Raw genomic sequence first — 57671 nt, 5'->3', positions numbered from 1 at the left:
TTTTGTAGCAGAAATCAATCTTGTTATTTCGCACTCAATGATTTTTTTACGATTTAGACATACCCGTTGCAACCCTCAAGGTCTTTTGTGCGTATTACGAGTAAAATACCTCGTAGTTCTCATGGGTTTACTTTTTACCTTACAAACCAACGCCCAACGCCCAACCCCAACGGTTGTAGGCGATGAAAAGGTATTTTTATTAGGTGCCGATAGCATTACCATTAGTAAACTTTTCGATGGAAGCGAAATTCGTCGTGTAACAGGCAAAGTAACTTTTCAGCACAAAGGGGCTATCATGTACTGTAATTTGGCCATTCACAATGTGTTGTCAAATGCCCTTGAAGCTTACGGCAATGTAAAAATTGTACAAGGGGATACGGTAACAGTAACGGGCGATACGTTGTTTTACTACGGAAATAACCGTTTGGCAAAAGTTTCGGGAAAAACGGTCACACTCAAAGACCAAAAACGAACCCTTACGTCCAATCGAATTGAGTATGACATGGCAAGCGGCATTGCGTTTTATCCTAACCGTGGAAAAACAGTAGATGCCGAAAATACGTTAACAAGTAAACAGGGGTATTACGACACCAGAACAAAAATCTCGACCTATTACCGAGACGTGAAGCTGGTTAATAAAAAATATACCCTTACCACCGATACGCTTGTTTACAACTCACTAACAAAAATTGCTGACTTTAGGAGTTTGACAAAAGTAGTGAGTAAAGACGGAACAATTATTGCTAAAAATGGTTCTTATAATACCGAGACAGGCGCGTCGATTTTCCGAACAAGAACCACCATCAACAATCCAGATTATACCCTTACTGGCGACTCATTAACGTTTGACAACCTTAACAAACGGGGTTTTGCCAAAGGCAAAGTAGAGTTAGTAGCCAAAAACGACGAAACCATTTTGAACGGTGATTTTGGGCAATACGACGGCAAACTTGGCAAATCGAAGGTCTGGGGGCACGCCCTCACGCGCACAGTTATCTCCAAAGATACCTTGTTTATGACCGCCGACACGCTGTATTCGGTTGAAATTAAGTCTGACTCGCTTACACAAAAATCAAAGCGGCAGAACCTAAGACAAAAAAACGTTGAAAGCGATTCGACAAACGAACAAAAACCACGGCAATTGATTGGTTATAAAAATGTTTTGTTGTACAAGAAAGATTTACAAAGCAAGTGTGACTCTTTGATTTACAACTCATTAGACTCAAATATCACATTTTTAAAGAAACCAATTATTTGGTCTAAACAATATCAAATGGAGGCCGACTCCATCATTGCGCAGCTGGTTGACCAAAAGCTAAGAACGATGTATCTAAAGGCAAAATCATTTGTGATTGCACGGGATACACTGCTAAATTATAACCAAGTCAAAGGCAGGCGAATTACCGCTTCTTTTGACGACAGTACTCGTTTACAAAAAGTGTTTGTAGAGGGCAACGGGGAAAGTGTCTATTTTGTCGCCGATGACGCCATGAAACCCATGGGCATGAACCGTGTAGAGTGCGCCAAAATGACCCTCAATTTCAAACAAAATCAAGTAAAGCGAATACAATTTGTTGGACAGCCTGAAGGGCGATTTATTCCGCCACAAAACATAAAAGGCGACGAAAAACAACTAGAAGGATTTAGCTGGAGAGACAAAGAAAAGCCAACAAAAGAAGAAATTTTTTCTAGGGCTAACTTTAAACCTAACCCGCCCACGGTTGTCAAAGCGATAGAAAAAGCCCCCGAAAAACCCAAGACAACGGTAAACAAAGGAGGGGGTAAACCGAAAGTAAAAACAAAGTCAAAAAAACTTTAGAAAAGAGTGAAACTTTTTTACGTTTTTTCGTCGTATATATTGTACAACCGCAAAATAATTTTTAACAACATTTTAAGTTCCGTTTTTTGATTTTCAATTAATTTCAATATATTTTTGTCCAACCATTAGAGCCGACACTATGCTCATTTCGTCCAAGATCAGCTATGAAGAAAACTATACTTACATATACATTGCTCACTTGCTTCAGTTTACTGACGCTTGGTAATGTATTCGCCCAAACCGATGCCAATCGAAACAAAAGCCGATTGAATATTGGTAAAAAGCCCGCAGAAAGTACTGCGGCAACATTAACGAAGATTCCAAGTTCGCTCGATAGAAGTATCAAGTTACGCCCAAGTGCGGCTATTAATGCCTATTATCGTTCGGTAATGCTTAATACACCCGCAGCAGCTGGCAACGCAACTGTTAACAAAAACCGTACAACCAAGGAGTCTGCAAGCTTTATCGCTACCGATTCACGGCCTTCACTTGATGAAACGAAGTCGGAAGATTTGCTTTTTTTGAGCGATAAAATCCGTGTTTTAAATGCGTATCCTAATCCTGCCAATGATTACACTGAAATTGATTATCAAATTTCTGGTACGGCAGGAACAGCTAAAATTGCCCTTTTTAACGTGATTGGTAACAGCGTTGCAGAGTACGAATTGGATAAAAACGACCGTCAGCTCCGCATCTCAACCCGTGAAATGCCAACGGGCGTTTATTTCTACCGCTTACTTCTCGAAGGAAAAGCAACCGCAACAAAAAAATTATTGATTCGCCATTAGTATCGAATTCTATACAAAAGCATACTTTTATAGCTTTATATTTCGTTGGGAGATATAAAGCTATTTTTGTATTTTTGTGCCTGCTATGCGTAAGACCCTATTCGGATATACACTGCTCTTCTTAACTACCCTCGTTTTGGGTTCGTGCAGTAAGTTTTCAAAACTTCAAAAAGAAGGAACCCTCGAACAAAAATACGAGGCCGCTCTCCAATATTATAAAAAAGCGGATTACTATCATGCTGGTCTTCTTTTTGAAGAGATCACTCCTCTTCTCAATGGAAAAGATGCCAGACAAGCGGAACTTGCTCAGTTTTACAATGCGTATTGTAATTTTAAGCAAGCCAATTATAATATGTCTCAGTTTCTGTTCAAGAACTTTTATGAGACATTCCAACGAAGTGAATACGCTCAAGAGTCCTTGTACATGCACGCTTACTCGCTCTACAAAGACTCTCCTAACTTTAACTTAGACCAAACAAGTACTTTGACGGCGATTGCGGCCCTTCAGGATTTTATCAATACTTACCCTGAAAGTGCTTTTCGTGAAGAATGTACGGGGCTCATATTAGAACTTCGGGATAAGTTGGAGAAAAAAGCCTACGAAAAAGCAAAGCTCTACTACCAAACAAGCGAAGCCAATATTGCTAACTTCCGTTCGGCAGTTGTGACAATCAACAATTACCAAAAAGAATTTCCTGATTCAAAATACAACGAAGAACTCGCTTATTTACGGGTTGATGCTCAGTACAAACTTGCCAAATTGAGTTTTGCTGAAAAACAAAAGGAACGCTACCAAGATGTAAACAAATACTATCTTGCTTTCCTTGATAAGTATCCCAAAAGTAAGTTCGTACGTCAGGCAGAACGCTTCTACGAAAGTACCCAAAAGGAGTTGGCGACGATTTTAGATGCTGAAAAAGCCGCTAAGGAGGCCGCCAAAGAAGCCGCTCCGTCCAACACTGGAAAGCTCTCAACTCCGTCTTCAACGACACCTCAAAACAAGTAATTCATCTGTAACAATTAATATATATGGCAGCTTCACCTTCTATCATAACACGCGACTCCGATAAACTTGCCGCCAAAACTGGCAACTTGTACGAGTCGGTATCAATTATTTCTCGTCGTGCGCGTCAGATTGCTTCTAAAACAAAAGAAGAACTTAACAACAAATTGGCTGAGTTTGCATCTGGCATCGATAACCTTGAAGAAGTGTTTGAAAACCGTGAGCAAATCGAAATCTCTAAGTTTTATGAGCGTCAGCCAAAACCAACGAGCATCGCTATCGAAGAGTTCATGGAAGATAAGTTGTACTGGCGTGCAAACGACGAAGACGACGCCAAATAACAAACATCTGAAAAATACGTAGTAAAAAGCCGCACCAATCCTTAGATTTGTGCGGCTTTCTTTGTTTTTTCTCAACAGCCGCTATGTCCATCTTACAAAACAAAAAAATTATCGTTGGGGTTACGGGCAGCATCGCTGCTTATAAAAGTGCCTTGCTTGTTCGGTTGCTGGTAAAAGCAGGTGCCGAAGTGCAAGTAATCATGACCAACGCCGCTCAATCATTTATTACCCCCCTTACCTTAGCCACGTTGTCTAAACGGCCCGCGCTTAGTGAGTTTGTTCAGAACCAAGCAGGCGAATGGAACAACCACGTCGATTTAGGGCTTTGGGCCGACGCCATGGTCATTGCCCCAGCCACCGCGCATACCCTTTCAAAATGCGCCACTGGGCTGTGTGATGACCTGCTTACGGCCGTTTATTTATCAGCACGTTGCCCCGTTTTTTTTGCTCCTGCCATGGATTTAGATATGTATCAGCATGGCTCTACTCAGAAGAACCTTGAAACACTTGAAGCGTTTGGCAACCATCTTATTCAAGCCGAACACGGTGAGTTAGCCAGTGGGCTTGTTGGTACTGGCAGAATGGCCGAACCAGAACATATCACTACTGCTCTTGAGAAGCACTTTTCGTTACAGCCCGTTTTAAAGGGGAAAAAAGTACTTATTACTGCTGGCCCTACCCAAGAACCCATCGATCCAGTACGTTACATTAGCAACCATTCAACGGGAAAGATGGGATATTCGATTGCGCAAGCGTTTGCATTGGCGGGAGCTGACGTTACTTTGGTGAGTGGCCCTACCAATCAAACCTTAGCCGACTCATCTATCAATGTCATTCGGGTTAAATCAGCCCAAGAAATGTATGAAGCAACGGCTGGTCAGTTTCCCACTGCCGATGTTATTATTTTGTCTGCTGCGGTTGCAGATTATACACCTACCCAGCCTGCGGATAGAAAAATCAAGAAAAAGGAAACTCATTTTTCGATTGAACTAACCAAAACTGTTGACATTGCGGCTACACTTGGTCGTCAAAAAGGAGGCCATCAACTCATGGTTGGTTTTGCCCTAGAAACCGACAACGAGTTTGAAAATGCACTTGGCAAATTAGCCTCCAAAAATCTTGACCTGATTGTACTCAACTCCCTCAACGACAAAGGAGCGGGCTTTGCATACGATACCAATAAAATAACCGTTATTGAATCAAATGCCACGGTGCATCAATTTGAGCTAAAGTCTAAAAATGAAGTGGCCCAGGATATTTTAGCACTTGTGGTATCAAAATTGTTGTCCTAATTTAGTACTCGAAATTTCAGTGATTTAAACATTGATGATAGCCTTTATGAATATGATTAAGAAATATAGCTGGTTGTTTTTGGTTGCTTTATGCCCATTTATACCTGCGCAATCAGCAGAAGCGCAAGAACTTAACTGCACTGTAACGCTTAATTTCAATCAGCTTGTTTCTCAGCAAAATACCGACAACAGCAACCTCAATCAGCTTCGTTCGGTGATTGCTGATTTTATCAATGCCCGCCGTTGGACCAACGACAACTACAACCCTGAAGAACGCATTAACTGTAAAATCAACATAAACCTTGTTCGCTCACCCGCCCAAGGTTTATACGAAGGCACCGCCCAAGTGGTAGCAACCCGCCCCGTGTATGGCACTAATTACGAAAGTGTTATTTTAAATTTCATTGATCGTAATTTTAATTTTAGCTACTTACCAAGCAACCCAATGTACTATAATGAAAACACATACAGTGATGAATTAACCCAGACATTGGCATTTTATGCGTACCTAATTTTAGCCGTTGACTATGATTCTTTTAGTAAACTTGGCGGAAATCCTTACTTACAAAAAGCCCTGCAAACCGCAAACCTAGCGGCGGGAGTTAGCCCCGCAGGCGCACCCGCAGGCTGGAATTCTACAGGAGGCGACCGACGGAATCGGTATTGGTTAATAGATAATTATAATAATCAAATCATGCTTCCTGTCCGCGAATCTATGTACGCTTATCATCGAACAGGGTTGGATAAATTTACCGAAAACCCCGTTGCCGCTCGTCAACAAGTGATGAACCTGTTGAATGCTGTCCAACAAGCAAGCAAAGGAATGCCAGGCGCAGTCTATATCAACACGCTCTTCGATGCCAAAGGCGAAGAAATTTACAAAATTATGGCAGAAGCTAGTAAAGAAGACCGACAGAAAGCCTTTGCAATTCTTTCGCAACTCGACCCTGCCAAAACCGAAATGTACCGTAAATTGATGCGCTAATGAGCAAAAGATTGGTTAAAATTCCGCTGCATGATCTGCCCGCTCACGCCAATGAACTTATCGGGAAAACGGTCAATGTTGTTTTAAAAAGCAATCAGACATTTTATGGGCAATGTGAACGTATCGAAAACGCCTTATTTGTGTTACGCGATTTCCGAAAGCACGCTCATCAACTGGCTTTTACACAAATCGAATCAGTGATTTATGATAAATCAGCTACTTTTTGAGTAGTTCCAAACCCAAAGGCATTCCTTTTTGTTGAATAGTTGACTAACTTCGCGGCGGTTCAACCGAGATATGCTGTATGCTTGCTCATTTGCTGATTAAAAATTACGCCTTAATTGAACATCTGGAACTGACTCCTGATTCCCAGCTCAATATTATTACGGGGGAAACAGGAGCAGGAAAATCAATCATGTTGGGAGCCATTGGTTTATTGCTCGGTAGCCGTGCTGATACCAAAGTGCTGTACAACCCTTCCCTAAAATGTGTCATTGAAGGTACTTTCGACTTAAATGGGTACTTTATTGAGCATCTGTTTGAAGAAGAAGAGCTTGATTTTTCGACCACTTGCCTCGTTCGACGGGAGATAAGTCCGTCGGGAAAATCGCGGGCATTTATCAATGATACCCCCGTCAATCTGGAGACACTCCGCCGAATTACGGGGCAATTGATGGACATTCATTCGCAACACGATACTTTATTGTTGGGTTCGAATGCGTTTCAATTGCAAATCGTTGATACCTACGCCCAAAACGAGTCCATCCTTCGTCAGTATCACACTGATTTTCAGGCGTACCGCAAAGCGACGCAAGTCCTCGAACGGCTCAAGTCAGAAGCAGCACAGCTTCGTAAAGAGTCTGATTACAATCAATTTTTGTTTGATGAGTTGGACAAAGCCCAGCTTCAAGCCGAAGAACAGGAACAATTGGAGCAAGAATTAACCATTCTTGAAAATGCAGCCGACGTAAAAGAACGCCTTCAGTTGGCCAACGATTACCTCGATAATCCCGAACAATCGGCCCTTTCTCTGCTCAAAAACGCAGTTAGTAGCCTAAATTCCATCAGTAAATTTGCACCTCAATACGAACAACTTCGCGAACGGACGCAGAGTACATACATTGAGCTAAAAGACTTGGCCTCTGAAATTAGTGACGAACAAGATAACGTTGAGATTGACGATGCGCGCGCCGAAGATGTACGTGAGCGCCTGAATCTGTTTTATCATCTTCAGCAAAAACACCAAGTAAAAACCTTGGCGGAACTCATCGTCATTCGGGATGAGTTGGAGGTAAAAGTGAGCCGCGTTCTCAACCTTGACGAAGACATTGCAAAAGCCCATACGGCTGTGGAAAAGACCAAGGCCAAGCTCCAAAAAAGCGCCGAAAAGCTTTCCAATTCGCGTAAAGTGGCCATTGCACCCGTTGAAAAAGAGGTAAAAAAATACCTGCTTGACCTCGGAATGCCGAACGCTACGCTGAACATCCAACAGACCCTCATCGAGCCGACCGAAGATGGCATTGACGATGTTGATTTCTTGTTCAGTGCCAACAAAGGTATTAAACCACAACAGCTCAAAAATGTGGCGTCGGGAGGAGAATTTTCACGTTTGATGATGGTTATCAAGTATATTTTGGCCACCAAACGCAAACTCCCTACCATTATTTTTGACGAAATTGATACGGGCGTTTCGGGCGAAATTGCCATTAAAATGGGGCAAATGATGAATGATATTGCCCAAAATCACCAAGTGATTGCTATTTCTCATTTGCACCAAATCGCTACTTACGGACATGCCCATTATTTTGTTTATAAAGATAATTCAGCCGAAAAAACCGTCAGCCGTATCAAAAAATTAACTTTTGAAGAACGCGTTCAAGAAATTGCGCAGATGATAGGGGGGCTAAAACCAAGCGAAGCCATCGTTCAGAATGCGCGTGAAATGCTTCAAACCCAAATAAATCAACAACAAAAAGGACAGACGAGTTTATTTTAATAGAACCTGAGAAAACAGAGGTTATAACTGTTTAGTTATTTTTTAAACAAAAATCAAAATGAAAAACATACTCTTAGCATTGAGCTGTGTGGCTATTTTAGGAGCTTGCGGCCAGGACAAGGCCGCCGTTGAAGAAGCTGAAAAAGAAGTTTTTGCGGTTCATGACGAAATCATGCCCCAAATGTCGCAACTCATGGAATACAAAAATGGCCTGTCGGTCGAAATTGCCAAATTGGATAGCCTCCTGAAAATCAAATCAAACGATAGCCTTCAAAAACGCAAAGACGAAGCCTTGGCCATCAGCACTACACTCCAAGAAGCCGATAAAGGGATGATGGATTGGATGCACGATTACCGTGGTGATTCGCTCAAAGCCTTGGGCAGCGAAGAAGCCATCAAAGCCATGAGTGCCGAAAAAACAAAAATAAATACTGTCCGCGACAAAATGCGCGAAGGAATGGACAAAGCCAAGACCTTCTTAGGAAAATGAACAAATTAATCATAGTACTAGCACTGTTTTCGCTTTGGAGTTGCAGTGGGTCGTCCGAACGTTTACCAATTTTGGGAGAACGCGACACAGTGAAAAAAATGGTGGATGGGAAAGAAGTCGTTGATACGGTTTACCATACCATCCCCGATTTTAAATTTGTCAATCAAGAAGGCGATACCGTTAGCGCTCAAAATTTCAATGACAAAATTTACGTGGCAGATTTCTTTTTTACCACCTGCCCCACCATTTGCCCCGTCATGAAAAAGCAAATGAAGAAAGTCTATGAGAAATTTAAAGGGGAAAACGAAGTAGCCATTTTGTCACACACCATTGATCCTGAACACGATACACCCGCAGTTTTGAAAGAATATGCCAAGGATTTGGGCGTATCTGGAACGCAGTGGATGTTTGTGACGGGAAATCGTGAAAAAATCTACGAAATCGGCGAGAAGCAATATTTGGTTGTAGCAGGAGCCGATTCAACTGCACCAGGTGGGTACATTCACAGTGGCGCGTTTGTGTTGGTTGACAAACAAAAACGCGTTAGAGGTATGTACAATGGTACGGACGAAGCGGGCACGCAACGCTTAATTGCTGATATTGAGCGCCTTCGTAAAGAGTACAAAGATGAAAAACAATAGAACTGATATGAAATTGAGTCTTCTATTGGCTAGTTTCCTTGTGGTTTTGATACTCGCGTGCCAAGGCGGAAGCGCCATAAAACACGAGCAATATGTAGCCGAAGGGTTTACGTTGTTTCAAACGCATTGTGCCAATTGCCACCAACGCGATGGAAAAGGTTTGGAAAACCTCTACCCTGCCCTCTCTGCCGACTACCTCAAAGACAAAAATCAGGTAATTTGCTGGATTAAGAATGGAGTTCATCAACCGATGACTGTTAATGGTAAAAGCTATAATCGAGCTATGCCTGCCAATCCTGGTTTAAAGGAACTAGAAATTGCTGAAATTATGACCTATATCTATGCCACTTGGGGAAAAGAAACGGAAATTACGACCGTGGAAACCGTCCAAGCTGCTTTAGAAAAATGTCCTCCAAAATAAGAAAAACGGCGGGGTTCCCGCCGTTTTTTTGTTTTATACCAGTTGCGTTTCTGCAAAATAGGCCATCGCTTTTTGCATGAATAGCGCAAAAATAGGATTGGGTTGACCATCTATTTGAGTGAAACGCTCATCGTTGACGCACAAATCTCCTAGTCCTTTATACGCCTCTGCTTGTGGGTCAGTCGAACCTGATGTCCCCCAAAACTTGCGAATTACGTCATTCAGTACCATACGCACCGATGGCTTCCTTTCGATAGGCATCGGCAGTTTCTTGCGACAATCCTTCATACAATTCTTCGTGCTTCAACATAATACCTTCTTTTAGATTAAACATTGTTTTGTCAACCGTCAAAAGCAATGTCTCAATTCGGCTTTGTTTGGCTTCAAGGGCTTTTTTGTGGTTTCCTAATGCAGTAAGTAAATCAAAACCAGGCGCATCAAGAATCTGCCCAATGTCTTGCAATGGAAAATCCAGTTCTTTGTAAAAAAGAATTTGCTGCAAGCGCAACAGCTCATTTTCGCCATACATCCGATACTTGGCCTCCGTACGGATGGCTGGTTTTAAAAGCCCAATTTCATCGTACAGGTGGAGCGTGCGCACGCTCACACCTGCCAATTTTGCCAATTTTTTAACCGAATAACGTATCATACTGCCTTCATTTTGACTGACTGCACAAATGTAGGCTATCACGTAAGGTAAGAGTCAAGAAAAATTTTCTAAATTTTTATTCCCCACTCTGGTCGCATCGAACGTCCCAAGAGTTCGTTGGCTTCTTTGTCGTTCTTAAACTGTTCTTTTTTAGGATTCCATTGCAAGGGGCGCTTCAATTCGTAAGCGATGTTGCCCAAGTTGCACACCGACGAAGTGCGATGCCCGATTTCAACGTCACAAATCGGCTTACTGCGTTTGCGCATGGCATCCAAGAAATCTTTATAGTGATTTTCGCTCTTATAGACGTGTTTTTCGGTTTCGCCAATCACTTTTTCTTTGAGCGATGCAGGAGTCGTTTCTAGTTTTTTACGCTGAACCTTTATTTCGCCTTCTGTGCCCACAAAATGAATCGCATTGCTCCAATCCCATTTTTCGTGGGTCATCGTAATTCCGTTTGCGTATCGGTAGGTCAAAAACGGATGATCTTTTCCATCGGGAGCAATGATTTCTACGGGGCCACTGTTGTCCATGTCCAGCGCCCATTGCACTATATCAAACATGTGAGCGCCCCAATCGGTCACCATACCTCCACCAAACTCCTTGTAGTTTCTCCAGTTAGGGAAGACATCCCTAGAAATGGGAGGCGCTAATTCTGAATTAAACGCCACGGGGCTGTTTGGCCCTAGCCATTTGTCCCAATCCAAGCCTTCGGGAATGGTTTCAGCCGACAAATCGTAAGGTTTTGGCGGTGGCCCTACGTTTACTTTAATGCTTTTGATTTCGCCAATGTAACCATTACGCACCAATTCGGCGGTTTGGCGAAACTCAGGCCATGAGCGCTGCATACTTCCCGTCTGGAACACTCGGTTGTATTTGCGGGCGGCATTCACCATCGCACGCCCTTCCCGTATGGTCAAGGCGAGGGGTTTTTCACAATAAATATCTTTTCCTGCTTCAGCCGCTTTCACCGACATGGCTGCGTGCCAGTGGTCAGGCGTAGCAATCACCACGGCGTCGATGTCTTTACGGGCCAACAACTCCCGAAAATCGACATAGACAGGAATATCCGAATAAGCGCCCAACTGGGTGTTTTTTTCATAATGCGCTTTAATTCGATCAAGGGTTAGCTGGGCTTTTGCTTTGTACACTTCACTCAAGGCCACAATTCTTGCTTCATTTGTCCCCAAGAAAGAGGTCGTAAGCCCACGTCCTTGTTTTCCAGTGCCAATAAAACCCAACGAAATGATATCACTTGGCGCAATGTATTTGGTGCCATCGGGACGAGTTCCTCCCAAAACAAAACGAGGAACAATCGTAAAACCCGCCAAAACGGAAGCAGCTTTGCCAACAAACTCCCTCCTAGAAACGGTTGATTCTTTTTTCATTCGGTGTAAGCGTTTAGTATGATATAAAACTTCAATTATCCTAATCTTAGCGTATGGGTAAAGGGGGTAAAACCCGTCAAATAAACCGTTGGGGCTTCCATCGGTGGCAGCGCCCCGCGAAGTACAACGCCTTTATGTTCCGCTTTCCCTTTTCCAAAACGAATGACATCGCCGTTCAACGTGTAAGTTCCTTGCTCACCTTCCAACAAATACGCGTTTGCGCGTTTAGCATACGGCACTACCCCCGACAACTCCCCTCCAGCCCTAAAAATCAATTCCAACGACACAGGCACGCCCTCCGTTCCTGTCAGTTCAACCTGAACGTCAAGGCCACCCGCTACTTCTTTAATACGGACTGTTGATGTCAGCTTTTGTACCTCGCTTTGGGGTCTATCAGCGCGCGGCATTTTATCCCAATCTCCGTCGGGCGCAATTTTGTCTGCCGCCAATGGTTGGTAATAAGGCCCCTCCAATGTTTGTGTCATCAACCAAGTATCTCCTTCTTGTTCAATTTTTTCGGTTTGGAATTGGCCTTTTCCAAAAAAAGAAGCCGCTACTCGCATCGCCTGAAGCACCGAGTTTCCTTTGTGGAAGGTCAACCAAGCGGCATTTTTTGCCAAAATGGTTGCATCCCAATTCTCCCGACGAATCCGTACTACGCCCGAATACGGAAAGGCTTTGGCATAGCTGGTAGGAAGTGGTTTGCTGGCGGGAAGTTCGTCCCAAAGGCTTGGGTCTTCAAGAAAATAGTCCAAATAACCCGCCAACTGCGCTTTGGTGCTGGTTTGTTCAATCTGACGACACATGGCTGCCATCAGGCCATCTTTGTCATGCAAAGCCATATAACGGTAACAATAATAGTAACGCGACATGTTGCCAATCGTCCCTTTATCTTGTCGATTGGAAGCTTCCGTTACTACTTCACCGTTTGGGTGTACAAAGTAGGTCGTCATTACTAAATTGCGGCGAACAGGCTCCAATAATTCGGGTTTACGCAGCCCTTTCGCCATGATAATCAACGAACGATTGACAATAGGCGAATACGTATTAGTGCTCTTTTCGTTGTACTGACCGTCGGGATCGATGTCGATGTGTTCGGCCAACCATTGGTCAATCCGTTTTACATAACGAACATCTGGAAAAAGTTCATTGAGTTTGGTCAATGCCGCCGAGACCACCCAGCGGTGATTGGGCGTATGGATCCCTCCAACAATCAACGCCTCTCCCGCATTTTGCAAGAATTTTGTAACCAACTCAATGGATTTTTCACGGCCTTTGACCGACATTTTTTTCAAATAGCGGTAAGTAGGCACCATGTTTTCCAATACGAAAGCCGTATCGGGCGTCGAGTGAAAATTCGTAGAAAGTAAATCAATCGTGCCATCCGAATGCTGCATTTTCAACATACACTGTGCAGCGGCTTCTATTTCTTTTAAAAGCGCTGGCGATTGGTAATGCTTGGATTCTGGACAAGACATCAGCATAGATGCCGTTATGAGAAAACCGCAGGTAGTGTGCGGATTGGGAATGTCGGTATCGTCTTTGTAGCCTCCCGCATACACGTGGTTGGCATCGGTGACTTTTAAAGCACGGTAATTCGCAATTGACTCATCGTAAATTTTAATCCATTCAACGAGCCAAGCGGGTTTATCGGCCATTTGATGGGTAGTTGAACCAAAAGAAACCAAAGGCAAAGCTGCCAAGGCAGTTGCCCCATTTTGAATAAAAATTCGTCTTTTCATTTGAGAAACGGAGGGATGGAATTACATAGAAAAAGCGAGGAAAGTATGATTTTTCCTCGCTTCTCTTCAATATTCTTTCTCAAATAGATTAATTCGGCGCCATTCCCGCTGGAGCGTTGAAAAAGCCAGTCGGTCGGCGGATACTGTACTGAGTAAAATCCTGATTTGCATCTAACCCAATTCCTTTTAATTGCTCCCCTGACAATTGGTTTTCGACCGTGACAGGTTTTTCGGTATATATCTTTTTGGTGTTTGGGTTCCACGTAAGCTCATCGGTTAGCAATCGCTCTTGTTTCACAGTATTAACCACTTTTACGTTTCCGATGACGCGATACATGCCCGTTCGGGAATCGTACCTACCCGAGTCCGACACAAGGGTTGTAAGTACTTGGCCGTTTGGCCCAAAAAAGTCCACAAAAATTTGTTTTGGAAAAATTTTATCGTCTAACCCTGACTTGATTTGTTTGGCAGTTTTCACCCGCACTTTCAGCAAACCTTCTTCGCTGTAGAGTACTTCTATTTTTTCTGCTTCTTCGAGGGGACCTTTGTAGGGAACAAACTTGGTTGCTTTTTTTTCTTCTTGGCAAGCCATCCCAAAAGTGAGAAGTAATATAAAACAAATAGGAGATAAAAGTTTATCTCCCATTTGCATCTTTGCAGATGTTGTATTAACCCACCTTAACATCTTGGCGGTAAAATTAGTCTTTTTTGAAAGACTTTCCAAAAGCAATTGTTTTTTTATCAGATTTTTTTTCATTTTTTTTAGCACAGATTTGTATGCAAGCATACGAATATACTGATAATAAAGCGTTTATGCCCGAAAAAATATTTTCATTTTACCCCTCATTTTTTTATTTTTTTTCAAAACTCGAAACGATAGGCGAAAAAAAATGCTCTTCGGAAAGAGCATTGAATATTATTAATCAACTTTGAATTTTTGGAACCAAGTATCTTTCAGTGAGAATCCAATCACAAAGCGGGCGTATCGTTCTCGGAAAGCTTGGGAAGAAATACTGCCTCGCTGCCCTCCCACAACCGAAAGGTTAATCAAGTTGACAAAATTTCGCCCTACTGGTAGCGACACCCCCAGGGAAACACTCATATCGTCGATAGGTTTTGTACCAATAACCACAGGAGTTTGATTAAAGGTGAAACCTGCACGGTAATACACCAAATCCATGTATTTCGTTGAATTGAATTTAGGCATGTACTCTATTCCAAAATGATAACTTTGGCCATTTCTCATGTTTTCATTGGTACCTGATATTCCTACAAAGTTGGCCCAGTTTTGGCGCTCATAGTCGGCCGAAACCGTCAAGCGGTATAGATACTCATAGCTGATACCCACCCGCCAAGCAGAAGGCATGGTTACTTTCAGGTCGGTCTGAGTTATTGTGTCGGGATTGGTCACAGGCGAGTTGCTGCTACTTTGCACCTCAATCGTGGTATTACGGATGGCCGATGCTGTTGAGCCTAGTTTATAAGTTGCGCCAAAGTTGAGGTAGTGGTCTTTTTTCAGTTTTTGTTTCCAAGCCAAACCACCCTTAAAATTAAAATCTTTCATATTGATACGGTCGTCGCGGCTAACGATATAGTCACGACTATCGCCAATACGCACTTGCGAAGTAACGCTCTTGTTGTAATTTCCAAACAGGTAAAAAGCATCTACCCCCAAACTCAAGTTTTTTGTAATCTGAACCCCGTTAGAGAAGTTGATTTGGTTGAGCCCGCCTTTGCCTGAATAAACGTACTGAGCTTCATAAATAGAAGTACCGATACGCGAGTACGAATTTTGTTGATAGTTGATAAAACTATACGGCTTGAGACTTATCCCAACCGACCATTTTGGTGCCACAGGAAATGATAAGGCCAGGTAGCTGATGTTTCCGCCAAAATCGCGTTGCGCTTGTTTTGCATCACGGAGTCCTTTATATTGCCCTACCACCCCAACGTCAAACATGGTAAAGCGGTTTGTTACCAAAAGAGCAGGATTGAGCGAATTGATATACAACGGATTTGCAGTACTCACGCCAGCGTCCCCCATTCCATTGTTAGGAGCATAGCCAGGGCTCATTAACTCACCTGCTCCGATGGCAGAATAAGGAGCATTACCTAACCCTTGCGCTATTACATTTGATTGAATAAATAAAACCCCTACGACCCAACTCCACTGGAAAAGCTTACGCATTTTGTAAATTGATATTATATTGTAAAATTCGATTTAAACCCGTTAAGACTACATTTGGTGCCGCAAAGATGCGATTTTTGAGGCTATTTTCAAACAAAGGCGCATCGCCTCCGCATAAAAGCACCTGACATTCACCTCGTTCGGAACGATAGCGTTCGATAAACCCTTGCATTTCGGCCAAAAGGCCATTAAATGCGCCGCTTTCCATGGCTGTACGGGTGCTTTTACCCACTAAACTTGGTACCTGAAAGTCGGTTGAGTTGATTTCTATCATAGGCAACCTTTTAGTAAACGCGTTCATGGCCTGAAATCGCATACGAAAGCCTGGAGAAATTATTCCTCCTTCAAAAACGCCCGTAGCACTTACCCAATCATAGGTGACACAAGTACCCATGTCAATGACCAAACAATGGTCGTTGGGAAAAAGCACTTTGGCTCCCACCGCCGCCGCCACTCGGTCGGCGCCAAGGGTGTTGGGAGTGTCGTAATTCTTTTCAATAGGCAACGCCAACGTGGGGGTCAGCTGAAACGAAACTACGCCCAATGCACGCAGTTGATCAGTGTATTTTGTGGTATCTTGGCTTGTTGACGAAAATATTGCATACGCTGGTGGATTGGCACGAAGGTGCTCCTCCAGCGCATCTATGGGGATTTTTGACACCGCTTCCGTCAAATTCTCTCCCTCAAACCACCCAATTTTGGCGAAGGTATTCCCGACATCGACGGCGGCATTGCGTTTGGTCTTACACATAGTGCTACTTTCTAAAACTCTACACGGTAGTTGATCACAGGCACCATCCCCAACTGGAATTGCTGGACAATCTGACGCTGATAGGTATCGTAGTAGCTGAACGCTTCGTTTTCTGTATTGGTCAAATTCTGAATATCAATCGACCACGTACGGGTGTAGTTGGGTTTATTGCGTTTCCAGAAAATACGAACATCGGGACGGAAATAATCTTTTACTTTAATCGTATAAAGTTCCGATGCTTTGTAAATGGTTCTTCCTGCTAATTTAGAGGCATCTGCGTCAATCGGGGTGTCGCGGTAGCCTCCTAGCCATAACACACGAACGTTCACCCCAAAGGTACGATTGACCCGTTTGTGAAACTCTTTCCCTGCTGCCAAACTAAACGTATGATTACCGTTAAAACGCGTATTTCGTTCGATTCCATCCTGACCTTTGTAAGTAGAATTATAGAGCGAGGCCGTTAGTAAGGCATAAAAATCTTTGCTCAAAAACTGCTGATAAGTCGCTTCTACCCCGTAATTACGTCCAGTTCCTTTGTTTTCTAAACCCACATTGGTAAATCCTTCAATGAGATTCAGCGCCGAAAATGAATTGCTGCCAGCAATTTGGCTGTTGGCTTGGGCAATAGGTACATTGAACAACGACTGATAATAAGCTTCTACTTTCAAAGACGATTGTTTCGGCAACGCCGTCAATTGCTGTTCCCATCCCAACACATAATGGTGCGCTTTGGTAAAGCCCAATTTTTTGTTGGGAAACAAATTCAATTGCGCATCTGAGTTAAAAAGTGACAAATACGTCTGTGGCAATTGGAGTTGGCTGTGCAAACCATACGACGCCGTGAAGGCCGTCCGCCCCGTAGCGCTGTAACGGAAAGAAATGCGGGGCTCCAGCGATTGCGTTTGGTTGTAGGTGTAATTCAAATAATGCAGTCCCGCCTGGAAAGTAAGTCGCGTTGCCAACGTCCCCGACAAAGCAACGTACGGTTCAAGAATCAACCCTTCTAATTTTCCTTTGGATACACCTCCGTTGCTGATTTGCACCGAATCTTGTTGGTACGTAATAATCACGCCTTCTTTCCACTGAACTTTAGGCGTGATTTTGTGCGTCAGTGACGTTGAAAGCGAATAGCGGGTTTTCCGAAACGCATCTACTTGGGTCAAGGTACGGACAAAGTTAGCTTTGTTCAATTGGTACCCTTCGCGGCGGGTCTCCAGCCCCGACACCGCCAAGGTGGTTTTCCAAAGGGTATTTCGGGACAAATTCAGGGAATGAGTAACGCCCATTGCCCCCATTCGGTTTTTAAACTCGATGTCGTACCCGTCTTTCTGGAATTTCCACAGGGTAGTATCGCGTTCGGCTTGGAAAACATTGCTGCTCACTCCTGCCATTCCGAATACGGTAAAGTGTCCCGCTTTTTTGGTAGGAAACGATAGATTGAAGGCTATATCTTGAAAACGAATGTCTTCTCCTCCAAATTTAACCCCCATCATAGCCAACAAACCCGTGAACGAATAGCGGTAATTGACCAAATAGGAAGATTTATTTTGGCGTGAAAGCGGCCCTTCAGCGGCAAAATCGACCCCAATCAAACCCACTTGGCCCGTAAATTCGTGTTTTTGGTCATTCCCTTTTCGCAAATGTACATCCATCACTCCTCCCAGTACATTGCCATAATCGGCGGGAAACGCCCCCGTCATAAAATCGGCGCGCTCCATGAGTTGCGCACTCAAAATATTGGTTCCACCGCCCGTTTGCGTGGGTCGGTCGCTGAATGTACCAGCATTGCTGAGGTGGTTAGGATTGACAATTTCGACCCCTTCCAAACGCCATTGCGTACCCGTCGGTGAGTTTCCTCGAATGACCAATCCGTTGGCTTGATCGTTGGCCGCTGACACTCCAGGAAAAGAAGTAGCCAAACGGGCTGGGTCAAAAAACGTCCCCGCAAAACGCAGGGTTTGTTCAATGGTAATCGTTTGAAGGCTAGTTTGGGATGACGGCCTAGACGACCGCACCACCGTTTCTGAAAGCTGTTGGGTGGTTTCTTTCAACGAAATTGTTACTACTTTTTCTTTTCCAGCTTCTACCAGAATTTCGGGTAGTACCAACGTTTCGTACCCCACTCGGCTTATTTGGAGCGAATAACGACCAATAGGTACTGAAATCAGCCGAAATTGACCCAATGTATCTGATAATGTGCCTTTTTCAGTCCCAATGAGCTTGAGACTTACTCCACTCAGTCGCTGGTTGTTATCGGCATCTACCACTTGCCCTCGGAGGGTTTGGGTAAGGGTATTTTGAGCAAACCCATTGATAATCAAACTCAAAGAAAAAGCACAAAGAAAAATAATGGATTTTAAGGTGGGCTTCATTGTCGATTTTTTCGCAAAAGTACGGCATCGGCCTTGATTAATGCCATTTTTTTGGTGGCTAACTTCAAAAAATGTGCTTCGATAACTTTTACCATTAGCTTGATGTTTATTGAGAATGCACTTTTTGTATATTGCATTTAGATAAATCAGAGAACAAACTCATGAAAGCAATCAAAATTAATGTAAACAAGCAGATGGACGGCTACACTTTTAGCATTTTACCATCTGTTCGCGACCTAATAAAAAAATCATTACCTGGGGCAATGCCAGCAAATAGTATTTCAGTGGGCTACGACTTAAAAACTGATTTTGAAACTTATATTGGTAAACTAGAAAGATTAGTTTTCCCTGCTCTGTTGGGGGTAAATGATGACGATGAGATTAAGGAATTTGAAGTAATTGAATTTATAGATTCAAAATCAGGTAAAATACTTAAAACCTTCCATCCAAGTGTCGAAAAGATTTAACCAGTTTATAGGGAAAGCAGGTCACTTACACATCATGGCAGAATTTCTTATGAGAGGCTGGAACGTTGCTATACCTGAAGTTGATATTGGCGACGATATCTTTGTAGTCAAAGACAGTGAAGGGACATTGAGAAAAGTTCAAGTCAAAACAGCCACTGCAAACATTACTCAAAAAGGGTTTTATGCTCATTTCAGTGCTTCGTTTTCGAATATTAGGAATTTAGGCCCAATCAATACCCACTATGTGTTTTTAGTCAGAAAAGGCAATGACTGGACAAAACCTGTCATTATTAGGCAAGATGTTTTACTCCAAATGTTTCAAGAAGAAGGAATCGGCAATTTATCGGGCAATACAATAGTTTATCGCTTTTCATATAGTATTGATGGTACTTCTGTCTCATGTACAGGGGCGGATTTTAGTTCAAACATCAATAATTTTGAAGATTTTCCTATCGTTCTACATTAAGGTTTAACTCATTAAAAACAAATTCTACCAAGATTTAGCTCCTATGGCGCAATCGAGCTAAATGCCTTCACCCTGTACACGAAGCAAAATTATTTTCAATAAAACGCGTTTGGATAGTTTTAACAAAACCGTAAACTTGTTCCGTGAGGAAATGGTTATCGTTTAAACTATTCTATCTATGAGCATTAAAACCACCGAAGCCAAGTTGTATTATGCACTCTACGATTTTTTTGAATCAGCAGAATTTCATTTGTTGATGGATAAAAAACAGTTTCGGAAAAATACACCTTCGGGGTTTGTCAACGTGATTTTTTCAGTATCGGAATACCAAAAAGACGCCGACGCTTGGGTAGAAGTACACGTAGGATGCCGTAATGACCAGATTGAGCAGATTGCCCAACAATTTTTGAATGCAAACCTCATTGACTTTCGGGCCGATGTCAATACCCTCATTATTTCGACAGGCAACTATAACAACGTAAAATACTTTCGGTATAAAATCCAGAACGACGAAGACCTCAACGATGCCTGTGATTCCATCATGGAATTTATGAATCTTTCAGGATTTAGCTTTTTAAACTCGGTCACTAAACTCAGCGACATCGACCAAATCTTGAACGGTCAGGCACATAAACCTTCAAAATACCTTTATAACCAGGTTCATCGCTGCTACAAGGGACTGATTGCGGCCAAACTCAACGACAACCCACGGTACGCCCAAATTGCCACCACTTACCAAAATTACCTCACGAAGTTTGCCAATGAAACTGAGCTTAGTAATTTTGAGCGATTGGCCACTTATTTGCAGTATTATGGCAACAACTAAGGCAAAGAAACTACCCCACAAGGGCGAAAGACCCATTTACCCCGAACCCAAATTACTTTCTAACATCAACGAGGTGGCGGCGCGTTATGGATTTGAAAATACATCCAAACTACGTTATTGGGAAACTCAATTCCCCATGTTACGCCCCGAAAAACGCGGAGGGGATCGCATTTATAACCGTGGTGACATCGAGCTTTTGGACGAAATCGTGTATTTAGTCGAGTACAAAGGGCATCAATTGGCCGCTGCTCGTCAGTTGATAGAATCGGGCAGAAGTCAGCGGAATAAAATAAATCGGGCCATCGAACAGTTAGAAACAGTAAAGGCGTATTTAGAAGATTTGAAAGAGGTATTAACGTGAAACGTATGGTTAAAATAGGGATTACACTCGCAGCGATTGTAAGCTTAGTAGCTTATTATCAACGAAATAACCTGTTTAGTTCTCCCGAACCTGTCATTACGTCCCCCGCTCCGCTCCTGCCCGAATTGCCGCGTTCGCAAGCTACCATCGTTTATTTTGAGCACGAGCCCGACCCAAAAAGCTACGAAGACCAGCAGCTTCAACTGCGGGTAGTTCGGCGAAGTGACCAACGGCTCTACCTCGTCGATGATGCCAAGCCCGAACAAGGAAGAATAACTTATTATGCCCTCAACGGTAGTGTCAATGCCACCGACGCCCGACGCCTCAGCGACTTGCCGATTCAGCCTTCTCGTTGGATTCATTTGGTAAAATATACCGCCGAGATCAACAACATCAATTCGGAAGCGTGGCTTACGTCAGAAACGAATACCGTGGCAGGACAGACCAAATATTCGTCCGTATCAGAAATCATATTTTGGGTACGAGATTCCGTACAAAAATCGACTACAGAACTTGCTTATACACAACCACTTTGGCCTACCAACGGCTCCGTGGGTGATAGTAAAATTTTCAAGCAAACTCCCGCTTTTTCCCTTTCTTCTCAAAAAAAATACGGTTCGGAATCTAAACCGCTCGACGAGCCCGTGGCTAATTTGCGAAAAGTGGGCTGGAACATCAACGAAGACCGTTTTAAACTTTTGTACGCGGGCGAAGTACTCGAACTCATGAACCACAGTCGAGCCAAAGACCGCCGAGGCATTACCCGATTTGATGCCCGTCAGCTCGACCAAGCCGCCGATTGGTTAGCCAAACGACTGCCTTCCTCCACCTTTGCCGTCGATTTTGAGCCTGCCAACCCCGCCGCCGATGGTTGGCAATGGGACATGAGCGACCCTGCTTTTCGGAAAACCATGTACGATTTGTCGGATAGAATCTACAAAAAACACGGAAAACTCTTTTTTTCGTGGATTGGTGATCCGCTGACATTCACGTTTCAAGGTAAAAATTTCAAACTTGATGGCTACGCCAATGACAATTGGAGTGCCGATAAGAAAAAAATAGATGATTACTTAGCACTTCACGAACACCCCAAAGACATACAGCAAGTACAGGTTCCTTCGCCCGTGGTGCTTATGACGGGTTTTGGATATACCAGCAGCACTGTCAACACCAACGACGCCACCGATCAACCTGCTCACGTCTGGAAAGCGCCCGTCAACTGGTACTTGCGTACCCTCGATATGCTGAATATCAAGTCGCTCACGGCTCCTCCAACGGTGAAGTTTATCAACTTTTTTTGGCCGTACGAAGACAAACCTTCCGATGCGCGCCGAAGTCATACGCGACGTTTTAAAGTGGGGCACGGGTCAAAAGGCTACATTCGGCAACTGGATAATCGGGTGATGTACCCCATGAATTTGGTTCGCGATGCGGTTTTTGTTCACTTGTGCAATCCCCGCGTTTTTTATACCAACTACTGGATTTTTGGCCAATCATACGACCCGTACCAAGCCCTTCGTTATGCCAAAATCAACGGCAATTTGTCTTGTGTTTCGCAAAATACAGGGGGTTATTTTGTGTATGATTACCAAGGCCCCGACCAGCCCGCTTGCCCCACGGTGGCCGAAGATTATATGGGAAAAGATGCCCTTGGCGTAGCGGCGATGGTACAAGCCCACGAGCTTTTTGCGAAGCATCAACTCATTTTGGATGGCAGTCAAGTACGCGAAAGTTATGCTTTTGAATACCAACGTTCTACTCAAAAACCCCAAAAAGCTACTTGGCAAAACGATACGGGGGAATTTGCACGGGCTTTCAAATACAATCAGCCTTGGCTGCAAGTGTGGAGAAACCCAAAAACGGGCAAAATGTTGCTTTTATTCCAAGACACATTCGCAGAAGCCTTTGAACCAGTGCAGTTTACGGTGACTATCAACGGCAAAAAAATACAGCGCACCACCGATGGCAATGCGCTGTACATCGAAGCTTTTTAATCTATTGCTTTATCCAGCGTTGGGTTTGGGTTGCTGCTCCTTCCCCTATTTTCAAGAAATAAGTACCCGATGGCACTTCTTTCACCGAAATGCGCTGCTGCATTTGGTTGGTCGATTTTTGGGGTAAAAAATAGCGCAGTGCCCGTCCTGTCATATCCACAATTTCCATTCTTACCTCTCCGCGGTAGGCACTTTCCCACTCCACGTTTAACCAATCTTGGGTAGGATTAGGTGACAATTTCAGTGCTGTCTCTTTTGGCGAAGGTTCTGCCGATGTAATCGTCTGTATTTTCCACGAAACGGTATTTTGTGAGGAAACGGCTACTTTTTCGGAGGTCAGTACGTGAAACTGACCCGCCCGAAACGCGTATTGTGGCAAAGAAGAAGTCACCGTGATTTCATCGCCCGAGAAAAAGTCGAACCAACGCCCTACGGGCAAAGCAACGACTTGGTCGGTAAGCCCAAAGTTGGCCATGACCTGCACTTTCATCGTTGGCGTATTCAGAATCAATTGTTTAATTGTTTCTGTGGTTTGCAGCGTAAAATCCGTTGTTTTCGTGACTGCTTGAGTCGTTTTAAAACGAATAAGCTCCGAAAAGACGTTGTAGAGTTGAAGACGTTTATTATCCCGAAAATACTCCCAACGAATGGGTTTTGCCCCTGTCCGACCATTTTGATCAATCGACACATCGTAGCCCAGTTCACCAAATTGCCAAATCAATTTAGGGCCTGGCGTTAGAAAAAACAACGCCGCTGCCGCTTTTATTCGCTCAATGGCCGTGCCTACGCTTTTCACCTCGGCGCTACCATTGGTGATGGCATCATAGACAATTCGCTCTTCGTCGTGGCTTTCCATGTAACCAATCGCCGCTGGTTTTTGAAAACCCGCATGATTTTTCCACGACAATCGGTTAAAATTTCCTTTCCCCGTTTTTACTGCTTCGCGTACGGCACCGTTTTGGTTGTCCCACACCATCATTCCATAATTGGTCAACTCAGCCTCTTCGTTATCGTCGGCAAAGTGCTCCAAAATTACGTAAGCCGTCGGGTCTGTTTTACGGATTTGATCATAAATCCGTTTCCAAATTGCTATTCGACTGGCATCATATCGCCCCCAAAAAGCCACGTCATTTCCCGAATTTACCTGCGTAAATCCTTTGGACAAATCAAAACGATAGCCATCAAAACGGTATTCTTTCAACCAAAACTCATTGACCCGCTCCACGTACGATTTGGTCGCGGCAGATTCGTGGTTAAAATCAAAAAATACGCTAAACGGGTGCGTAGCCTGAATGTTAAACATGGGATTATCGGCCGAAGGGCGATTGCCCTCCCAGTACATTTTTACGTACGGAAACTCATAATCGGCTTGGTTGAGTACCATGTCCAAAATCACTGCAATGCCGTTTTCGTGGCATTTATCAATGAACGCTTTTAGGTCTTCGCGCGTACCATAGGCTTTGTCAGGCGCAGCGTGAAAAATTGGATTGTATCCCCACGAATCATTACCCGCAAACTCCATAACTGGCATCAATTCAATGGCATTGACGCCCAATTTTTTGAGGTAATTCAGCGAATCACCGACGGTTTTGTACCAACGACTATCTACAAAATCGCGCACGAGTAGCTCATAAATCACCAAATCTTCGTTGGCGGGACGTTTGAAATTGGTGGTTTTCCAAACGTAAGGTATTTGAGCAGTTTGGAGCACTGAGGCACTATTTCCCAACGCTTTCACGGGGAAAGCCATCAAATTTGGATAAGTCGTAGCGGGGATAAATTTATCGTTGGCCGCATCCAAAATTTTCTCACTGTACGGGTCACTGATGGGCGTTACACCATCTACCAGGTATTGAAACGCATATTCTTTTTGAGGCGTTAAGTCTTTGATTTCTAACCAATACGTCTGCCCATCTGGCGTTTTATTCATCAAAAAGTCGGTACGCGTTTCCCAATTATTGAAATCGCCCGTAACGTAAATGAATTTTTTATTGGGGGCAAATAGTACCAGTGTAGCCGTTGTAGCTGAAGTGTAATTGATACCATTCCGAACCCCCGAAGGCAATGCTGCCACTTTTGGAGTAGGACTCACCGTAAACGAAAACTCATCCGTGACTTCTTGGTTATTAGCACTTGCTGTGACTTTAACTGTCCGACGCTGATTGGGCGTATTTCCCACCGAAATTGAAGTCGAAATGGCGGTATCTTTAGCAGACGCGACAGCCACTCCATCAAGTGTCAGCGTGAGCTGTGCACTCGTGGAAGCGCTTGCCCGAACGCGCAACGAGGCATTGGCATCCACAAAAAGTGTTTTCTCGGTCGGAGTCGAAAATCGTACAAACAACTGATTAGAAGTGTAAAAATTAAACAAAAAGTCTTCAGTTTGGCCTGAGCCGTTGGCGTTTTTTACCAATACTCCCATCCACCGAAGCGTTTTTCCCGCAGGAACGCTCAGGTATTTTGAAGGCGTAATTTTAATCGTCCAAACGTTATCACTTATCCGCGTCAACAGTCCAGGCGCGTATGCTTGTGAAAAACTGGATTGACCAGCAGGGCCAAATTCGGACGTTCGGTTCGAAACATCCGAACCGCCCCAAGCCCAAATATACAACCCCGAGGCTTGATTCATCAAGGCGGCTTTGCGGCTATCTTTCGCTTGCGTCAAATCAAAGGTCAACGTTACTTCGCCATCAGCGGTTGGAAATTCTGGTTTCAAGACCAAAGCTTGTCCCCAGCTCCACTGACTCAGCAACAATCCTAGAAAAATAGAAATGAGTTTCTTCATGTGTCGATGTTTTATGCTTGTTTATGCTTGTCACGACATGTTATCGGGATGCCCACAGTTTACGACATGTTATCGGGACACCACAGTTTAAATGCTTGTCCCGACATGTTGTCGGGACACCCACGGTTTAAAGTCTCTGACTTTATTTTATTTCCAGTACTAAAGCCGACGTTCCTTTAACAGTAATGCCATTTGCCAGCACTCCAGTCTCTCCAGTCACCACATTTTTGGCCGTCGAAGCCCCGTTTAAAAGTTCCGAATACTTGCTTAAATCCAGTTTCAAGGGTTCTTTATTTTTGTTCATCACCACCATTACTTTTTGGGCATCATTGTACCTAAAATACACATACAGGCCATCGCGGGCGGTGAAATGTTTCAATTTTCCTGTTTGAACAGCCGCGTTGGTCTTACGCCATTGCAGCATTTTTGTCATAAACTGTTTTGCTTCCAACTGCTGAGGCGTCAAGCCTTTTTCCGTAAATGCACTCACGGTATGGTCAGTCCAACCACCTGGCATTTCACCCCGAATTTCGTCGTGCGAATCACTTTTCGGATTGGTCATCAACACTTCCGTTCCGTAATAAATTTGTGGTGTGCCCCTCGTCGTCAGCAAAAACGAAATTCCCATTTTCCAGAGGTCAAAATTTTCGTGGATTTGGGTGTAAAAACGGCTCATGTCGTGGTTGTCTGGCATAATAACCAAATCATTGGGCGCCGCATATAAAAAATCCTGCGACAACGTTTGGTATATTTTCACCAAACCACGGTTGTAAATTCGGTCATCTTCATTTAAGGCTTCAGTCAAGGCATTTTGCAACGGAAAATCAAACATACTTGACATTCCCGACACGTATCCATTGGTATTTTTATTCCCTTTTTGCCAAAATGCTACAATCGAAGGATTAACCGACCACTCTTCCCCGACCATGCTAAAGCGGGGATACTCACGCATGATGCGTTGTGACCAGCGACTCATAAAGTTTTTATCAGAATAAGGATACGTATCGACCCGAATTCCGTGCAAATCGGCGTACTCAATCCACCAGATTGTATTTTGAATCAAATAATTGGCCATCAACGGATTACGCTGATTCAAATCGGGCATACTTGAAACAAACCAACCGCTTGCGTGTAGTTCTTTGTCGTATTCGCTCGCGTATGGGTCTTGAATACTTTCGCGGGCGTGGTGGGTTATTTTAGGGTTTCCCTGAAAATTCACCCAGTCGTCTGTTGGCAAATCTTTCATCCACCAATGTTCTGAACCACAGTGATTAGGAACCAAATCAATCACCAACTTTATACCTCTTTTTTGGGCTTCTTTCGACAACTTTCGGTACTCTTCATTGCTCCCAAAACGTGCGTCAATTTTGTACAAATCAGTCATGGCATAGCCATGGTACGAGCCCATCGTTTGGTTATTTTCTTGAAGCGGACAAATCCAAAGCGCCGAAAAACCTAACTTTTCAATATAGTCCAAATGTTCAATAATTCCCTGAATATCACCTCCGTGCCGTTTGTCTTTGCCAGTTCTGTCCAACAAATCAACCATTCCAGCCACGTTATCATTGGCGGGATTCGCATTGGCAAAACGGTCTGGAGTTACCAAATACATGGCGTCGGCTGAGGTAAACCCTTGTCGATTAGCCGAATTGGGTTCTCTATTTTTTAATTCGTACGAATAGGTCGCCACCGTTTTCCCGTCTTTTTTGAACGTGATTGGAAAGCTTCCTGCTTTGGTAGTGGCGGCAACGGTTAAATCCAAAAAAAGATAATTGGGACTTTTCACACGCGTCACTTTGGTCAATTTTACCCCCGCATACGTTATTTGAGGCTCGGTGGTACCAATGTCATTTTGGTGGATGAGCAATTGCAAACGCGGTTCTTTCATCCCTACCCACCAAAAAGCAGGCTCAACACGTTGGGCATAAAGCGGCAGTACCGCTGCGATAAAGAACAAAAACAAGCTACATTTTTTCATGATGGTTGTACAGGAGTTAAGTATTAGAAAAAAGCACCGACAAAAATTCATCGGTGCTTTGCAGTTCAACCTATTAGTTTTCAGTTTGTTACTTATGCAATTGTTATTTCTTCGTTAATTTATACGTTGGCTTTGCTGCCACCGTAAAGTCCAGGACAATGTCGTACGTTCCTGCTTTTACGGCAATGTTTGCACCACCAGGTTCCAGTACACCGTCGGCTTTGTCATCGCCGTAGTTAACTCCCCAATCATCGTTTTGGCGGAATTTGATTTCTCCCTCCACCAATTTAATGCCGCTCAATGTCCAAATTCCCTCATTACCAAAATCAGGCGTAAATTTCGCATCAGGGCCATTCCAACCGTTTGGCGCGCCACTTCCGACGACTCCCCACACTTTGAAAGGAACAATCGTGTATTTCAGTGACTTGAAGTCAACCGTAATCAAATACAAACCTGCTTTTACCACGATGTTATCACCACCAGCCTCCAACGTTCCGTCCGCCCCTTTATCGCCGTAATTCACGGCCCAATCTTCGTTCTGACGAATTTTGATTTCACCATCTTTCAAGGTCACAATGGCACGCCACTGATCGGTGGCAGGGTCATAGAAAAACGGTGCATCAGGTGCGTTCCAGCCACTTGGGGCTGCACTACCTACGATTCCCCAAGAGAATTTATCAATGGTATATTTTAGAGCACTTGCATCAAACGTAACCTTATAATTCCCTTGTTTGACTACGATGTTGGCCCCACCTGCTTCGAGTGTACCATCAGCGCCATTATCTCCCATATTGACATCCCATTTGTTGTCTTGACGGAATTTAATTTCTCCGTCCACCAACGTTACGTACGCTACATACACATTGGCTTTATCTGACTTATAGAACGGCATATCTGGGCCATTCCAGCCGTTAACAGTCGCACTTCCCACGATTCCCCAATTGGTCGAAAAGTCAAGTTTGTCCAAATATGGTGTTGCTTTTACGGACATAATCGTCGAAGAAAGGGTCGTGCTTCCACCCAAAAACGACTGAACTTTGATGTCGATGTCGCCAGCGGTAGCTGCTTTCAACCCAAGTTTCAACAAAATCGGGTTCAATTCTGAGGCTTTGAACGTCTTTTTCAACTCCGTTCCCGTCACAATCGACGCTGCATTGGAGAAATCACCTCCTTTTTTGTCAATCAAAATGGTGTAGTTGGCAGGTGCCTCAAAACCGTAGTCGGGTTTTGCCCACGATACCGTCAACGCCTCTTTGTCCGCATTTTCTTTTGTCAATACTACTGTCTGCGAAGAAACTGCGACCACAGGAACTGCCCCCGAATTGAGGACGGCCTTTATTTCGTCTTTTTCGCATGAGGCCAGCATCGTCGTTGCAACGACCGCGAGTAAGTATTTATGAAACCACTTTTTCATTTGTTTTTTCAATTTTTGAAGATTAATACCCCGTGTTTTGAATCAAGTTTGGATTTGCCGTTAGGTCAGTGGATGGAATTGGGAAAATTTTCAAATAATCCTGAACCCCAGCACCATCTTTAACGCCACCTTTCCAAGCCCACAAATAGGACGCGCCCGTAAACTTACCATAGCGAATCAAGTCAGTACGACGGCTTCCTTCCCACGATAACTCGCGAGCACGTTCGGCCAACACAAAATCAGGCGTCAACTCAGACGAAGTGATATTTCCAGCGGCACTGCCATAGGCACGCGCGCGGATTTTGTTGACATAATCCAACGCCAAGGCTTTGTCGCCAGCGCCACGGGCGGCAGCTTCAGCATAAATCAAGTACGCATCAGCCAAACGGAACATCGGGAAATCGGTATCAGGATGCGTAAGATTGCTTCCTACTTTACCCGCCGAAGTCACGTTTTTGAACTTAGGCATGGCATAGCCATCCGTAAACGTTGATAGTTCGTTGATTTCAAGTTTCTGACCGTCTGTATAAAACATCGCACGCTTATCGGTTTTGCCCGTTGGGTCAGCAAAAAGCTTCACAAACGACGGAGTCACACGGACACCGCCCCAACCACCGTCGATTCCGTAAGCAGAAGCAGGCATCGAACCACCTACTGGCGCATGGCACAAAAAGGTCATTCCACCCCAAGTTTGGCTACGCGTTCCGTCGGCCGCGAGCGCCCAAATAACTTCTGTTGAAGTATTGTTATCTGCTTTGAACAAATCTTCGTATTTAGTTTGCAAAGAATACCCCGCGTCAATCACTTTTTTGGCGTAGGTAGCCGCGTCTGCGTAGCGATTTCCTTGGCCTTGGGCTTCGGCGTTGAGGTACAGTTTCGCCAACAACATCCACGCTGCCGCTTTATCCGCGCGGGCATATTCGTTTTTACGAGCCTCAACTAGCTCGCCATCAATCGCTTTCAATTCCGATTCGATGTATTCAAACAAGCTTTTTGCATTTGTTTGTTTTGGCGGAGCAGAACCTACAGCGTCATTCTCGGTTACAAAAGGCACATTTCCACCGAATAAATCCAACGCGTGCCAGTAGCTCAATGCCCGCAAGAAACGAGCCTCCGCCCTAAGGGCTTTTGTTTCGGTCAAAATAGTCCCCGAAACACCTCTTTCGTTTAATTTGGCGTCGCTGGTCTCGCGAATAAATTCATTACAAGAAGCGATTTGGTAAAAGACACGGTTGTAAAAACCACGAATGAATGCGTTATTTGACGACCACTTCATGTAGTTAATTTCGGGCAAACCTGCGTCACTCCACGCAATTACGGCCTCATCGGTAGGCAAGACTTGCAAGTACCAATAATTACGCAAATAGCTAGAAAACCCTTCGTCCATCCCTTTGATATCCTTCGTACGGTCGTCGCCCGCGGGGCCTTGTTGCCCCGTTAGCATCATGCCTGCGTATAATTTGGCCGCTACTTGCTTGTAGGCCGCAGGGTCGTTATAAACCGTTGCTGAAGTAACTTCATTGAACGGCTGACGGTCTAGGTCTTTGATACAAGAGGACATGGACAACGTGAGTACGAGTCCTCCCAATACTGTATTTTTAGAAATGAAATGTTTCATTTTTTTTCAAGTTTCGATTAGAATCCGATGTTTAAGCCAAGGGTAAACGTACGTGGAATGGGATAAATGTTATTATCAATTCCTCCGCTCACTTCAGGGTTGAGGCCCGTGTATTTTGTAATTACAAATACGTTCTGAACCGTTGCTGAAAGGCGTGCCGTCGATTTTCCACCAAATATTTTCCCTAAATCATAGCCTGCAAATGCGTTGTCCATGCGAACAAATGAACCATTTTGCATGTAATAGTCGGAGAAATACTGAGGCGTCGCAAACAAGGTAGTAAGGACGTTTGGCACCACGTTGCCCAGTGAATTATTGGCTCCTTGGAAGGCTTGCAATACGCCATTCGTTGAAAGAATATTGTTATAGACGTAGTTGCCAAAATTGCCACGGAGGACAAAACCTGCGCTCAATTTTTTGTACGTCGCTTGGGCATTGAAGCCAATAAATACGCGTGGTGCGGGGGATTTGTAGTGATAGTAGTCGTCCACCGTAATTTTTCCATCGCCGTTGCGATCCACATACACGCCTTCTACAGGTTTGCCTGAAGCGTCATAGGCTTGTTGGGCTACAAAAAACGAAGAAGCAGGATAGCCAACCGAGTGGATTTGAATGGTGCTTCCTACCCCACCTGAGATTCCACCCACCAATACCCCTTTATAATTGGGATCATTGGCCGATGTCAACTTGGTGATTTTGTTCTCGTTATAAGTCGCGTTGAAGCCTAAATCAAGCGTAAAATCTTCGCGACTGATGGTGTTGTGGTTCAACAATAACTCTAAACCTTTGTTTTCGATAGAACCTACATTTGATAAGATTTCGTTGGTCAGGTTGGTACCTGCTGCTACTGGAACGACGTTCAACAAGTCAGACGTATTTTTCATGTAGTAGTCAATGCTACCCGACAAACGTGCTTTTTTGAACGCAAAATCCAACCCAACGTTTTGCGTAACCGTTTGCTCCCATTTGATGTTCGCATTGTATCCTTCGGCGCGGAGTGTGTTGTAGTAAGTTGTTCCCAAAAGCTGCTGAGCAGTGGCCGTACTTGGCGTATAACGTGCCAAATAAGCGAAGTTTTGACCTACATCTTGTTGTCCTGTTACCCCGTATCCGACGCGCAATTTCAAGTCTGAAATCACACTAGAGCTCTTCAAGAAATCCATTTCGCTGATTTTCCATGCAAAAGCTGCCGACGGAAACGTTCCCCAACGGTTTTCTTTGGCAAAGCGAGAAGAACCGTCGCGACGAAGCGTAAATGTCAACAAATAACGGTCTTGCACGTTCAAATTGGCCCGACCAAAAAACGACACCAAGGTGTTTTGCGTCTTGTACGGACTGTCGTTGAGGGTTTTGGTTTCGGCTTCGTCCTTGGTTATGGTCGTCGTCGAATTCATGAAATCTTGGTACGAATAGCCTGCCATCAGGTCGATGCGCGTGTCTTTTGTCAAGTCTTTGACGTAGTTGAGGTAGAAATCCAACAACTTGTTGGTACGGTCTTGGGTATAAACCGTCTTTTCTCCGCCGTTACTAAAGTTAGACGCTGCCAAAGCAGGAATAACCTTATTGCCATCGCTTCTCGACACATCATAACCTACGTTCAGGTTAGCGTGTAGTTCAGGAAGGAAGTGGAATTTATAATCAAACTGCGCATTTCCAATGCTGCGGTTGACCGTTGCACGGTCGTCCGTCAAATTCAACAAGCCAAGTGGGTTGCGCGTCGCAATCGTATTAGGTTTTCCATCGGCATTTACCCACTCATAGTAACCGCCGTACGCCTCCGTCCCAGAATACACAGGTTGGGTTGGGTCAAAAGAGGCCGCTGCCCCGATAGCCCCTTGATTGGCAAACTTATTTTTAATCGAAGAGGCTTTTACGTTGATGTCAATTTTAAGGTGATTGTCCAATAACATCGGAGTCAAGCCAACTGAAGCAGACGTACGGCCCATGTTAGAGGTTTTCAAAATACCGTTTTGGTTGGTGTAACCTACCGAAACACGGTACGGCGTGTTTTTGAATGCACCTGTGATACTCAAATTATTATCCGTACTTACTGCTGCGCGATAGATTTCGTTTTGCCAATCCGTATTCGCCGTACCTAACAACGATTTTTGCGTTGCTGTACCGTATTGATTTACTAATGCGCGAAAATCATCACCCGAAAGTACGTCCACCAAGCCTGTTTTAAGACCAACTGACGCTTGCGTACTCAAGTTTACGCGCATCACATCGCCTTTTTTCCCTTTTTTGGTCGTAATCATAATGACCCCGTTAGAAGCTCGTGAACCATAGATAGCGGTTGCAGAAGCATCTTTAAGGATATTAAACGACTCAATATCGTTGGGGTTAATCAAGCTCAAAGGGTTTGCAGCACCGTTGATGATGGTATTGTCCAAAGGCACACCGTCGATGACAATGAGTGGGTCATTGCTGGCATTCAACGAAGCCCCACCACGAATACGAATCGTACTTCCCGCACCTGGCGCACCGCCGTTGGGCGTAATTTGCACCCCCGCTACTTTACCCGCTACGAGTTGGTCGGGCGTGGCAATGTTACCTTTGTTAAAGTCGGCCGTAGTGATAGAAGCGATAGAACCCGTCAAGTCTTTTTTACGCTGCGTACCGTACCCAATCACGACTACCTCGGCGAGTTGCTTGTTATCGTTTTGCAACGTCACCGAAAGCTGCGTGCGGTTATTGATGGCAACCTCCTGCGAGGTCATACCCACAAAACTAAACACCAACGTTGCGCTCCCTGGTGCCGCAATTTTAAAGTTACCATCGGCGTCAGTCTGCGTTCCGCGCGTGGTTCCTTTCACCAACACGCTCACGCCTGGAAGCACCGCACCGTTGGACTCTTGGACTTTTCCTGACACAGTAATGTCCTGCGCCATGGTCGTTATGGACACACAAGCCCACAGCAACATCATCAAATTTAGACGAACATTCGTTCGGCCAAAAACCTTGTACATCGAAATCATCATAGGGGTTTGATGTAAGTTAAATTGGATAATTGGAAAGATTGAAATGGAGTGAACACGGCGTTTCATCAATTTCTTCTTGCAAAAGTACCATACTTATCTCCCCCTGTCGTCCCACTTTTCAAAAATGGCAAAATGAGTTACTATACTTTATAAACAACTATTTATCAGAATATTACAAAAAAAAGGACGTGCCACTTTTAGAAGGTGGCACGTCCTAACCAATAAAATGGCACACATTTATGAAGCTAGCTCTGCTTATTCATCCTCAATCCTGGCCTCAAAGAAATATTCACGCGGGGTTTGTTGCGTCATTTTTTTGAAAGCGCGGTTGAAAGCCGTTTTTGAATTAAACCCTACTTCAAAGGCAATGGCCAAAAGGGTAAAATGTTTGTTGCGTGGGTCTTCAAAACGTTGTTTAAATTCTTCGATTCGGTACTCATTGACAAAGTCAAAAAAGTTTTTGTTGTAGCCTTCATTGATAATTTTTGACAATAAATGAGGCGCAAGTTTTAATTTCTGGGCCAATTCATTGAGCGTCAATCCAGGGTTGGTATAAGGCTTATGTTGCTGCATGTAGGTTTCCAATTTGCTTTTGTACCCACCTAAATTTTCGAGCGTGTCCGCCTCTTTTTCTAAAACGGGAGCCAATGCATCTTGCAAAGCAATCGTAACGGTAGGTTCTTCGGTAGGTTTTAGGAAAGGCTGAGGTTTGGCCTGAATTTTAAAAATTTCGGGTTGGTGAATGGCAAAATACCCCAGAAAGTAGGGAATAGTCGAAAACGCTAACCAAATGGTATCAATGCTCTTCTGGACAATCGAAACCGTCTCAATTTTGAAAAAATACCCCACGCCAAATAACAAGCCTGAAAAAAGCCAAAGCACCAAACAGACCAATTGTAGTCCCAAAACCGTCGAAAGGTATTGAAGGTTGTACTCAGAAGAAGATTGATTGGCAGCCAATGCCCGATACGAACGAATGGCACGATAACATACAATCCAGTAGTACAAATTAGTCAATAGCGCCAGCGTTCCTGTTCCCCAAAACAACCAAACAATGTCGGTTTCACGGTTGACAATTTTGATTTGAAGGCGCTTTTCTTCCATAAAAAAGAAAGGAAGATAGACCAGCAACTGAACCGCTGGCAATAAAAAATGTCCCCACCAGTGTCGTGGAAATTTGGGAATTTTGAAAAGCAGTTTCTGAATGTAAAAATAGAAAAGTGGGGCGTACAAAAACAGTGCGAAATCGGGTATAAGTAGCATTTTAGTATATTCTTGCGCTACTTCACGGTATGCACTGACCACTTTGATGGCCACTACCACAGCCATAAATGCCAGCGAAACCACCAACCAACGATTCGCATGTCGGTTGTAGTCTTGCATAGAAGTAATGGCAATGATTAATAAAATACTTTGAAAGGCCGAAAACAACAACAAAAGATCATAAATAGAAATGGAGCGAAATGTCCCCGAAAGGTCTTCCCACGACTGAATTTCTGCCTCAATATTCTCATTGTTAAGCACTTTACCACGATAAAGTAGGCGATTAGGACGCGTTTTTCCGTATTCCTGTCCTTCAACGCTGTTCCAATCTCCTCGGGTAAACTTATATTCAAGTCTCGGTAAGTCGGAAGCTACCGTTACGCGATACGTACCATCGACTTGCTTTCTCAGGCGAAAATCTTCATCGCCAGCGTGCCAATTATTGAAATTTCCCACAATAAACAAACTGGCATCTTTGGGCGTATTTTCAGGAATTTGAGTAACGACAAAATGGTAGGTAGCCCTTGCCTCCCAGCCATCAACGGTAAGCTGAATTAGCTTAGGGTTCTTTTCTTTAAAACGATAATATACCCTATCTGCCCGACTACCTCCTTTATCGTCTCCTTCCACTAATCCCCAATTCCCTTGCGTAATTTTGTATTTAAAAACGGTGAGGGTATCGGGCAAATCAATGTAATACACGCCTGATTCCGAGCGCTTTAGCTCATACGCCAAATCTCCTGGCTGCCAATTATTAAAATCAGTTGCTAAAAAAAGGCGCTGGTTCGCGGTTTTGAACGGCGCATGGCGTACAATTTCGACCCTAATTTGCGCGAAAGCAAACAGAGGCAACAGCACTCCCATCAAACAACGCCACCAATTCTTCATCACGATTTAGTATTAAGTCCGACTAAACAGCCACAGGTGCTTTAATGGCTGGCCATGGATTGTAATTTTCGAGGGTAAAATCCTCAAATGTAAAGTCAAATACACTCTTCACGTCGGGATTGAGCTTCATGGTTGGCAGCTCTCTAGGCTCCCGACTAAGTTGTAACTCAACTTGTTCCAAATGGTTAAGATAAATATGCGTATCTCCGCCAGTCCAAATAAAATCACCGTACTCAAAGCCACATTCTTGGGCAATCATCATCGTAAGCAGCGCATAACTAGCGATGTTGAAGGGCACACCCAAAAACACATCCGCACTGCGTTGGTACAACTGACAAGAAAGTTTATTATCGGCGACATAAAACTGAAACAAGGCATGACAAGGGCTGAGTGCCATTTTTGACAAATCCGCAGGATTCCATGCCGAAACGATAATCCGACGAGAATCGGGGCTATTTTTAAGTTGTTTCAACACATCCATAAACTGGTCAATCACCTGTCCGTTAGGGGCTTCCCAGCTACGCCATTGTTTTCCATAAACGGGGCCTAAGTTACCGTCGGCGTCGGCCCATTCATCCCAAATACTCACGCCGTGGTCTTTGAGGTATTTGATGTTGGTATCGCCTTTTAAAAACCAAAGTAATTCATGAATGATTGATTTGGTATGCACTTTTTTGGTTGTGACCAGAGGAAACCCTTTTTGTAAATCAAAACGCATTTGGTAGCCAAATACACTAATGGTTCCTGTACCTGTGCGGTCGGTTTTGCGGGTTCCGTTGGCTAAAATATGGCGAAGTAAGTCGTGGTATTGCTGCATTTGAAATTCGTTAATTGTTATTCTGTTAATCGTTAACCGTCTCTGTTGGGTTCCCAAATCAAAGAAATTAAATGTTGATGTTAGGGTTCAATTAATCATCAAACATAAATCTAAAATTGTAATCCGACAAAAATGGATTATCATCCCTCATAAATCGCTGAAATGCGTGACGGCGACTTGTACACATTCCAGGATAGTTTAAATCAAGCACCCGAATTGTAACTTCTGCCTTTACTTTTTCCTCTTCTAAGGCTTGAGGATTAGGCAGTAAACGATGCTGAATGAAATCATAAATAAAATACTTTTTGAACTCAAACGCTACTTCATCAGGACGCAAGAGGTCTGGCTCGTGTTGATTTCCCTTTGCTTCTTGGCAATGTTTACAAGCGATGTATAAATTCCTCCAATCGCATACGAGTCCGTAGAAAGCGGGAAGTGATTTTGGGTAAAAATGGTCAATTGAATCACCTCCTCTATGAAAAGGGTAATCATCACAATAAGAACAATGACTCTCGGTCATTTCCATCAAATCAGGCAAAAGATGCTGATTCAGCTTTTTACCTTCGATTTGTGGCCATTGAAACATAAAAGAAGGGTTTTGAGCTCGATTTTGAGCGTAACGTTCACCAAACCATTCCCACCGAGGCTTTCCTTCGACGGTTTTTGACAACACTTCTGGCTCTTCTTTACGTTCAAACTTTCTCATATTTCGGTCAAAGAAAAATCCTGATTAGTAAGACGTTTTAACTGACGGAGTTCCATACCCAGAATACTATCTAACTCCGTACTTTGTCCCGAAAGTTCTTTTACCAGTTGATGCAGTCGAAGAGCGTAATCTTGGCGCTGTTCAGCCAAAAAAGACGTTTTTAGCGCTTGAAAATCCTGTAATTTCCTTTCCACTTCAACCCCGAAGCGCTCTTTGATACCAAATATTTCTTCCAAGATATAATCATAGCTTTTGGCATCTTCTGATAAAATAGGCGGCCCTGCCAAGACACTGTAACCGTCTTTTTTCTCAAAACGATGCACCCAAGCGCCATCCACCGAACCCACTACAAAAGGAGAATGAGTTGAAATAAAAATTTGAGCGTTTTTGAATAGTTTTTGGACGACAGGTAAAATTTTTCGCTGCCATGCGGGATGCAGATGTACTTCGATTTCGTCCAGTAGCAAGATAAAGTTTCTTTCCAAAACGGGAGTATCATTGACCCATTTTAGCCGATCCATCCGCATAAGCAAATCCCCCATCCAACTTACCATAGATTTCAGGCCGTCGGGGAGTTGGTCGAAATTCAAGGTTTGGCCATCAACCTTGATTTTTACGCCTAATGGTTCCTCTTCTAAGTCGAATTTAACCTCTGAATCAATAATGTCGCCTAACGCATTTTCAATAATTTCAATCGTTGAGCGGTATTTATTTGCTTTTTGTATATCCCCTTTGCCTTTGGCTATCAGTTCACGGGTTTGAACGTTTACAAGCCATTGAAAAAAGAGCTGTGGATTGATGGAATTCGTAAAATTATTCGCATTAAACAGTGGTCTTTCCTGTATTTCCTGAATCCCAGTAACCTTAAAGTCGCTTACCTGGCGATAGCCCGAATAAGCTATTATAATAAAATCAAATTCTACCGTTTCAGGTTTTGCCCCTACTTTATTGGAATATTCGACAAGTCTAGGAACCCAATTATTAGAGTCTAAATTACCTTGACTCAAATACCATTTCATCGGTGGAGATGCAGGAGAAACTGAATAGCCAATGGTAAATGAACTTGTCGGCTTATTCGTCCAAAACTTATTAACGATTAAATCTCCATTGTAATACTTTGGAAATGACAAGCACTGTAAAATTGTACTTTTTCCTGTACCATTTCCTCCAGTAAGAATATGAATTTCCGCTTTGTCATTTACCTTCTTGGGCTTGAAGTTCATCTCTACATCACGAAAAGGGCCAACTTGTGCAATTTGTAAGCTCTCAATCCGAAAATTTTCCATTGCTCTTTGCGATTAAATCTGTCTCAAAATAACAAAAAATGCCCCGCTATTGCTAACGGGGCACGAGTATTGTTCTAGGTTTGAATGGGAAAGCGCTACCCCTCTCCCATCAACTCCCTCAAAATTTTCTGAGCAGCCACCGAGATAATGGTCCCTGGGCCAAAAACCCCTTTTACCCCTGCTCTGTACAAAAAATCGTAATCTTGGGGAGGAATCACGCCGCCCGCAATCACCATAATATCTTCGCGGCCTAGCTTTTTGAGTTCCTCAATTAGTTGCGGAACAAGGGTTTTGTGTCCTGCCGCCAAACTAGACGCACCCACCACATGCACATCATTCTCCACCGCTTGACGTGCCGTCTCCTCGGGGGTTTGGAACAGCGGCCCCATGTCCACGTCAAAACCCAAATCAGCAAAGCTTGTTGCAATCACTTTGGCACCGCGGTCGTGGCCATCTTGCCCCATTTTAGCCACCATCAAGCGCGGACGACGCCCTTCAAGTTCGGCAAAACGGTCGGCCATCTCACGGGCCAAGCGGAAATTCTCATCGTCCGAAACCTCCGCACTATAAACACCTGAAATTGAACGTATCACTGCTTTATATCTTCCAAAAACTTTTTCCATTGCATCCGAAATCTCCCCCAATGTAGCGCGTAAACGCGCCGCTTTTACGGCCAAACTGAGCAAATTAGAGTCAAAATCTGTTCCTCCTTGCTGATGACACGCCTCCGTAATAGCTTCCAAAGCTTCTCGTACTTTTTCGGGGTTACGCTCGGCTTTCAAACGATTCAATCGCGCGATTTGCGACTCTCGAACCGCCTGATTGTCCACCTCCAAAATATCAAGTGCCTTCTCCGAATCAGGTTTAAATTTGTTGACCCCCAAAATGATATCTTTTCCGCTGTCGATGCGGGCTTGTTTGCGGGCTGCCGCTTCTTCGATGCGCATTTTGGGTAAACCTGCCTCTATCGCCTTGGTCATACCGCCCATTTGCTCTACTTCTTCGATCAACGCCCACGCTTTTTCGGCCAATTCTTTGGTCAAATATTCAACATAATAACTTCCTCCCCACGGATCCACAACGCGGCAAATATCCGTTTCATTTTGTAAATACAATTGGGTATTCCGAGCAATCCGCGCCGAAAAATCGGTAGGTAGGGCAATGGCTTCGTCAAGCGAATTGGTGTGCAAACTTTGGGTGTGGCCCAAGGCCGCCGCCATGGCTTCAATCGCCGTGCGAGCCACGTTGTTGAACGGGTCTTGCTCCGTCAGCGACCAGCCTGAGGTTTGGCAGTGGGTACGCAATGCCAGCGATTTTTTGTTTTTGGGAGAAAATTTATTCACAATTTTTGCCCACAACAACCGCCCTGCGCGCATTTTGGCAATTTCCATGAAATGATTCATACCAATCCCCCAAAAGAAAGACAAACGCGGCGCAAAATCATCAATGTCCATACCCGCCTCCAATCCCGTCCGAATGTACTCCATCCCATCGGCCAGCGTGTAGGCAAGCTCAATGTGAGCAGGGGCACCCGCTTCGTGCATGTGGTAGCCACTGATACTGATGCTATTGAATTTGGGCATAAAACGGCTTGCGTACGCAAAAATATCCCCGATGATGCGCATACTTGGCGCTGGAGGGTAAATATAGGTATTGCGCACCATGAACTCTTTCAAAATATCGTTCTGAATCGTCCCTGCCAACTGTTCAGGAGAAACGCCTTGTTCTTCGGCGGCCAAAATATAAAAAGCCATGATTGGAACCACAGCCCCGTTCATGGTCATCGAAACCGACATTTGGTCGAGAGGAATTTGGTCGAAAAGAATTTTCATATCCTCGACGCTGTCAATGGCTACCCCTGCTTTGCCTACATCGCCCACTACCCTCGGATGATCTGAATCGTACCCACGGTGGGTTGCTAAGTCAAATGCTACGGAAAGTCCTTTCTGACCTGCGGCTAAGTTTCTACGGTAAAAAGCATTGGACTCCTCCGCCGTTGAAAAGCCTGCATATTGACGCACCGTCCAAGGTTGCATCACGTACATGGTGCTGTACGGGCCGCGCAAAAAAGGAGCAATACCCGCCGCAAACCCCAAATGTTCAGCATCGGCTACGTCTGCTTTGGTAAAAGTTGTTTTTACTTTGATGCCTTCGGCGGTTACAAAGGGTTTTGCTCCTTCCCAGGGTTTATCCTGCTGACGCAAGGAAACATCTAGTTCTTTTTCTATGTTGAGGAAGTTGGGTTTCATAATAAACTTTCTGTTACTTACAATCTTCAATACATTTACCAGTCCTATCAATTACAAACTCTTTTTTACCTTTTATAACTCTTGAACGGCCATCCTCTCCAAAATAGAATGCTTCATCATAGACAAAAGGTATAATAGTTTTATTGGCTCTATCAATAAACCCCCATTTTCCATTTTTTTTCACAGATGCTAAACCCTGCGAAAAATTATTCGCTTTACTGTATGTAAATGGTATTATAATTTTATTTTTCCCATCAATAAAACCCCATTTATTATTCTTTTTTGCAGTTATTAATTCGCCAATACTACTAATTTCTTCAAATTGTGGAGAAATAATCATTTCACCTGAATAACTTATAACTCCCCATCTACCTTTTTCCTTTACTGCTAGCCATGGACTATCATAGAGAGTAATTTCTTGATATTTTTGACGAGTAATATTCTCACCTTTTTTATTAATCAATCCCCATAAATTATTCTTTTTAACTTTAGCAACATTAAAGTAGGATTCATAAGAAAAATCTTCATAAGTAGGCTTTAACATTACATTACCTAAAGAATCTATTAACCCCCAGAGCGAATTAGGAAACTGTAAAGCTATAGTAGACATTTCAAGCCCTCCCATTCGTTCAATATTTATACAATCTAAATTAGGCAAAAATTTATTTTTGGATACTTGATATATTTTCCAAGTACCATCTTTCATCAATGCAATCAAACTATCGCTTAAAAGTTTATCTTCATCGTATTCATGAGGAACTAAGATTTCTTCTTTATTACCTTGATATCTTATAATACCATATTTATTTTCATGACTTATTGGTAAAACATATATTGTAGTGTCCATATTTGAAATTGAGCCCTCTAAAAGACCACTAAAAAGTCCACCTGAAAAACCCAAAATAGAATATTCTTTGGTTTTTAACTCCATTTTTACATCATCAATAGAGGTTAGAACTTTTTCTTCGACAATTTTACTTTTATTATTTACAATTGTCCACTTCACTAATAATCCACTCAAAGTAGAATCATTAAGAATCATTTTTGTCATCCCTACTTTTTCTACAGTAGAAAATGGCATTTTTTCCATATTGGATGATAAATAAAAAGTAGTTTTTAGTGTATCAATTATTTGCTCATATCTTTTACATTCAAAGGAATTTATTTTTTCACTTTCTAAACTCTCTTTTGCTCCAATAAGTAAAGATGTTTTTATTCTTGTATCATTTTTTAATTGAGAGACTACAGAAAGTATAGGCATCATCACTCCTCGCTTTAAAGAATCAGTTGTTTCAAGTAACAAAACAATTTTTCTGTTATAATCAACAAATAAATGGCTAGAATCTATATCTAACGATGATATCATTTGTATGTGAGGATTCTTCGAACTAAAATAATATTCCTCGTTTGAAGTTGTAAAAACCCCATTTGTATCTGATGATGTAATTTTATAAACCAAACGCTTATCAAAAATATATAACGAATCTATTTCGTTTGAGCCAATTAGCATTTTTCGAAACATGTCTAATGACAAAGAATCATTTGAGACTCCTTTCTGAGTGTCTTGTCCATGTGACACATAACCCCAAATAAATAATATTACAAATAAAAAAAAACGCTTCATTAGTATTTTAAATCGTAATTTGTTAAACATAAAAACTATTGAAATTTTGTTTAAGCTATTTCTCGGGCCCCAAAAACGTCGCTAAGGGCTTCCATTCTTCCACATTATCGGCGATGAGTTTTAAGATTGCCACAAAAGGTAAAAACAACACCATGCCCGATACCCCCCAAATGACCCCGCCCAAAAATAACGCCACCACCGATGCTAAGGTATTTACCTTTAATTGTACGCCTACTACCCACGGAAAAATGACATTGGCCTCTAAGTACTGAACAATCCCAAAAACCGCCACCACGCCCAATGGATACCAAATAGAGTCGTGCATCATCCACGCAACTGAAATTGGCAACAACGCTCCAATCGCAATTCCTACGTAGGGAATGATGGTCAGAATGGAGGCAATAAAACCAAACAAAATCGCTTGGTTCAACCCCACAATGGCCAAGCCGACACTGTTGAGAATGCCAACTATCAAATATACTAAGAGTAAGCCTTTGATGTAGTTATAATAGGTATCTACTGTTTGCATAGCTACCACCCTTACTCGGTCGCGGTTTGCATCGCCAAAAAGTTCATATAAGCCCCGCATCAACAGTTCTCGGTAACTTAAAAACAAGGCCGTAAAAAGCGGTATCATCACCAAATTGAACAGTAAACTTGCCGTCGCATTGACAGTTCCTAACAATACCGCACCTAACCGACTACCCAAATTATTAGCCGTCTGTCTTAGCCAATTGATTTGCATATCAAGCGAAATATGCCATTGCGTTGTGAGCCAATGTTGAAAATCAACCAATATTTTGTCACTTTTTAGGCTCAATCTCGGTAGTTCCTGCCGTAATTCAACCACCTGCCACACCATAATCCCAACCAAGCCCGCGCCAATTACCAACACAATGGCCAAACAGGCAGCAATGGCAGTACTTCGCGGCCAGCGCCGACGTTCGAGCCATCGGCATAAAGGGTACAACACCATCGCAATCAATAACCCAAACATCATCGGAATGCTAATCACTTTGGTGAAATACATAATCACTGCTCCCATCAGCAGGATTTGCAAATAACGACTTACTTTATCAGGTGTGGTCATCCTATTTTTATGCTTCAAACAATTGGGCGATTCGACGGTTGGCTAGTAATTTAAACGCTGATTGAGTGGGTTTTTCTTCAATTGTAGAAGGCGGTACAAGGATTCCTTCGTCAAACCTAAATTTATTCACTCCTACCATCACGCGCTTTCCATCTTGTAAGGCGCGAAGCGTTTGTTCGTAATTCTCCTCAATCGACTCCTGAATGACATTTTGAGTGACGGCCTCCATAAACCCTCCTTTTTCCTCGATAGCAAGGAACAATTCCCATGCTTTGTCAGCCAGTTGAAGTGTCAAGTTTTCGAGGTAATAACTTCCCGCCGCAGGGTCAATGATCTTGTCTAAATAACTTTCGCCCTTCAGCAAAATGGAAATATTTCGGGCAATGCGCTCCGAAAACTCGTCCGATTCTTGAAATACAGCATCGTACGCATGAACCGTCAACGCATCGCAACCGCCCATGACCGCACTCATCGCTTCGGTCGTAGCGCGCAACATGTTGGTGTTGGGCGTGATGGCTGCATCATAAAACGTTGATGTTTGCGCATGGATATAGCAGTACGCTTTGTCATACCGAACAACTTCCTTCAAAAACTGCCCACTGATTCGCTCCCACAAATACCGTAAAGCGCGTAGCTTCGCAATTTCAAGAAAATAATTCGTACCAATAGACAAAGAGAAATATACTTTTGACAAAATCTCCTCCACCGTAAGCCCTTCATCAGTAAGTTTATCTAGGTAGGTCACCGCCGACGAAAGCGTGAAGGCCAACTCTTGCGCAATATTTGCCCCTGCGTTATGAAACACATGACTGCTCACACATACCGTCCGAAACTGCGGCGATTTTTGAGTTTGTTGAATACAGTTGGCCAATTCTTTAAAATACGAGGCTGATAGTTCTCCCGTTTGTGTCCAACGCGCCAAGCCGTCGTCGGCCAAACCGCCTTTCATTTGATAAGGAATAAATCGGAGTAATTCAGAAACGGTAGCCACTTCTCGTCCTCCTGTTTGAAAAAAAACGGGTGTTTCGCTCAACTTTATCCCATCGAGCAACTTTGTCAGTTCCACTTTCTCATTTTTTTCCAAATTCACCATCAACGCCTCTGCTCCTTTTTTCAGCATTGACTTGAGCCGTAGATTGGTTTCTTTTTCCTCGCCGATTTCCACATTTGGCTGATTTAGCCAACCCGCATTTTGAGTTTGAGAGGCTTGAAGAGCCACAAATCGCTCATCTACAAGATCTTCTGAGGCATAGTAAGGCTCAACTACGATTCCTTCTGCCGTATTCCACAAGAGAGTCGCATCAAAATCTTTCCCTTTCAAGTCTTTGATGGTCTGCTGTTTCCAAACTTCTTTCGGAGCGGGGGAAAATTCGGAGAAAAGAGGTAAGTTCATGAAGTCTTGTACTTTTTAAAGAAAAAATAATTTTAAAACGATTGGGTAAAAATAGAGGGAATAACTTTCCATTTCAAGCCTTGTGCTGGATTTGCTGCTATATAGATATAGATGCGCAAAAAAGCCATGATTTTTTGCAGAATTTCTGCAATTCTGACAAAAATCAGCATCTAATACTTATTGTTTATGCGTAAGTTTTCCCTAATTTTGCAGCCCTTTGTCCAAAAAATAGAGTTGAGTGAACTATCAATTACGCCGCGAAGTCGATGAGGTATGGGAGAAATGCCTGCAAGTCATCAAGGCAAATATCTCCGAACAAAGTTTTAAAACCTGGTTTGAGCCGATTGTCCCCTTTCGGCTTGATGGGAAAACTTTGACCATACAAGTACCTAGTCAGTTTTTTTATGAGTGGCTCGAAGAAAACTATATTCACGTTCTTCGACGCGCACTCGATTTCGCTATTGGTCGTGACGGACAGCTCGAATACTCTATTATTGTTGACACAGGCACCGACCGTCAACCGCCCATTAAGGTTCATGTACCAACGACGAACTCGCCCGTAGCGGCAGAAGCACGTCAGAAAGCAGCTTCTGAACCCCGAAAGCCTGCTCCACCGCCCGTTAGAGGCATCGATACCACCGAACTGGATTTGTTTCTCAATACCAATTACAGTTTTGACAACTACATTGAGGGAGATTGTAACCGTCTGGCCCGCTCGGCAGGTATGGCCGTGGCGCAGCGCCCAGGAGTTACTTCGTTCAACCCGCTTCTGATTTATGGCGGCGTGGGCTTGGGCAAAACGCACTTGGTTCAAGCCATCGGAAACCACATCAAAGGCCATTTTGGCGACAAATCGGTGTTGTACGTTTCTTCTGAGAAATTTACGAACCAATTTATCAACGCCATCAGAAACAATACCCTGCAAGATTTCACCGATTTCTACATGCGTGTCGATACGTTGATTTTGGACGATGTGCAGTTTTTGTCGGGTAAAGAAAAAACGCAAGATACCTTCTTCCATATCTTTAATCACTTGCACCAATCAGGTCGTCAAATCATCATGACCTCCGACCGCCGTCCGAGTGAACTACAAGGGCTTCAAGACCGTTTGCTTTCTCGCTTTAAGTGGGGCCTCACGGCCGATCTCCAACAGCCCGACTTCGAAACACGGATTGCTATCATTCAGCGCAAACTGCAAGCCGAAGGTATTTATATCGAAGCAAGTGTGATTGAGTACGTGGCGCATAGTGTAAATACGAATGTTCGTGAACTTGAGGGAGTTATCATCTCGCTCATGGCGCAGGCATCGCTCGTACGTCGGGATATTGACCTAGAATTGGCAAAAAGTGTCTTAAAAAACATTGTTTCTACCGAAGAAAAGGAAGTCAACATCGACACGATTCAAGACATTGTATCTGATTTTTACGACGTGACCATTGCCGATTTGAAAAGCAAGAGCCGTAAAAAGGAGCTGGTGTTTCCGCGTCAGGTAGCGATGTATTTTGCCAAAGAACTCACCGACTTATCGTTAAAATCCATTGGGTATCACTTTGGCGGCCGCGACCACAGCACGGTCATCCACGCCGTACAGACCATCAGCGACTTGATGGAACAAGACGAAGCCGTCAAAGAAGCACTCCAAAAAATTCGGAGTAATTTTGGGTAAATTACACCTCCTCCCGCATACTGCTTTTTCCCTTAGTCGTTGGGATGCCTTCATTGCCGCCTCTCCGCAGCGGGTGATGTACGCGTATGCGTGGTATTTGGACGTGGTTTCGCCGCAATGGCAGGCATTGGTGCTGGAAGAAGACGGGGTTTGGAAGGCCCTGATGCCCCTACCCACGCAGCAAAAATGGGGGTTAAACGTAGTCCAACAGCCGTTTTTTTGTCAGTTTTTAGGGATTTTTACGACACCTTCGGTCGAGCTTGCTTCGGTGCAAACTGCGTTTTTGGAAGCCCTTTCTACGCGTTTTCGGTACGTGTCGAGCTATTCGGGGCGTTTTGGCGGCAGCCTTTTTCCTGCGCCGTGGGAGGTAAAGCGGTGTTTTACCCACCTCTTTCCCCTCAACGTTCCTTACGAACAACTCCACCAACGCTACTCCACCGACCGCCGCATGAACTTAGTGCGCGCGCTTCGTTTTGGATGGGAAATCACCGAAAGCGAGGACATTGAACCGATGATTCAATTGTTTCAGGAAAACCACGCGGCCAACATTCAAGGGGGCGTGGCCGAAACGGCTTACGAATTGCTGCGAAAAGTGGTGGAAGCCTTGCAGCACCGCAACGCCGCTCGCATCGTGTACGCGCACAAAGACGGGAAGATAGAAGCGGGGGCGCTGTTTGCCACCTATGACCAACGCATTGTGTATTTGTTCAACGCCGCCTCGGCGGTCGGGCGCAAGGGCAACGCTCGCACGTTGTTGATTGACCAATGCTTTCAAGCCTTCGCTAACTCGGGCTATGTATTTGATTTTGAAAGCCCCGAAAAGGAGTCCATTGCGTCTTTTTATGCCTCCTTCGGTGCGCAGTCCGAAGAATATTGGGTACTTCATTACAATGCGTTGCCTTTCCCGCTCAAACAATGGCAGGCATATCGTAGAAAAAAATCCATCTCATAAGTTCACCTTCCCGAAAGTTTGAAACGTAATACCTTCCCGAAAGTTTTGAACTTTCGGGAAGGTGGAAAAGCCTCCTATGACTTTTTGTTAACCCAAACCATGACAAAAATCAGTTTCACTTTTTTGGGGGTGGTAACAACAAAAAAGCCCTTCTCAGAAACGATGCTGAGAAGGGCTTGAGGATAACCTCCCGAAAGTTTAAAACTTTCGGGAGGTTGGGAAAATGTTGAATTATGAAAGCGGTGGAATGCGCAACACCTGACCTGGGTAGATTTTGTCAGGGTGAGTCAACATTGGCTTGTTGGCTTCAAAGATAATTTCATACTTCATTGGGTCTCCGTAGTACTTAGCCGAGATTTTAGAAAGCCAATCGCCTTCTACAACTGTGTGATACTGAGCCTCTGGCGCTGGTTCAACCACCACCATATTGTTATCCACAGCTTCAACGCCTTCAACGTTTCCTACTGCCAACGCGATTTTTTCGGCGTCTTCTTGTTTCGCAACTTCACCTTCGATAATAACGGTGTGACCCGCTACTTTTACAATAAGTTTATTGTAAGGCAAGCCCAACGTTTTTACGTGTTGTAACAACGCGCCCGCTTTGAGTTCCGCAACTTTTTCAGGTGCTGCAGCTGGTTCGTCTTTGCCGAAGATTTTTTCTCCAACACCCTTAAAAAATGACATGAGTCCCATGGTTGAAAAAGATTTTGTTTGGTTTATACTATATTTGATTCACAAGGCTCAAATCTAAGTGTTTTTTAAGTCCTTGCAAATCGTTAGACCGTTATTTTAGTTTTAAGTCACACAAAAGGTATGAAAATTGCATTTTTCAGTTCAAAAATCTACGATAAAATCTATTTTAACCGCTACAATACATACCATGAGTTAAAATACTTTGAAAATCCCCTCAATGCCGAAAGTGTTGATTTAACCAACGGCTACGACGGGGTATGCGTCTTTGTCAATGACCAACTCAATGCCGAAGTCATTGCACAACTCGCCGCGCGAAACATCAAAATCATCGCCCTACGCTGTGCGGGTTTCAACAACGTGGATCTTCAAGCCGCTCAAAAACAAGGCATTACCGTCGTTCGCGTCCCTGCCTACTCGCCTCACGCCGTAGCCGAACACGCCGTGGCGCTCATCATGACGCTTAATCGTAAAACGCATAAAGCTTACAACCGCGTCCGCGAAGGGAATTTTTCATTGGAACGCCTCACGGGTTTTGATTTGTACGGAAAAACCGTCGGTGTCGTTGGAACGGGAAAAATTGGCGAGGCTTTTGTATTTATTATGAAAGGGTTTGGGTGCAAAGTACTGGCTTATGACATTCATCCCAATCCTGTTCTTATCAATGCAGGAATTCAATTTGTGGAATTAGACGAGCTTTTTGCCCAATCGGATATTATTTCACTTCACTGCCCGCTTACCCCACAAACCAATCGCCTCATTAACAGCGAGTCGCTCGAAAAAATGAAGCCCAACACCATGCTCATCAATACAAGTCGCGGCGGGCTTATCGACACCAAAGCGGTTATTAATGCGTTGAAAAGCGGAAAATTGGGCTATTTGGGGATTGATGTCTATGAACAAGAAGCCGATTTGTTTTTCAATGATTTTTCGGAAAGCATTATCCAAGACGATATGCTCATGCGACTTATGAGTTTTCCGAATGTGCTGATTACGGCCCACCAAGGCTTTTTTACCGAAGAAGCCCTCACCCAAATCGCCCAAGTGACGTTGCAAAACCTAGCGGATTTTGAGAATAACCAGCTTTCTACAGCCACAACTTTGGTCCAACGGGTTTAGGAGTAACCCCGTTCGCTCGTCAGCGGTCGGGTTAGGAGTAACCCGATCCATACGTTCCTGATTCCTAATTCCCCATTCCTAATTCCCAATACTTCAACCCATGTTTTCATCAACCAACCCTCGCTACTTTCTTACGCTTATGCTGTTGATTAGTTGTTGCCACCTAGCTTCAGCTCAACCCAACGTTCCCAATACCAAAATTGACAAAAAACTTACAGCCCTCTTGCAAGAAGTAATCAAAGGACACGAAGGGGACGTGGGAGTGTATGTGCGTAACTTAAAAACCAATAAAATCGTTGAAATCAACGCCGATACGCTGTTTCCAACTGCCAGCATGATTAAAGTACCGATTCAGTGCGGGTTGTTTGACAAAATCAGTAAAGGTGAATTAAAATACAATGCCATTCTTACCTACAAAGATTCGTTACACTACGATGATGGTATCGTCGGTTCTCTCAAAGACGGCGCAAAAATTCCGTTAAGTGAAGTCGTTATGCTCATGGAAACCGTCAGCGACAATACGGGCAGCCTTTGGTGTCAAGCTTTAGCGGGAGGCGGAAAAAGCATCAACGAGTGGTTAGACAAAAACGGCTTCACGGCCACCCGCGTCAATTCGCGCACGCCTGGCCGCGAAGCCAACCGCACGCGTTACGGCTGGGGGCAAACCAGTCCGCGCGAGATGGCGGAACTTATTGCAATGATTCGCGCGGGAAAAGCCATTAGCCCTGATGCCTCCGACCGCATGTACCGCAACCTTACTCGTCAGTACTGGGATGGAGAAGGACTCTCTCAACTTCCTCCCGAAATCAAAACCGCTTGTAAAAATGGAGCGGTCAATCGTTCTCGTTCGGAAGCCGTGTTGGTTCATGCTCCCCACGGAGCGTATGTTTATTGTGTCATCACTAAAAACAACAAAGACGAAAGCTGGACGGCCAACAATGCAGGCTATGTTTTACTTCGAAAAGTAGCAAAAGCGCTTTGGACGTATTACGAACCTAAGTACAATTGGACACCTCCTTTGAATTTTGAAAAATGGTACCAAGAGGCCGTTGAATAAATAAAAAATGCCTGTGTCGAAGAAAATAAAAACGTTTTCTACCTACGAATTTGTCGATAGGTATTTTGATCCTGAGCCTCCGCTGCAAGAAATGATGCGCCCCGACTTTGGGCGCTTCTTTATTGTAGATGTGCAGGAATTGATAAAACTGTCTAAGTTACCCGTTCCTCCCTCTCGCTCAACCACGCACTCGCTTATTTACTTAACGTCAGGGGAAGCTACCATGAAAATTGGCTTCCACGATGTTTGCATCCAAGCCAATGAGTGCCTTATAGTACCCGCTGGACAGGTATTTTCTTACGACAAATACGAGCAAAATCAGGGATACATCGTGGTTTTTAGCAGTGATTTTCTGATTGGTAAAATTGGCAGTAAAGAACTGATTGACCAATTTGAATTCCTTACCCTTTGGGGCAACCCCATCATTCGTCCAACGCCGCCAAGTGCCCCTTTTTTGGAAATGCTTTTTCAAAGGGTACAGCTCGAATACCAACAATACGGCTTGGGAAGTTCGTTGATTCAACCCTATTTTATTACGGCACTATGCGAGCTAAATAGGGCCTATCAACCACTTGCACAAGGAAAAAGCACAACGTCTCTCCACCTAACCAATCGCTTCAAAGCATTATTACATCAATACATTCGCAGTAAACATCTTGTGAGTGAATACGCCGAACTGCTCCACGTTAGCCCCAACCACCTCAACAAAGTTATCCGTGACGTCACCAACCAATCTCCTTCCAAGTGGATTGACGAAACACTCGTGCTAGAGGCTAAAGTGCTCTTGTTTCAAAGTAAACTGAGCATCAGCGAAATCGCCGCCGAACTTGGCTTACTCGACGCTTCTTATTTTAGTAGGCTATTTAAAAAATACGTAGGAGTCAGTCCAAATGAATTTCGTAAAAGGATTGATTTGTCCTAATATCAGCTTTTCTCGTCCTACTTTTGTATTCGGATAGCAGCGACCTTTGCAAAAAAAAGACTTATGTACTCACTTCTTTTATTTCTACATTCTACGGTTCGTTGGTTAGTCGTCGCTACTTTAGTTATCTCGCTGATTAGGGCTTATTTAGGAATTCGCCAACCCCGTCCTTTCACAAGAGCCGATAACGCTTTTCGGCATTGGACAGCTACTGTGGCCCATATTCAGTTGATGCTCGGCTTATGGATTTACAGCGAAAGCCCCATAGCAATGTATTTTTTGAAAAATGCCCGAATGGGTTTTCAAAAAATTGATTTAACATTTTTCGGATTGATTCATCCATTGTTAATGTTTATCGCGGTTGTTCTTGTCACCATCGGCTCAGCGTTAGCAAAACGAAAAGCCACCGACCACGATAAATTCAAAACCATGTTTTTCTGGTTTGCATTGACCCTTTTGGTTATTTTTATTGCCATACCTTGGCCCTTTTCGCCGCTCTCTACCCGGCCACTTTTTAGAACTTTCTAACCTCCTATACTTTATGAGCTCATTTTTCACGACCTCTGTAGGTCGATTGCGGCTTATTGCCTTTTTGGAAGGTATTTCTCTACTTGTGCTAGTTTTTGTGGCGGTTCCGCTCAAGTACATGGCGCACGATCCAAGTTGGGTAAAAGCCGTTGGTCCCGTCCATGGTATCCTTTTTGTACTTTTTGTTTTTAGTACCTTCAAAGTAAGCCTCGAACAGCATTGGCCCTTCCGAAGGGTGACTTGGAAAGTTTTACTGGCGTGTTTTATTCCTTTTGGTACGTTTTACATTGATGCGGTTATCCTAAAAAAAATGCCAAAGCAATAGGCAAAAAAATACCCCGAAAAAGCACGTTTGCTTTTTCGGGGTACACTTATTTTCGTCAGTCCTAGCTTGCTTGTGACTAATACAACTTAGCTACGGCTTCTGCAATACGACGACACGCTTCGGTTAAATTCTCATCCGAAGCAGCCGTAGAGATACGCATACAGTTTGGTGCTCCAAAACCAGACCCTGCCACTGTGGCCACAAACGCTTCGTTGAGCAACCACATGCAGAAATCATCTGAATCGTTGATAGCTGTTTTACCATCGGTTTTACCAAAATAGTAGCTAATGTCAGGGAAAGCGTAAAACGCTCCTTGTGGCATATTTACTTTAAATCCTGGAATTTCTTTCAACAAACCAACCACCAAATGACGGCGACGGTCGTAAGCCTCGCACATTTCTTTGGCCGCGTCTTTCGGGCCTGTAATGGCCGCCAACGCCGCACGCTGTGAAATTGAACCCGTACCTGAAGTTACTTGACCTTGCAATTTTTCTACTCCGTCAGCAATCCATTTCGCGGCACCGATGTAACCAATGCGCCATCCTGTCATAGCATAGCCTTTCGCTACCCCGTTTACAGTAATGACACGATCGTGGATTTCGGCCACCGAGCCAATGCTAAAATGCCCTTGAGGTGTAAAGTTGATGTATTCGTAGATTTCATCGGCCAATACATACACGTTTTCGTGTTTGGCGATCACCGCCGCCAACGCCCGAAGTTCTTCTTCACTATAAACCGAACCCGTTGGGTTGTTGGGTGAAGCAAACATTACTACCTTGGTACGGCTCGTAATGGCGGCTTCTAGTTGCTCAGGAGTTACTTTAAAATCATTTTCAAAACTACCGTCCACAATCACTGATTTCCCTTCGGCCAACTTCACCATTTCGGAATAGCTTACCCAATACGGTGACAAAATCACGACTTCGTCGCCTGGGTTTACCAATACCTGAATCACATTTGCCAAAGAATGCTTAGCCCCTGTTGACACTACAATATTTTCAGGTTTCCAATTTATATTATTTTCATTCTTAAACTTATCAGCAATGGCTTTGCGCAAATCGGCATAACCTGCCACTGGCGAATAGCCGTGATAGCCTTCGTCGATGGCTTGCTTTGCAGCTTCGCAGATGTGCTTTGGGGTCTTGAAATCGGGCTCACCCACGCTCAAGCTAATCACTTTATGACCTTGTGCGGCTAATTCGCGCGCTTTTTTGGTCATTCCCAACGTAGAAGACTCTTCTAACGCGTTAATGCGGTCGGCCAAAACACTGGCCGTTTCTACAACAGCAGACATAGTAAGTTGTTTTAAAAAATTTGCGCGCAAAATTACGATTATATGCAAAAAAAACCTATTTTTATTTCAATTTTATCAACTACAACCCATGTCTATTGCGTATTTGCAAACGCCTCTCGGAGTAGCTCACATTGAAGGTGACGACGAAGGCATCCAAAAAGTAACCATTACCAACGAAGCCTTCCCTTCTGTCGAAGCCCCAATCTGTGGGGTGGTACAGGACTGTCTAGCCCAATTAAAAGAATATTTTGAGGGAAAACGCCAAGTCTTTGACTTAAAGCTAAACCCCAAAGGAACCGAATTTCAACGACGCGTTTGGCAGGAATTACGGCTTGTCCCTTTTGGCCGAACCACTTCTTATTTAGCACTTTCTCGGCAACTAGGCGATGAAAAAGCCATCCGAGCCGTGGCCGCCGCCAATGGCAAAAATCCCATTTGGCTTATTGTGCCCTGCCACCGCATCATTGGCTCCGACGGCAGTCTTACGGGCTATGCAGGTGGGCTTTGGCGCAAAAAATGGCTGATAGAGTTTGAAAAAGGGGGATTACAGGGCACCTTGTTTTAGCCGCTTTACTAACCCTATATTTTTTCATTTATCATTACGGTAAAACAAAAAAGCGGTGGAAATATTCCACCGCTCGCAGGTCGTAAGCCGACCATCCACACATACCTATCCTGGCATTACGACTGTGTCAATAACGTGAATCACACCGTTGCTTTGATACACGTCTTTGATAGTTACTGTCGACATTCCTCCTTTTTCGTCAGTAAGAATCAACTTTTTCCCTTTCATCATTGCCTTTAGCGTTCCACCCTGTACCGTTTTAAACGTAGCTGTACCGCCACCTGCTTTAATCGCATCGGCAATTGCCTTTGAGTCCATTTTGCCTGCCACTACGTGGTACGTTAAAACGGTCGTCAATGTGCCCTTATTTTCTGGCTTCACCAACGTCTCAACCGTTCCAGCTGGCAACTTATCAAAGGCAGCATTCGTAGGAGCGAACACTGTGAATGGGCCTGCACTTTGCAAAGTTTCTACTAATCCTGCGGCTTTAACAGCTGCGACAAGCGTCGTGTGGTCTTTAGAATTAACTGCATTTTGCACGATATTTTTCGACGGGTACATCGGAGCTCCACCTACTTCAACTGTTTTTTCTTGTGCAAAAGATGCGTTGAAAATAAACGCCGATACGAACAACATTACTAGCTTTTTCATTGTGTTTGTAATTTGGTTTTTTATAGATTGTTCAAATGTTGAATTACAAACAGACTTACGGCGATTGGTCAGCGCTTAGATTTGCGGAGGATTATTTTTCTTAAAATTTCTTTGAAATTATTTTTTAAAATATTGATTATCAGTACTTTATTAATCAAAGAAAATAAAAAAGTAGGGCGTTCAGTTCGTTTGTTTAAAATTTTTCCCGCAGATGAGCACAGATTTACGCAGATGAATCGCTTAATGAAGCCCTTTTTCAGCGAACATCTGAGTTTGTATTAGTGAACGGCTTTTGATCCTAAAAAATGGAATTATATAGAAGAAGTCAGAAAATAAAAAAGCCTTCCATTTTGGAAGGCTTTTTTGTCGGGATGGCAAGATTCGAACTTGCGACCTCCTGGTCCCAAACCAGGCGCGATGACCGGACTACGCTACATCCCGATTCCTGCTATTTCAAGCAAGCGGAGGGAGAGGGATTCGAACCCTCGGTACCCTTGCGAGTACGGCAGTTTAGCAAACTGCTGGTTTCAGCCACTCACCCATCTCTCCGTTTAAAGGCTGAACGATAAGTTACGACCGCGTTGGTGTGTTGCTTATCGAGGCGCAAATATAGGGGTTCTGAAATGTTTAAAACAAATTTTTCGCAAAAAAACTTACTTTTTTTTACACCAAAAAGTGCATTTCTGTTAAAACAGCCTCAATATCAGGCACTGAACGGTACAATTCTTCAAAAGAATTTATGACAAAATAATGATCCTGAAATCGGTCGATATGATAAGAAGCTGCTAAAAGTTCTCTTACATCAAAACGAATTTTGGGAACATCTGCGCGGAGGCAGTAAGTACTTTCGCCAATCGACGACAAAATACCTCCCCCATAAATTTTAAGGCGGCTTTCTTCTTGAATCAACCCAAATTCTACGGTGTACCAGTATAAGCTGCCGATTTGTTCAATGGCTTCGGGGACATCTAGCCACCGCAACGCCACTTTACTTAACTCCGACATAAAATCACAAAACGGCTGGTGCGCCAACAGTGGTACGTGTCCAAACGTATCGTGAAACATATCGGGCTCTTCCAAATAATCCAACTGCTCGGGTGTTCGTAACCAAGTTGAAGCTGGAAATTTTTTATTGGCCAACAACTCAAAAAAGTCACGTTTGGGAATCAAACCCTCCACAGGCGCAACTTCCCAACCCGTGAGCTCGCGCAACCGTGGATTAGTTTCCGTCTCAAAATTAGGAATATGGTCAGCTACAAACCCTACTTTATCGATTCCCGCTAGATAGGTTTTACTTGCTATGAGCGGCAATTGTTCCATCTGCCGTTCAAACAACGCCCTCCATACTTGGTGGTCGCTGGGCGAATAATTTTGAAAGTCTTGTTTCATTTTTCACCTCCTCTGCAAGCTAATTTATTATAAGCTAAAGTGTTCCTCTAAGTTCTTGTTCACGTTCAATGGCCTCAAACAACGCCTTAAAGTTCCCCTTCCCAAACGATTTTGCTCCTTTACGTTGAATGATTTCAAAAAACAAGGTCGGGCGTGGCATGATGGGCTTGGTGAAAATTTGGAGTAAATACCCCTCGTCGTCGCGGTCCACCAAAATACCTAACCTGCGCAGAGGTTCTAAATCTTCGTCAATGTGTCCCACACGTGCCAACAAATCATCGTAATAGGTAGTGGGAACTCTTAAAAATTCAATCCCACGGTTTTGTAATTCGGTTACGGTTTCGATGATGTTGTCAGTAGCCACCGCAATGTGTTGTACCCCTGCTCCACCGTAAAAATCAAGATATTCTTCTATCTGCGATTTTTTCTTTCCTTCGGCTGGCTCGTTGATGGGAAATTTGATTCGTCCATTTCCGTTGCTCATCACTTTGCTCATCAGTGCGGTATAATCGGTTGAAATGTCTTTGTCATCAAATGACACCAACTGATTGAATCCCATTACGTTGGCATAAAAATTCACCCAAGGCAACATTTCGTTCCAGCCCACATTTCCTACCATGTGGTCCACGTATTTTAGGCCAATTTCGGCAGGACGATAGGCAGGATTCCATGATTTAAAACCTGGCAAGAAAACGCCTTTGTATTGGCCTCTTTCTACAAAAATATGAACGGTATCTCCATACGTATGAATACCAGAACGTACTACTTTTCCAAACGCATCTTCTTCTACGATGGGTTCAAAATACGGCTTTGCCCCACGTCGCACCGTTTCTTCAAACGAATACTGTGCATCGTCCACCCACAAAGCAACCACTTTGATACCATCGCCATGCTTGTCGATGTGTTTCCCGATTTCGGTTCCACCCTGAAGCGGCGAGGTCAACACCAATCGGATTTTATCCTGTACCAAAACGTACGATTCACGGTCGCGGAGGCCCGTTTCTAACCCCGCATATGCCAACGGCTGAAAGCCAAAAGCTGTCTGGAAAAAATGCGCTGCTTGCTTAGAATTTCCTACATACAGCTCCACATAGTCAGTGCCATTTAAGGGTAGAAAATCCCTTGATGCTTCCAAGGCTGGTTCAATATTTGCGACTAAGGTACTCATAGCTTACTGATTAATAAGGAATTAAGGACTTTATTTGTGTTTGTTGATGAAGTGTAAATTATTTAATTGTTTTACTAATTATTAATTTACTTACAATTTTATAGACAATTATTAATAATTGCAAGTGTCTAGTGCTTTTTAATTGGTTAAGTACCTAAGCAAAATTAGACAGGCTATCTAATCCTTCAACCCCACGCCGCTTCGGCCTTTAGATTTGTGCGATGTAAAAATTCCAAGAAAATCATAACTTGGAATACTCTCAAACTGAGAGTA

The 57671-nt window shown here is 43.7% G+C and carries 50 protein-coding genes and 2 tRNA genes; 24 read left to right on the top strand and 28 right to left on the bottom strand.

The features are described from left to right. Nucleotides 1-121: 121 nt before the first annotated feature. The 11 genes from AC23P2_RS25880 to AC23P2_RS25830 all read left to right on the top strand — a co-directional run bounded on the left by AC23P2_RS25880 (nucleotide 122) and on the right by AC23P2_RS25830 (nucleotide 9776). Entirely contained in the window at nucleotides 122-1819 is a 1698-nt protein-coding gene (locus AC23P2_RS25880) for an OstA-like protein (protein WP_487775875.1), read from the top strand. A 164-nt stretch (nucleotides 1820-1983) separates the two neighbouring features. Continuing rightward, nucleotides 1984-2607 carry a T9SS type A sorting domain-containing protein gene (locus tag AC23P2_RS25875; protein WP_487775874.1) on the top strand — a complete coding sequence of 208 codons (624 nt, stop codon included), beginning with the start codon at nucleotides 1984-1986 and terminating at the stop codon, nucleotides 2605-2607. A gap of 85 nt (nucleotides 2608-2692) precedes the next feature. Then, nucleotides 2693-3613, top strand: coding sequence for an outer membrane protein assembly factor BamD (locus AC23P2_RS25870; protein ID WP_487775873.1), 921 nt, complete (start codon nucleotides 2693-2695; stop codon nucleotides 3611-3613). Nucleotides 3614-3636: 23 nt separating this feature from the next. After that, nucleotides 3637-3951, top strand: a complete 315-nt coding sequence (locus AC23P2_RS25865) for a DNA-directed RNA polymerase subunit omega (protein WP_028524748.1) — start codon at nucleotides 3637-3639, stop codon at nucleotides 3949-3951. An 83-nt stretch (nucleotides 3952-4034) separates the two neighbouring features. After that, the gene (gene coaBC, locus AC23P2_RS25860) at nucleotides 4035-5243 is read left to right on the top strand and encodes a bifunctional phosphopantothenoylcysteine decarboxylase/phosphopantothenate--cysteine ligase CoaBC (protein ID WP_487775872.1); all 1209 of its coding nucleotides are present in this window, start codon (nucleotides 4035-4037) and stop codon (nucleotides 5241-5243) included. A 52-nt stretch (nucleotides 5244-5295) separates the two neighbouring features. Continuing rightward, a complete protein-coding gene (porD, locus tag AC23P2_RS25855; protein ID WP_487775871.1) occupies nucleotides 5296-6228 on the top strand; it encodes a type IX secretion system protein PorD in 933 nt (310 codons plus the stop codon). Beyond that, on the top strand, nucleotides 6228-6455 hold the full coding sequence (locus tag AC23P2_RS25850; RefSeq protein WP_487775870.1) for a hypothetical protein: 228 nt from the start codon (nucleotides 6228-6230) through the stop codon (nucleotides 6453-6455). Before porD ends, AC23P2_RS25850 begins: the two co-directional genes overlap by 1 nt. Nucleotides 6456-6532: 77 nt before the next feature. Beyond that, nucleotides 6533-8224, top strand: coding sequence for a DNA repair protein RecN (gene recN, locus AC23P2_RS25845; protein WP_487775869.1), 1692 nt, complete (start codon nucleotides 6533-6535; stop codon nucleotides 8222-8224). A gap of 58 nt (nucleotides 8225-8282) precedes the next feature. Continuing rightward, nucleotides 8283-8714, top strand: a complete 432-nt coding sequence (locus AC23P2_RS25840; protein WP_472487618.1) for a hypothetical protein — start codon at nucleotides 8283-8285, stop codon at nucleotides 8712-8714. Further along, nucleotides 8711-9355 carry an SCO family protein gene (locus AC23P2_RS25835; protein WP_472487619.1) on the top strand — a complete coding sequence of 215 codons (645 nt, stop codon included), beginning with the start codon at nucleotides 8711-8713 and terminating at the stop codon, nucleotides 9353-9355. Before AC23P2_RS25840 ends, AC23P2_RS25835 begins: the two co-directional genes overlap by 4 nt. After that, nucleotides 9342-9776, top strand: coding sequence for a c-type cytochrome (locus AC23P2_RS25830; RefSeq protein ID WP_487775868.1), 435 nt, complete (start codon nucleotides 9342-9344; stop codon nucleotides 9774-9776). Before AC23P2_RS25835 ends, AC23P2_RS25830 begins: the two co-directional genes overlap by 14 nt. A gap of 33 nt (nucleotides 9777-9809) precedes the next feature. Here AC23P2_RS25830 and AC23P2_RS25825 read toward each other — a convergent pair whose 3' ends face one another. The 8 genes from AC23P2_RS25825 to AC23P2_RS25790 all read right to left on the bottom strand — a co-directional run bounded on the left by AC23P2_RS25825 (nucleotide 9810) and on the right by AC23P2_RS25790 (nucleotide 18866). Continuing rightward, the gene (locus tag AC23P2_RS25825) at nucleotides 9810-10007 is read right to left on the bottom strand and encodes a TipAS antibiotic-recognition domain-containing protein (protein WP_487775867.1); all 198 of its coding nucleotides are present in this window, start codon (nucleotides 10005-10007) and stop codon (nucleotides 9810-9812) included. Further along, the gene (locus AC23P2_RS25820) at nucleotides 9994-10425 is read right to left on the bottom strand and encodes a MerR family transcriptional regulator (protein WP_487775866.1); all 432 of its coding nucleotides are present in this window, start codon (nucleotides 10423-10425) and stop codon (nucleotides 9994-9996) included. The genes AC23P2_RS25825 and AC23P2_RS25820 overlap by 14 nt, the downstream gene beginning before the upstream one ends. 68 nt (nucleotides 10426-10493) lie before the next feature. Continuing rightward, nucleotides 10494-11813 carry a Gfo/Idh/MocA family protein gene (locus AC23P2_RS25815; RefSeq protein WP_472487622.1) on the bottom strand — a complete coding sequence of 440 codons (1320 nt, stop codon included), beginning with the start codon at nucleotides 11811-11813 and terminating at the stop codon, nucleotides 10494-10496. 35 nt (nucleotides 11814-11848) lie between these two features. Continuing rightward, nucleotides 11849-13555 (bottom strand): hypothetical protein, encoded by a 1707-nt coding sequence (locus tag AC23P2_RS25810; RefSeq protein WP_487775865.1) that lies wholly within the window; start codon nucleotides 13553-13555, stop codon nucleotides 11849-11851. A gap of 88 nt (nucleotides 13556-13643) precedes the next feature. Next, nucleotides 13644-14147, bottom strand: a complete 504-nt coding sequence (lptC, locus tag AC23P2_RS25805; protein ID WP_487775864.1) for an LPS export ABC transporter periplasmic protein LptC — start codon at nucleotides 14145-14147, stop codon at nucleotides 13644-13646. 327 nt (nucleotides 14148-14474) lie between these two features. Further along, nucleotides 14475-15743: a BamG family beta-barrel-assembly machinery protein gene (bamG, locus tag AC23P2_RS25800; RefSeq protein ID WP_487775863.1), complete on the bottom strand. Its 1269-nt coding sequence runs from the start codon at nucleotides 15741-15743 to the stop codon at nucleotides 14475-14477. Continuing rightward, on the bottom strand, nucleotides 15736-16494 hold the full coding sequence (locus tag AC23P2_RS25795; protein WP_487775862.1) for a type III pantothenate kinase: 759 nt from the start codon (nucleotides 16492-16494) through the stop codon (nucleotides 15736-15738). Before AC23P2_RS25795 ends, bamG begins: the two co-directional genes overlap by 8 nt. Nucleotides 16495-16505: 11 nt before the next feature. Then, the gene (locus AC23P2_RS25790) at nucleotides 16506-18866 is read right to left on the bottom strand and encodes a TonB-dependent receptor (protein WP_487775861.1); all 2361 of its coding nucleotides are present in this window, start codon (nucleotides 18864-18866) and stop codon (nucleotides 16506-16508) included. A gap of 161 nt (nucleotides 18867-19027) precedes the next feature. Here AC23P2_RS25790 and AC23P2_RS25785 point away from each other — a divergent pair, with 161 nt between their 5' ends. The 5 genes from AC23P2_RS25785 to AC23P2_RS25765 all read left to right on the top strand — a co-directional run bounded on the left by AC23P2_RS25785 (nucleotide 19028) and on the right by AC23P2_RS25765 (nucleotide 22980). Further along, the gene (locus AC23P2_RS25785) at nucleotides 19028-19333 is read left to right on the top strand and encodes a hypothetical protein (protein ID WP_487775860.1); all 306 of its coding nucleotides are present in this window, start codon (nucleotides 19028-19030) and stop codon (nucleotides 19331-19333) included. 34 nt (nucleotides 19334-19367) lie between these two features. Then, nucleotides 19368-19799, top strand: coding sequence for a PDDEXK-like family protein (locus tag AC23P2_RS25780; RefSeq protein ID WP_472487629.1), 432 nt, complete (start codon nucleotides 19368-19370; stop codon nucleotides 19797-19799). Between the two features lie 178 nt (nucleotides 19800-19977). Continuing rightward, nucleotides 19978-20625, top strand: coding sequence for a hypothetical protein (locus AC23P2_RS25775; protein ID WP_487775859.1), 648 nt, complete (start codon nucleotides 19978-19980; stop codon nucleotides 20623-20625). After that, a complete protein-coding gene (locus AC23P2_RS25770; RefSeq protein WP_487775858.1) occupies nucleotides 20612-20986 on the top strand; it encodes a MerR family transcriptional regulator in 375 nt (124 codons plus the stop codon). Before AC23P2_RS25775 ends, AC23P2_RS25770 begins: the two co-directional genes overlap by 14 nt. A gap of 5 nt (nucleotides 20987-20991) precedes the next feature. Continuing rightward, entirely contained in the window at nucleotides 20992-22980 is a 1989-nt protein-coding gene (locus tag AC23P2_RS25765; protein WP_487775857.1) for a hypothetical protein, read from the top strand. Between the two features lies 1 nt (nucleotide 22981). On the opposite strand, the gene AC23P2_RS25760 is transcribed toward AC23P2_RS25765, so the two are convergent. The 13 genes from AC23P2_RS25760 to AC23P2_RS25700 all read right to left on the bottom strand — a co-directional run bounded on the left by AC23P2_RS25760 (nucleotide 22982) and on the right by AC23P2_RS25700 (nucleotide 45072). Then, nucleotides 22982-25765, bottom strand: a complete 2784-nt coding sequence (locus AC23P2_RS25760) for an alpha-amylase family glycosyl hydrolase (protein WP_487775856.1) — start codon at nucleotides 25763-25765, stop codon at nucleotides 22982-22984. A gap of 142 nt (nucleotides 25766-25907) precedes the next feature. After that, on the bottom strand, nucleotides 25908-27743 hold the full coding sequence (locus tag AC23P2_RS25755; RefSeq protein ID WP_487775855.1) for a glycoside hydrolase family 13 protein: 1836 nt from the start codon (nucleotides 27741-27743) through the stop codon (nucleotides 25908-25910). Nucleotides 27744-27846: 103 nt separating this feature from the next. Further along, complete coding sequence (locus AC23P2_RS25750; RefSeq protein ID WP_487775854.1) at nucleotides 27847-29157, bottom strand: SusE domain-containing protein; 1311 nt, start codon at nucleotides 29155-29157, stop codon at nucleotides 27847-27849. A 22-nt stretch (nucleotides 29158-29179) separates the two neighbouring features. Further along, nucleotides 29180-30775: a RagB/SusD family nutrient uptake outer membrane protein gene (locus tag AC23P2_RS25745; RefSeq protein WP_487775853.1), complete on the bottom strand. Its 1596-nt coding sequence runs from the start codon at nucleotides 30773-30775 to the stop codon at nucleotides 29180-29182. Between the two features lie 17 nt (nucleotides 30776-30792). Next, a complete protein-coding gene (locus AC23P2_RS25740) occupies nucleotides 30793-33822 on the bottom strand; it encodes a SusC/RagA family TonB-linked outer membrane protein (RefSeq protein WP_487775852.1) in 3030 nt (1009 codons plus the stop codon). A 189-nt stretch (nucleotides 33823-34011) separates the two neighbouring features. Then, nucleotides 34012-35907 (bottom strand): helix-turn-helix domain-containing protein, encoded by a 1896-nt coding sequence (locus AC23P2_RS25735; RefSeq protein WP_487775851.1) that lies wholly within the window; start codon nucleotides 35905-35907, stop codon nucleotides 34012-34014. 22 nt (nucleotides 35908-35929) lie between these two features. Continuing rightward, a complete protein-coding gene (locus tag AC23P2_RS25730; protein ID WP_487775850.1) occupies nucleotides 35930-36724 on the bottom strand; it encodes a thymidylate synthase in 795 nt (264 codons plus the stop codon). Nucleotides 36725-36815: 91 nt separating this feature from the next. Then, a complete protein-coding gene (locus AC23P2_RS25725; protein ID WP_487775849.1) occupies nucleotides 36816-37430 on the bottom strand; it encodes a hypothetical protein in 615 nt (204 codons plus the stop codon). After that, nucleotides 37427-38716: an AAA family ATPase gene (locus AC23P2_RS25720; protein WP_487775848.1), complete on the bottom strand. Its 1290-nt coding sequence runs from the start codon at nucleotides 38714-38716 to the stop codon at nucleotides 37427-37429. The genes AC23P2_RS25725 and AC23P2_RS25720 overlap by 4 nt, the downstream gene beginning before the upstream one ends. Nucleotides 38717-38811: 95 nt before the next feature. Further along, nucleotides 38812-40965, bottom strand: coding sequence for a methylmalonyl-CoA mutase (gene scpA, locus AC23P2_RS25715; protein WP_487775847.1), 2154 nt, complete (start codon nucleotides 40963-40965; stop codon nucleotides 38812-38814). A gap of 13 nt (nucleotides 40966-40978) precedes the next feature. Next, nucleotides 40979-42589: a WG repeat-containing protein gene (locus AC23P2_RS25710; protein ID WP_487775846.1), complete on the bottom strand. Its 1611-nt coding sequence runs from the start codon at nucleotides 42587-42589 to the stop codon at nucleotides 40979-40981. Between the two features lie 55 nt (nucleotides 42590-42644). After that, entirely contained in the window at nucleotides 42645-43679 is a 1035-nt protein-coding gene (locus tag AC23P2_RS25705) for an AI-2E family transporter (protein WP_487775845.1), read from the bottom strand. Between the two features lie 7 nt (nucleotides 43680-43686). Next, nucleotides 43687-45072: a methylmalonyl-CoA mutase subunit beta gene (locus AC23P2_RS25700; RefSeq protein ID WP_487775844.1), complete on the bottom strand. Its 1386-nt coding sequence runs from the start codon at nucleotides 45070-45072 to the stop codon at nucleotides 43687-43689. Nucleotides 45073-45310: 238 nt separating this feature from the next. On the opposite strand from AC23P2_RS25700, the gene dnaA reads away from it, so the two are divergent. Further along, nucleotides 45311-46738 (top strand): chromosomal replication initiator protein DnaA, encoded by a 1428-nt coding sequence (dnaA, locus tag AC23P2_RS25695; RefSeq protein ID WP_487775843.1) that lies wholly within the window; start codon nucleotides 45311-45313, stop codon nucleotides 46736-46738. Beyond that, nucleotides 46731-47690, top strand: a complete 960-nt coding sequence (locus tag AC23P2_RS25690; protein ID WP_487775842.1) for a GNAT family N-acetyltransferase — start codon at nucleotides 46731-46733, stop codon at nucleotides 47688-47690. The genes dnaA and AC23P2_RS25690 overlap by 8 nt, the downstream gene beginning before the upstream one ends. Before the next feature lie 231 nt (nucleotides 47691-47921). Here the strand turns inward: AC23P2_RS25690 and lysM are convergent, their stop codons facing one another. Continuing rightward, a complete protein-coding gene (lysM, locus tag AC23P2_RS25685; RefSeq protein ID WP_122929886.1) occupies nucleotides 47922-48383 on the bottom strand; it encodes a peptidoglycan-binding protein LysM in 462 nt (153 codons plus the stop codon). A 120-nt stretch (nucleotides 48384-48503) separates the two neighbouring features. Between lysM and AC23P2_RS25680 the strand changes: the two genes are divergently transcribed. From AC23P2_RS25680 to AC23P2_RS25660, 5 genes are all read left to right on the top strand, one after another. Beyond that, nucleotides 48504-49499, top strand: coding sequence for a 2-hydroxyacid dehydrogenase (locus tag AC23P2_RS25680; protein WP_487775841.1), 996 nt, complete (start codon nucleotides 48504-48506; stop codon nucleotides 49497-49499). 139 nt (nucleotides 49500-49638) lie between these two features. Further along, nucleotides 49639-50556, top strand: a complete 918-nt coding sequence (locus AC23P2_RS25675) for a serine hydrolase (protein ID WP_487775910.1) — start codon at nucleotides 49639-49641, stop codon at nucleotides 50554-50556. Nucleotides 50557-50569: 13 nt separating this feature from the next. Then, nucleotides 50570-51478, top strand: a complete 909-nt coding sequence (locus AC23P2_RS25670; protein WP_487775840.1) for an AraC family transcriptional regulator — start codon at nucleotides 50570-50572, stop codon at nucleotides 51476-51478. A 63-nt stretch (nucleotides 51479-51541) separates the two neighbouring features. Further along, nucleotides 51542-52006 carry a hypothetical protein gene (locus AC23P2_RS25665; RefSeq protein ID WP_487775839.1) on the top strand — a complete coding sequence of 155 codons (465 nt, stop codon included), beginning with the start codon at nucleotides 51542-51544 and terminating at the stop codon, nucleotides 52004-52006. Nucleotides 52007-52019: 13 nt separating this feature from the next. After that, nucleotides 52020-52331: a DUF3817 domain-containing protein gene (locus AC23P2_RS25660; RefSeq protein WP_487775838.1), complete on the top strand. Its 312-nt coding sequence runs from the start codon at nucleotides 52020-52022 to the stop codon at nucleotides 52329-52331. A 76-nt stretch (nucleotides 52332-52407) separates the two neighbouring features. Here the strand turns inward: AC23P2_RS25660 and AC23P2_RS25655 are convergent, their stop codons facing one another. Then, entirely contained in the window at nucleotides 52408-53625 is a 1218-nt protein-coding gene (locus tag AC23P2_RS25655) for a pyridoxal phosphate-dependent aminotransferase (RefSeq protein ID WP_487775837.1), read from the bottom strand. Between the two features lie 88 nt (nucleotides 53626-53713). On the opposite strand from AC23P2_RS25655, the gene AC23P2_RS25650 reads away from it, so the two are divergent. Then, a complete protein-coding gene (locus AC23P2_RS25650; protein WP_487775836.1) occupies nucleotides 53714-54190 on the top strand; it encodes a methylated-DNA--[protein]-cysteine S-methyltransferase in 477 nt (158 codons plus the stop codon). A 105-nt stretch (nucleotides 54191-54295) separates the two neighbouring features. Here AC23P2_RS25650 and AC23P2_RS25645 read toward each other — a convergent pair whose 3' ends face one another. The 5 genes from AC23P2_RS25645 to hppD form a co-directional block, all read right to left on the bottom strand. Then, nucleotides 54296-54841 (bottom strand): fasciclin domain-containing protein, encoded by a 546-nt coding sequence (locus AC23P2_RS25645; RefSeq protein ID WP_487775835.1) that lies wholly within the window; start codon nucleotides 54839-54841, stop codon nucleotides 54296-54298. 366 nt (nucleotides 54842-55207) lie between these two features. Continuing rightward, a tRNA-Pro gene (locus AC23P2_RS25640) sits at nucleotides 55208-55282 on the bottom strand. A gap of 21 nt (nucleotides 55283-55303) precedes the next feature. Next, nucleotides 55304-55390 (bottom strand) — tRNA-Ser (locus tag AC23P2_RS25635). A gap of 114 nt (nucleotides 55391-55504) precedes the next feature. After that, nucleotides 55505-56230, bottom strand: coding sequence for a phenylalanine 4-monooxygenase (phhA, locus tag AC23P2_RS25630; protein ID WP_487775834.1), 726 nt, complete (start codon nucleotides 56228-56230; stop codon nucleotides 55505-55507). Nucleotides 56231-56264: 34 nt separating this feature from the next. Beyond that, nucleotides 56265-57398 carry a 4-hydroxyphenylpyruvate dioxygenase gene (gene hppD / locus AC23P2_RS25625; RefSeq protein ID WP_487775833.1) on the bottom strand — a complete coding sequence of 378 codons (1134 nt, stop codon included), beginning with the start codon at nucleotides 57396-57398 and terminating at the stop codon, nucleotides 56265-56267. Between the last annotated feature and the right edge of the window lie 273 nt (nucleotides 57399-57671).

Source organism: Runella sp. R0.1_18 (genome assembly GCF_057652155.1).
The sequence above is the reverse complement of the archived record's forward strand: the minus strand, read 5'-3'. Positions and strand labels throughout refer to the sequence as shown.

Excerpts from the sequence above, each read along its gene's own strand:
- AC23P2_RS25705 (WP_487775845.1), bottom strand. The coding sequence starts at position 43,679 with ATGACCACACCTGATAAAGTAAGTCGTTATTTGCAAATCCTGCTGATG.
- lptC (WP_487775864.1), bottom strand. The coding sequence starts at position 14,147 with ATGGCTTGCCAAGAAGAAAAAAAAGCAACCAAGTTTGTTCCCTACAAA.
- scpA (WP_487775847.1), bottom strand. The coding sequence starts at position 40,965 with ATGAAACCCAACTTCCTCAACATAGAAAAAGAACTAGATGTTTCCTTG.
- AC23P2_RS25765 (WP_487775857.1), top strand. The coding sequence starts at position 20,992 with ATGGTTAAAATAGGGATTACACTCGCAGCGATTGTAAGCTTAGTAGCT.
- AC23P2_RS25730 (WP_487775850.1), bottom strand. The coding sequence starts at position 36,724 with ATGCAGCAATACCACGACTTACTTCGCCATATTTTAGCCAACGGAACC.
- AC23P2_RS25780 (WP_472487629.1), top strand. The coding sequence starts at position 19,368 with ATGGCAGAATTTCTTATGAGAGGCTGGAACGTTGCTATACCTGAAGTT.
- AC23P2_RS25870 (WP_487775873.1), top strand. The coding sequence starts at position 2,693 with ATGCGTAAGACCCTATTCGGATATACACTGCTCTTCTTAACTACCCTC.
- AC23P2_RS25650 (WP_487775836.1), top strand. The coding sequence starts at position 53,714 with ATGTCTATTGCGTATTTGCAAACGCCTCTCGGAGTAGCTCACATTGAA.
- AC23P2_RS25810 (WP_487775865.1), bottom strand. The coding sequence starts at position 13,555 with ATGAAAAGACGAATTTTTATTCAAAATGGGGCAACTGCCTTGGCAGCT.
- AC23P2_RS25830 (WP_487775868.1), top strand. The coding sequence starts at position 9,342 with ATGAAAAACAATAGAACTGATATGAAATTGAGTCTTCTATTGGCTAGT.
- AC23P2_RS25820 (WP_487775866.1), bottom strand. The coding sequence starts at position 10,425 with ATGATACGTTATTCGGTTAAAAAATTGGCAAAATTGGCAGGTGTGAGC.
- AC23P2_RS25840 (WP_472487618.1), top strand. The coding sequence starts at position 8,283 with ATGAAAAACATACTCTTAGCATTGAGCTGTGTGGCTATTTTAGGAGCT.
- AC23P2_RS25880 (WP_487775875.1), top strand. The coding sequence starts at position 122 with ATGGGTTTACTTTTTACCTTACAAACCAACGCCCAACGCCCAACCCCA.
- lysM (WP_122929886.1), bottom strand. The coding sequence starts at position 48,383 with ATGGGACTCATGTCATTTTTTAAGGGTGTTGGAGAAAAAATCTTCGGC.
- phhA (WP_487775834.1), bottom strand. The coding sequence starts at position 56,230 with ATGAAACAAGACTTTCAAAATTATTCGCCCAGCGACCACCAAGTATGG.
- AC23P2_RS25775 (WP_487775859.1), top strand. The coding sequence starts at position 19,978 with ATGAGCATTAAAACCACCGAAGCCAAGTTGTATTATGCACTCTACGAT.
- AC23P2_RS25815 (WP_472487622.1), bottom strand. The coding sequence starts at position 11,813 with ATGAAAAAAGAATCAACCGTTTCTAGGAGGGAGTTTGTTGGCAAAGCT.
- AC23P2_RS25875 (WP_487775874.1), top strand. The coding sequence starts at position 1,984 with ATGAAGAAAACTATACTTACATATACATTGCTCACTTGCTTCAGTTTA.
- AC23P2_RS25660 (WP_487775838.1), top strand. The coding sequence starts at position 52,020 with ATGAGCTCATTTTTCACGACCTCTGTAGGTCGATTGCGGCTTATTGCC.
- hppD (WP_487775833.1), bottom strand. The coding sequence starts at position 57,398 with ATGAGTACCTTAGTCGCAAATATTGAACCAGCCTTGGAAGCATCAAGG.
- AC23P2_RS25835 (WP_472487619.1), top strand. The coding sequence starts at position 8,711 with ATGAACAAATTAATCATAGTACTAGCACTGTTTTCGCTTTGGAGTTGC.
- AC23P2_RS25825 (WP_487775867.1), bottom strand. The coding sequence starts at position 10,007 with ATGGTACTGAATGACGTAATTCGCAAGTTTTGGGGGACATCAGGTTCG.
- AC23P2_RS25675 (WP_487775910.1), top strand. The coding sequence starts at position 49,639 with ATGCTGTTGATTAGTTGTTGCCACCTAGCTTCAGCTCAACCCAACGTT.
- AC23P2_RS25750 (WP_487775854.1), bottom strand. The coding sequence starts at position 29,157 with ATGAAAAAGTGGTTTCATAAATACTTACTCGCGGTCGTTGCAACGACG.
- AC23P2_RS25850 (WP_487775870.1), top strand. The coding sequence starts at position 6,228 with ATGAGCAAAAGATTGGTTAAAATTCCGCTGCATGATCTGCCCGCTCAC.
- AC23P2_RS25710 (WP_487775846.1), bottom strand. The coding sequence starts at position 42,589 with ATGAAGCGTTTTTTTTTATTTGTAATATTATTTATTTGGGGTTATGTG.
- AC23P2_RS25745 (WP_487775853.1), bottom strand. The coding sequence starts at position 30,775 with ATGAAACATTTCATTTCTAAAAATACAGTATTGGGAGGACTCGTACTC.
- AC23P2_RS25770 (WP_487775858.1), top strand. The coding sequence starts at position 20,612 with ATGGCAACAACTAAGGCAAAGAAACTACCCCACAAGGGCGAAAGACCC.
- AC23P2_RS25760 (WP_487775856.1), bottom strand. The coding sequence starts at position 25,765 with ATGAAGAAACTCATTTCTATTTTTCTAGGATTGTTGCTGAGTCAGTGG.
- AC23P2_RS25755 (WP_487775855.1), bottom strand. The coding sequence starts at position 27,743 with ATGAAAAAATGTAGCTTGTTTTTGTTCTTTATCGCAGCGGTACTGCCG.
- AC23P2_RS25720 (WP_487775848.1), bottom strand. The coding sequence starts at position 38,716 with ATGGAAAATTTTCGGATTGAGAGCTTACAAATTGCACAAGTTGGCCCT.
- AC23P2_RS25665 (WP_487775839.1), top strand. The coding sequence starts at position 51,542 with ATGTACTCACTTCTTTTATTTCTACATTCTACGGTTCGTTGGTTAGTC.
- AC23P2_RS25735 (WP_487775851.1), bottom strand. The coding sequence starts at position 35,907 with ATGAAGAATTGGTGGCGTTGTTTGATGGGAGTGCTGTTGCCTCTGTTT.
- AC23P2_RS25795 (WP_487775862.1), bottom strand. The coding sequence starts at position 16,494 with ATGTGTAAGACCAAACGCAATGCCGCCGTCGATGTCGGGAATACCTTC.
- AC23P2_RS25655 (WP_487775837.1), bottom strand. The coding sequence starts at position 53,625 with ATGTCTGCTGTTGTAGAAACGGCCAGTGTTTTGGCCGACCGCATTAAC.
- recN (WP_487775869.1), top strand. The coding sequence starts at position 6,533 with ATGCTTGCTCATTTGCTGATTAAAAATTACGCCTTAATTGAACATCTG.
- AC23P2_RS25785 (WP_487775860.1), top strand. The coding sequence starts at position 19,028 with ATGAAAGCAATCAAAATTAATGTAAACAAGCAGATGGACGGCTACACT.
- AC23P2_RS25865 (WP_028524748.1), top strand. The coding sequence starts at position 3,637 with ATGGCAGCTTCACCTTCTATCATAACACGCGACTCCGATAAACTTGCC.
- AC23P2_RS25725 (WP_487775849.1), bottom strand. The coding sequence starts at position 37,430 with ATGAGAAAGTTTGAACGTAAAGAAGAGCCAGAAGTGTTGTCAAAAACC.
- AC23P2_RS25740 (WP_487775852.1), bottom strand. The coding sequence starts at position 33,822 with ATGAAACGCCGTGTTCACTCCATTTCAATCTTTCCAATTATCCAATTT.
- porD (WP_487775871.1), top strand. The coding sequence starts at position 5,296 with ATGATTAAGAAATATAGCTGGTTGTTTTTGGTTGCTTTATGCCCATTT.
- AC23P2_RS25680 (WP_487775841.1), top strand. The coding sequence starts at position 48,504 with ATGAAAATTGCATTTTTCAGTTCAAAAATCTACGATAAAATCTATTTT.
- bamG (WP_487775863.1), bottom strand. The coding sequence starts at position 15,743 with ATGCGTAAGCTTTTCCAGTGGAGTTGGGTCGTAGGGGTTTTATTTATT.
- AC23P2_RS25790 (WP_487775861.1), bottom strand. The coding sequence starts at position 18,866 with ATGAAGCCCACCTTAAAATCCATTATTTTTCTTTGTGCTTTTTCTTTG.
- coaBC (WP_487775872.1), top strand. The coding sequence starts at position 4,035 with ATGTCCATCTTACAAAACAAAAAAATTATCGTTGGGGTTACGGGCAGC.
- AC23P2_RS25645 (WP_487775835.1), bottom strand. The coding sequence starts at position 54,841 with ATGAAAAAGCTAGTAATGTTGTTCGTATCGGCGTTTATTTTCAACGCA.
- AC23P2_RS25700 (WP_487775844.1), bottom strand. The coding sequence starts at position 45,072 with ATGAACTTACCTCTTTTCTCCGAATTTTCCCCCGCTCCGAAAGAAGTT.